Source organism: Bacillus sp. V3B, from assembly GCF_024494465.1.
GTDB lineage: Bacteria > Bacillota > Bacilli > Bacillales > Cytobacillaceae > Bacillus_BD.
This window is the reverse complement of the sequence record NZ_JAETXM010000032.1, coordinates 1-40,535: the sequence shown is the minus strand read 5'-3', so window position 1 is coordinate 40,535 and position 40,535 is coordinate 1. Positions and strand designations below refer to the sequence as shown.

The window sequence follows — 40,535 nt, the reverse complement described above, 5'->3', positions numbered from 1 at the left end:
GGCGATTCATCCCCTCCCTACTCATTGGGCTAACTCCCTTCACATTCCTTGAGGAAGGGGTATTCTCGCCTAAAACTGATAAAATAATTGATTATGTGTCTAACTCACATTACTTTTGAAGGCCCTTTAAAGGTCTTCTCTTTTTTCTGTAAAAACTTTTTCATCCTATGGTTGGGAGTAATCGCTGATGGATGTTTATTTATACCGACTTTTTAAAGGTGTTTTAATTTTTACATCCTGTTTAATAAACCCAATCATTTCGGAACACTTCAGAATATCTTTATATTAAAGATATTTGGATACATTCTAACCATCTTAATATACAACAAAAAGGCGGCGCTACATTGGCTGGTTATGCAGGTGGATTTGCGTTAGTTGTTGTCTTGTTTATCTTATTGATTATTGTGGGAGCGGCAGCTGTAGGTTACGGTTACTAATTAAAATTATTGAGAAAGAAGTGATAAAGTATGCCATTTTTTGGACATGGATTTGGACACGGTTTCGGGCATCATGGATTTGGACACCACGGATTTAGGTCCCGTCGTTTTTACTAAAAATAACAAAAAAAGAGTGGATCTTCAAAAAGTAATTTTGAAGATCCATTCTTCATTTTTACAGTATAGGATAAAAGACCTAACATATATTTGAAATAAGTGTATGTTTCAGTTATTAGCTAATACAATGGATTTTACAAAAATATGATTCGAACAGGGAGATATCGCTTTCTCTCTATATTTTTTATTACATCCATTTAAAAAAGGCAACTATCTTGTTAAACTTACCCAATCATTTCGAACCATTTAAGAATATATTTATATTAAAGATGTTTAGAAGTTCTGTAAGCATCTTTAAAAAATACAAAAAGGGGGTGTTATGATGTCTGGTTATGCAGGCGGATTTGCGTTAATCGTTGTCTTGTTTATTCTACTCATCATCGTGGGAGCAGCAGCAGTGGGATACGGTTATTAAGTGCATAAGAAGAAGGTCATTGATCTTCTTCTTCATTCTGATATAAAAACTTCACCTATTTCCCTTTCTTTTGCATAGGCATCGTTGCATATATTGATATAGTACAACGGTGTCTATGGAAAAGAAATATTGTATATAAAGATCTAGTATATTCGTTAATTAATAGGGAATATAAAAAAAACCCTTCTGTACCATGTAGGGGTACCACCACATACCCACCAAGCTAACAACGTAAATGACAGATATGAAATGATGGTTCTGGTGCAAAGATTGCATTTATTTAAAAGAGGTATATAGATTCCTAATGAATAGCTACCACTCGCATACACCAAAGACATTTAAAGCATCAACAATATTGTTTAACAAATCCTAACAAAAAAAAGCCGATAGTTATCAACCATCAGCATGATACTTACTATTAATTTGATACACTTCTTAGTGTACTTCTCTTGTCGAACAATCTGGGCACGAACCATAGATTTCCATCCGATGATGACTAATGTTGAATCCTGTTACGTGACTCGCAAGCTGTTCAACTTCATCCAGTCCAGGATAATGGAAATCAACAATTTTACCACAACTTTCACAGATCACATGATAATGCTGGGTTGTAACAAAGTCAAAACGACTAGATGAATCACCATAGGTCAACTCCTTAACAAGACCAACCTCACGAAACACTCTAAGATTATTATAAACTGTAGCAACACTCATATTAGGGAATTTTCCTTCTAAGGCTTTATAAATATCATCTGCAGTTGGGTGTGACATTGAGCTTATTAAATATTCGAGTATCGCATGACGTTGTGGGGTTATGCGAACCCGCGTTTCCTTTAAGGTATCGAGTGCTTCCTTTAACTGATTTTGTTCCACCGTCATACACCTCTTTTCTAAAAAATATTATTAGTTTATAATTGTTATAAATAGTGTACGAATTTTTACCACTTTTGTCAATATAACTACCCTATCTATATGGTTTATTTACATTGTTGATCATATTTAGTACACCTTCGCTCAAAATGAAAACCTTTTCTATGTTACCTCTTATTTTACTTTTTGTCAGTACCCTCTGTGTAAATCAATCAAATTAATATAATCATCACTCTTATTTAAGTATGCAGATAGGTTATGCTTAAAAATAGTAAATGACCTTGGTAAATACTTCTTTCCCACACTTGATAAATGAGGTGTAACAGTCACATTCTTCATATGCCAAAAAGGATGATTCTTTTCTAATGGTTCCTTTTCAAAAACATCTAAAAAGGCATGTGCTATTGTATTACTTTCCAATGCTTGTTGCAACACTTGCCCATCTACTAAATCCCCACGACCAATATTAATGAACACAGCCGTATCTTTCATTGTTGTAAAATGTTCTTTCGTTAATAACTGCTTTGTTTCAGCTGTACTCGGTAAAACAGAAACGATAAAGTCTGCTTTCGGTAAAGCCGTCATCAATTGATCAATAAGAAATAGCTCATCAATGTGTTCCACCGCTTTGCCACTTCGGTTTACGCCAATTGTCCTCATCCTGAAAGCTTTCGCAAGCCTCGCTATCTCACCACCGATAGCTCCGACTCCCAAAATTAAAACTGTTTTTTCACACAACTCTCCCATTTGAAGTTTTCGATCCCAAACTTGTCCTTGCTCATTTTCCAACAGCGCTTTTGTTTGTTTCACCCATTGAAGCATAGAACCAATGGTGAATTCAGCCATCGGGATTGTATGAATCCCACGAGCATTCGTCACAATTATCCCTTTTTCCTCAATTGCTTTTAATGGCATTTTCTCCAATCCAGCAGACATGAGCATAATCCATTTTAACTGATGATTCTTTTGGATATGCTGGTCCGTTAAGTCATCTCCATATGTAAGAAAAGCATCACAATCATAAAAAGCCTCTTCCGCCGCTTTCATTCCTTTATAAAATTCAAACGTTATTTCTGGAAATTCCTTTTTTATATCCTCTTGAATTTTTTCATTTGGAAAAATGGATGAAACAATCTTCATAAATAACTCTCCCCACCTTTTTTTAACTATCATAACACCTATGTATTATTAGAGAATTAATTTTGCCCACAAAAAAACAGGTTGAATGCTCAACCTGCTAAAAATATCTGAGGAGGTATGCCCTAATATAAGGGTATTCAAAACTTGGATAAATGAATGGACAATAGCCTGCTTAATGCAAAAAGGGCGTATAAAAATAATTATAATTTCAATTTCTATTTATTTTCGTTAAAAATTCGCTTTATACTGATTCCAATCAAATAAATCCGGATTATATATCGCTGTTTTCGCTTGATGATAATCACGTAATTTCCCTTCATAAATTAACTGCAATTGAGGAATTTTTGTAATATCATTCGGCGTGATCAACTCAATATACTTCTCAAACACATGTATGCCACTCGCAACTAGTACAGAAGCAACAAACTGCGAACAAGTAAAAGCATTCTTTCTTATGATCCTTTTATTCATGGCAATCCCCATCACACCTAGTAAATTATATCGATACTGATCTTCGAAATACTTAAACTGTGCGATGCTTTTTAATATAATATCATATTGCAACTCGCTTACAACCATTTTATAAATGATACATTTTGTATTTTTCTTATAGAGGAAGACTCCACGATCAACTCCTTCCTTTACAAAACCGGCAGATAAAGGATTATAATACACTTTTCGACCAAAACTATATAGTTCTTCTAGGTTTTCATCAAGGGAAATGGAGGCGTGGTTATACGGAGCTTTTGTATAACATTTAATCATTCTCGAAAACCATGTACCTGTATCCGTTAATAGAATATAAATATTTCTTTGTCTCATGTTTATCACCATATAAAAATTAATGATTATGATCTACTACTTAATATAAATAGACGAATAATAAAGGATAAAGGCTACAGTATATTTATCTTTTTTTAGAGAACGATAATTTTTTTCTGATCATCAGCTTAAAAAAGCCCCTTTACAGCGATGTAACAGGGCTTTTTTTGTTTACATTAGATTTTCTTGAATGAATGTATAAACTTCGTTCGAATGGTCTTTTACCTTTACTTTACGCCATTCTTTTACTATTTTCCCTTCAGGGTCGAGAATAAATGTGCTGCGTTCGATGCCCATATATTCTTTACCAAAGTTTTTCTTCAACTTCCATACATCAAACGCTTTTGCCAATTCATTTTCTTCATCAGCAAGTAATAAGAATGGAAGATTATGTTTTTCAATAAATTTTTCATGCCTTTTTATTGGATCTGGACTTACACCAAGAATCACAGTATTTAGTTCAGAAAAATCTTCATGTCGATCGCGAAAATCGCATGCCTCCGTTGTACACCCTGGTGTCATATCTTTCGGATAGAAGTAAAGCACCACATTTTTTCCATGAAAATCAGATAACTGAACAGTTTGTCCATTACTTGCCGGTAAAGCATAGTCTGGAGCCAATTGACCTGTAAGTGTTGACATTTTCATCCCTCCTACTTGTATTCAATTCATGATGACCTTATTTTCCCATTCTCTCACTATAACACGATGATTAGCGATAATCTACTTACAAATTATCTGAATTCTATTATACCATTTTAACACAACAGGAACTTATTTCTGCTCACGATCAAATACAGCTTTTGCCACAAATGCAGCAGGAATCGTATAGCCTATTAATGCTTCAATCATAGCAATAATACGTCCAACTCCAATCGGGGCAATCTCACCGTACCCAACTGAAAACAAAGTCACTGCACTAAAATAAATATAGGTCCCAAGTCGTTCAATAAAATTTTCTGATGGGGTTGAATACTGTTCAATTAACACTTCATGTCCCTTCGTCTCAAGTAAAATATAGATTAATCCAAAACCAAGCAAGATTGTAATATAAACAAATGTTAAATAAAGAAAATTCTCAACTGATACTAGTTTTCCTTTGATCGTATTTGGGATAAAAATAGTTCTCAAGCTCATTAGAATACAATAAATCGTGAAAACAAATGAAATCAAGTATAACATGTCTTCCCTCTTTTCATGTTCACTCATAAAACACTCACAAATATTTAGTATTTGTCATTATATCTATATGCCAAACACTCCTATAAAACAACCTCAAGAAAAGAAACAACCACCAGCTACTCCTTCATTAAAATCAACACCTCAAAAAGCTCTCCTAAATAATCAAAATAAATCAAATCATCAATAGGATGGGTAATAGTGCTAAAATATAGAAGCAGAATTCAAAAGGAGGTTTTTATATGCATTTTACAAATTCAGAACGGCTACATAAGGAAGCACTCGAACATATTGTCGGTGGTGTGAACAGTCCATCCCGCTCTTATAAAGCAGTAGGTGGAGGTTCTCCCATTGTGATGGAACGTGGGCAAGGGGCTTACTTTTTCGATGTAGATGGAAATCAGTATATTGATTATTTAGCGGCCTTTGGTCCAATTATTACTGGCCATGCTCATCCACATATAACAGAAGCGATTAAAAAGGCAGCTGAAACTGGTGTCTTATTCGGAACCCCTACTCTACATGAAGTGACCTTTGCTAAAATGCTCAAGGAGGCCATGCCTGCTTTAGAGAAAGTCCGTTTTGTCAATTCCGGTACAGAAGCAGTCATGACAACCATTCGTGTCGCTCGTGCTTATACAGGAAGAGACAAAATTATTAAATTCGCTGGTTGCTACCATGGTCATTCGGATCTCGTACTTGTCGCAGCTGGTTCTGGTCCGTCTACTCTCGGAATACCAGATTCAGCAGGTGTTCCCAAAAGCATGGCTCAAGAAGTCATTACTGTTCCATTCAATGACATCGAACCATTCAAAAAGGCATTAGAAAAATGGGGAGATGAGGTTGCTGCTGTACTCGTTGAACCGATTGTGGGAAATTTCGGCATGGTCGAACCAAGCCCTGGTTTCCTTGAACAAGTCAATGAGTTGACACATAAGGCCGGTGCATTGGTTATTTATGATGAAGTCATTACAGCTTTCCGCTTTATGTATGGCGGTGCCCAAGATTTACTTGGCGTCACTCCTGATTTAACTGCAATGGGAAAAATCATCGGCGGCGGTCTCCCTATTGGAGCATATGGTGGTAGAAAAGACATTATGGAACACGTTGCACCACTAGGTCCTGCATACTCTGCTGGAACCATGGCAGGAAACCCTGCTTCTATTTTGGCTGGTATCGCTTGTCTTGAAGTATTAAAACAAGACGGCGTATATGATTATTTAGATCAGCTTGGCAGGAGACTGGAAGAAGGAATTTTAAAAGCGGCTAAAGAACATGATGTTCAAATCACGATCAATCGTATAAAAGGTGCATTAACCGTTTATTTTACAAATGAAAAGATTGAAAACTACACTCAAGCTGAAAAAACAGATGGAGAAATGTTTGCAAGATTTTTCAAGCTTATGTTAAATCAAGGTATCAATCTCGCTGCTTCCAAATACGAAGCATGGTTTTTAACCATTGCCCATACGGAAGATGATATTGATGCCACAATTCATGCTGTTGAAAATGCATTTTCCCAACTATGAATTGAATAAATATACATAACGGAAGCTAAAGAGCTTCCGTTTATTTATGTTCCCTTAGATGAAAACGCTTCCATATTAAGTTCAATAAATATCTCATGGCTTGTTAACGAAATTGACTTATTCCAATATTTGCATAATTAATTGATTTCTGAAAATTCATATGATAAAATAAACTTACTGGTTACCGGTAAGTTTATTTTACTATGCCCTGAATAAATCACATCATAGTCTTCACTTCTATTTCTTTAAAGGTCATATACAAAATGTTAATCGACAATCTGGCTCTCATTAGAATAGTCGGATCCCAATTCTTATTCAGGAGGTGAACCGGCTTAAGGAACGTCATTCATTTAAGCCGAATCATGATGACACAAAACAATAGCCTTTCCATTTTTCGGGATTTCAACAGACAAGAACATGATGCATGTGGGATTGTGGCCTGTCTGGAAAAAAGAAAAATCCCGACAAGAGAAAATATTATGAATTGTATAGATGCCTTGGTCACAATGAACCATCGTGCTGGTTTTATTAATGGAGAAGGCGATGGGGTTGGTGTTCATATCGATATCCCACGTACTCTTTGGAAAGAAAAATTACAAAAAGCAGGTTTAAATCCTCAAGAGGCAGAAAAAGATCACTTTGTTGTCGGTCATATTTTTATTACGAGAACAAAAGATGCTGAAGCAATTAAATCATCCCTCATCAAAAAACTTGAAGACTCTCTATTTACTGTGTTATTTCATTCAGACAAAGTGACTAATTCCGCTGCACTTGGTCCAATCGCTATTCAAGAAAATCCCATTTTCCTTCAATTTGCCTGTACTTCACGTCTAAGTGGACAGAAATTATCAAAAGCACTGTTCGACTTGACATTCGAATTAGAACAAGACGATCATGTGCATGTGGCCTCATTAAGTCAGTATCATGCTGTTTATAAAGTAATGGGTGCTGGTGATATTCTGCCAAAATACTACGATGACTTAGCAAACCCACTCATTGCTTCTGCGATCACACTTGGCCATAACCGTTATTCAACAAATACATTATCGAGCTTTTTTCGTGTTCAACCCTTTAGTGTTCTCGGTCATAACGGAGAGATTAATACAATTGCAAAATTAAGAGATGAAGCAAAAATGATTGGCGTCCCACTAGTGAAGAATGCGAGTGATTCGCAAGACTTAAGTCGGACAATTGAAACCTTTATTTGTCGTGATGGATATTCATTATTTGAAGCTCTTGATCTATTATTCCCTCCAATCATTAATGAAATAAAAGCTTATCCAGACCATCTCCAAGATTTGTATACCTATATACGCGAAGGTTGGGGACATTTTGCTCAAGGCCCCGCTGGCATTGTTTCACGCTTTGGTGATGAAGCTGTTTTTAGCGTAGATTCATTAGGACTTCGCCCACTATGGATGCTGGAAACAGAAAGTTCCTACTTATTCTCGTCTGAACCAGGAATTGTTCCATCAAGTGAATATGTCAATGAACCAAAACCACTTGCTCCCGGAGAAAAGGTTGGCTTTAGATGGGTGGGTGCTCAATTAAAATGTTTTAATCAAGAAAACTATCAAATAGAAGTGTATGATCGCTTTTCTAAAAAGTTACGATTAGATGGAATAAGAAGGCGGCTAGACCCACCGAATTTCAACAATACCGTTCAACTTTTTAATCATTCAAATAAAATCCATAATGGACAATATCGAGCATTCGGCTGGGAAAAAGATCATATCCAATTAATCGAACAAATGGCAGAAAAAGGGGCTGAACCGATTCGTTCCCTTGGACATGATGCACCACTAGCTGCTCTAAATCCAGAACGAAAAAACATAGCTGATTTTATAAAAGAGAGCGTTGCGGTTGTTACGAACCCTGCCATTGATAGAGATCGAGAAACAGAACATTTTTCAACTCGAGTAATTGTTGGGAAACGACCTTCTCTGTTTCAACAGGAAGATACAGCCCTAACTGTAGAATTACAAACTCCTATTTTAATAGAGGGAAAAGCTGGATTTGAAGTTTCTCATGAAGTTCATCAGCCTAGCTATGATCAATTAATTCATCACTATCAGGAGAACAATCTAGTTGCAACCATCTCCCTTACTTTTCAACAAGAGGAAACGATCGAAGATGCATTAGTGCGACTTTCTGATGAAGCAGTTACAGCTGTTAAACTAGGGAAATCACTCATTATTTTGGATGATTCTGGGGCACACCAAAACGGAAATTACTGGCTTGATCCCCATTTAGTCACATCAACCATTGATCAAGCACTCGTCAAAAATTCCGTTCGTAGAGATTGCTCGCTCTTATTACGCTCTGCTTCAATCCGTTCTTTACACGATATCATCACAGTCCTCGGTTTAGGAGCCGATTTAATTAGTCCATATTATATGTTTATGACGGTGATGGAAGAAAAGGTCAAACCAATTGTTAATTTATATTCGGCCCTTGTTAAAGGTCTAGAAAAGGTCATTTCAACAATCGGTATTCATGAACTTCGGGGATACGGAAGATTATTCTCAAGCATAGGACTCCATGAAAATTCGGCTAACTATTTGAATATTACCAACTTTCTTGGTTCTAATGAATTAACTTATGATTTCACTGCTATGAAAGAGGATGCCCTGTTACGTGCAGAAGATTATCATAATGAAAAGGAACGCATAGGGAAGAATTTTCATCTGTTTCCACGAATTTGGAAGGCAATTGGTGAAGTAGCTTCAACTGGCAACTATGCTGGATATCGTGAGAAAATAACGGAACAAGAAAAACAAAACCCTACAACGATTCGTCATTTAACGAATTTCAAAGTATCTAGTTCACCCATTTCACCCATGGATGTAGATCTTCATGTGGGACAGCATAATCTTCCATTTGTCATTTCTTCGATGTCATTTGGTTCACAAAATGAAACTGCTTTTAGAGCCTATGCTGAAGGAGCCAACCGATTAAATATGATTAGCTTAAACGGCGAGGGTGGAGAAATTAAGGATATGCTCGGAAAATATCCAAACACTCGCGGACAGCAAGTTGCTTCTGGAAGATTTGGTGTCAATGCCGAACTATTAAACTCATCGAATTTACTTGAAATAAAAATTGGGCAAGGTGCGAAACCGGGTGAAGGCGGACACTTACCAGGCTCAAAAGTAACTGAAAAAATAGCTGAGGCAAGAAATGCTACCGTTGGATCTGACTTAATTTCACCTTCTAACAACCATGATATTTACTCCATTGAAGATTTGGCACAAATGATCCATGAATTAAAAACAGCTAATGATCAAGCAAAGGTAGCTGTAAAAGTACCCGTTGTGCCAAATATCGGTACAATTGCAGTCGGCATCGCTAAGGCAGGTGCAGATATTATCACCATAAGCGGATTTGATGGTGGAACAGGAGCTGCTAGAATTCATGCCCTTCAACATGTGGGTCTTCCTGTCGAAATTGGAGTTAAGGCCGCCCACAATGCTCTATTAGAAGCAGGTCTACGTGATCAAGTTGAAATTTGGGGTGATGGAGGAATCAAAAGTGCGGCAGATGTATTGAAAGTAATGCTACTAGGAGCAAATCGCGTCGGCTTTGGAACATTATCCATGGTTGCGATAGGTTGTACTACCTGCCGTGGCTGCCATTTAGATACATGTCATGTCGGGATTGCGACACAAATTGATTCAGAAGCACAAGCAAAGGAACATGGATTAAGAAGATTTGTTCCACGACAATATGAACTTGCGGTTCAAGGTCTCACCCGTTTATTCACAGCTTTTGCTAATGAACTAAAAGAAGTAGCTGCCTCAATTGGTATAAAACATTTGCAGGATGCTGTTGGACGCTCGGATCTATTAGAACAAACAAGTGGAAAAGACAGACTAGACCTTACTTATTTATTAAAGCCACTTGAAATTGGTCAGTTTCATCCACACGATACGGTGACATCTGAAGCCACACAAGAAAGTCAGCTTCAAATCGCCGTTGGTGCTGAGTATTTGGATGATACTGTTGAAAATCTTAATCAATCACGGGAATACGAAAGTGTTACGTCTGAACAACGTGTCTTAGGAAGTCGTGTCTCATGCCACCGGGTTCGTAATCGCTTAGATGGCTCGTATAAAAAGTTGCCACCTGTTCATCTAAAATATACTAATGGTTCCATTCCAGGCAATGGACTTGGAGCTTATAATAGCTCAGGTATTCATATCGAAGTCAACGGTGGGGCACAAGATGGAATTGGAAAAACTTCTTTCGGTGGTCAAATCCTTATTTTTAAATCAAAAGGTAAAGATGGAAACTACTACAACGGATCTGTTGGAAAAGGATTTGGTTATGGAGCACAAAAAGGGCTGCTTGTAGCACAAGGAGATGCTGATGCTAGGGCAGGTATTCGTCTTTCAGGTGCTGACATGATTGTTGGTGGTCAAGTGAAGAAGCCAATTCCTGAAAACGAAGCAGGAAATATCGGGGTAAATGCAAATATTAAAGGTTTTGCCTTTGAGTATATGACAAATGGAAGAGGATTAGTTCTTGGTGACCCAGGTCCATGGATTTGTGCTGGTATGACCGGCGGTGTTATCTATGTACGACATCAGCCAGAAATGGGCTTAACGAAAGAAGCGATCACGCGTAGAATCGCCAAAGGGGCAAAAGTTTCTGTCACCTCTCTTTCTGAAAAAGGCATAGCCGATATTGAAGAGTTACTCGGTCAATATATAGCGATGCTTGTTAAACAAGAACAACAAGAAGAAGCTAGTTCGCTTTCTACGTTACTTGAAAATCCGGAAGAACATTTCATCCAAATTGTACCAGTCAAAGAACAAGCAGACCCTTCTGTTTCAACTGAATGATCTAAAGAATTTCGAAGGAAACGAACGTTCGCCTTGCGCGGACGTTTTTTTCTTTGATTTTATTATTCTTGTTTTGAATCATGCCATATTGTGTAATATAATACAAAATGGTTTAATGAAAGTAGAGAAACCCCTTATTAACAGAAAGGAAATCGTAGCATATGAAGTTAGGCGCCCGCATTTTAAAAACGGGAATTGCAATCATATTATCCTTGCTTGTCGCTCAATTGCTTAATCTACCATCACCTGTATTTGCTGGAATTGCAGCCATTTTTGCCGTTCAACCAACCATTTACAGATCCTATTTATCCATCATTGAACAAATACAAGGAAATACAATTGGAGCTTTAATTGCCGTCATTTTCGTATTACTTTTTGGAAACCATGTCTTTATCATCGGCCTTGCTGCCATCATTGTCATTACAATCAGTATAAAGTTAAAATTAGAAAATGCGGTTGGATTATCATTAGTTACATTAGTCGCCATTATGGAAACACCTGGTGATACTTTTATTGAATTTTCCCTTATTCGTTTTTTAACCATTATGCTAGGCGTACTTTCAGCTTTTATTGTCAATCTTGTCTTTATTCCACCTAAATATGAAAATAAACTATACCACCGTATTTCTAACTCGACCGAAGAAATAACCAAATGGATTCGTCTCAATATTCGAGGAGCATCAGAGCATAAATTACTAAAGAATGACATTGAAAAACTGAAAGATTCCTTAATTAAAATTGATCAATTTTATCTCATGTATAAAGAAGAGCGAAATTATTTTAAAAAGAACAATTTAGTCAAAACAAGAAAGCTTGTTATTTATCGGCAAATGATATCTACTCTAAAGCGAGCATTAGATACATTAAAAAGACTCCATCGCTTCGAAAATGAAATTGTGAGCCTTCCAGATGATTTACAAAATATCATTCAACAGCAGTTAGATTGTCTCATTCACCATCATGAACATGTGATGCTTAAATTCATTGGAAAGGTCAGACCCCATGTTATTTTTGATGAAGGAGATATCCGCTTAAACCGAAGAGAGCTTTTTAACTTGTTTTTATCTTTTCAATCACAAGTAGCAAATGAAGATCAAATTACGCACTATCATCTCATGCAGGTCATTTCTGCCATTGTTGATTATGATGAATATATTGAGCATCTTGATCTATTAATAACAAGCTTTCAATCCTATCATAAAAAAGAAAGTGAAATCACTTTATCAGACGACCAAGAATAACTAAATAAAAGCAGCTGAATCTGAATATTCAGCTGCTTTTTATATCGACTAATATATACTCATCAAAGTAGGATGAATTAGAAAAAAATTCTATTTGCTCCTATTACATTTCCATGTCTATTGATCAATCTGCTGTACTTGAAAGAGTTTATAATAGTGACCTTGTTTTGACATCAACTGTTCATGACTGCCTATTTCAACAATTTCTCCATGCTCTATTAAGACAATTCGATCTGCATGGGTGATCGTCGATAGGCGATGTGCAACGATAAAAGTAGTTCGATCTTTTGCCAGTTTATCGAGTGCTTCCTGGATAAGATGCTCACTTTCCAAATCAAGGGCAGATGTGGCTTCATCCAACACAAGGATCGGTGGATTTCTCAAAAACACACGGGCTATAGCAATTCGCTGTTTTTGCCCACCAGATAATTTCACCCCTCGCTCGCCCACCTTCGTATCATAGCCTTCTGGTAGATTAATAATAAATTCATGAGCGTTGGCAGCTTTAGCCGCTTCGATTACTTCTTCATCTGTAGCACGAGGATTTCCAAGTAAAATATTGTCTTTAACTGACTCACTAAAAAGAATATTATCCTGAAACACCATACCAACTTTATCTCTTAACGATCGAACTTTAAACGAACGAATATCAACATCATCAAGTAGGATTCTTCCACTCGTTACATCATAAAAACGAGGAATTAAGCTGATAAGCGATGACTTTCCACCGCCGCTCATGCCAACAAAGGCAATTGTTTCTCCCTTATGAACATCAAGTGTAATATCTTTCAGTACATTTTCATCGTTATCACCATATGAAAAATTAACCCGATCAAAAACAATATGTCCTTTTACATTATCACACTCTATTGAATCAGGTTTGTCTTCAATATCATATTTTTCATCTATAAATTCAAATACTCGATCCATTGAAGCAAATGATTGTGTTAAAGTTGTTGAAGAATTGACAAGACGTCTTAAAGGATTATAAAGTCGATCAATATAGGCAATAAAAGCAACCATTTCTCCTACTGAAAGATTTCCAGTTATGACTTGATACCCTGAAAAACCAATTACAAGTAATGGTGCAATGTCAGTAATCGTATTCACAACAGCAAAAGCTTTTGCATTCCATTTTGTGTGGTCGATCGCTTTTGTCAAGAAGTTGCGATTCTCGTGATCAAACTTTGTTTGTTCAAAATCCTCAATGGCAAAGCTTTTTATAACGGGCATTCCTTGTACACGCTCATGTAAATAGCTTTGAACTTCTGCCAATGCTTGCGAACGTTTCCTTGTCAGGGAACGTAGATTTCCAAAAAAATACTTAATCGAAAAAGCATAGAAAGGAAATAAAATGATCGACACAAAGGTTAACGTCACATCCATTGTCATCATAATCGCAATAGCAATGATAATCGTAGCAAGATCAAGCCATAAATTCATCAACCCTGTCATAACAAATGTTTTCGTTTGTTCCACATCATTAATAACCCTTGAGATCACTTCACCCGTTTTAGTGTTTGAATAATATTTAAAACTTAGCTTTTGGATATGGGTAAAGAGATGATCGCGGATATCATATAATATTTTACTTGACGTCCACTGGGCATAATATTGTCTGTAATACTCAATAGGCGGTCGTAAAATCACAAAGATAATAAACGTAATCCCAATAATCATGATCAATTGATCAACTTTGTCCGCTTTTGATAGCAAATCATTTCCAACGATATCATCTAGAACATACTTAATAAGTAGTGGAATTAATAAAGGAATAGCAAACTTGATAATCCCAATAAGGATCGTTACGATGATTTGGAGGCGATAAGGTTTTACAAATTGTAGATAACGTCGTATACTGTCCAAGTTTCCCCCACCTTACACTTTCTTTTCTATTGCTAGAATCCTCTCTTTAAAAAAGGGATCCAACCCGGTTCTCCTTCAAATAAAAACCTGTTGATCCAATCAACAGGTGATTTGTCTAATGATATCAGTCTATAATTTTCGATATTTAGCGTATCGATATAGCCAATGACAAAGGAAATCACCTGTATCATTCCTCACATGAACACGGCTTCTATACTTCTGCTAGTTCTTATACATTTTTTCATTCAGTCTACTTACCGCCTGTACGTTAAATATCTCTCATACCATATATCAATAAAGTCTGCAGCAAAAGGCCCTTTACGCTGACGAATCCACTGGATCAATGTATCGACATTCGTTTTTAATATTTGATCAATAGGTTCTGGATAATTCATTTCTTTTCGATGCCGCTCATACTCATCTTCATCCAGTAAATTAAATGTCATATCAGGAAATACTTTTATATCCAAATCATAATCAATGTATTTAAGTGCTTCTCCATCATAAACAAATGGAGAACTTAAATTACAATAATAGTAAATCCCATCTTCCCTTAACATCCCAATAATATTGAACCATTGTTGAGAATGAAAATAAGTAATGGCCGGTTCTCTTGTTACCCACGTTCTACCATCTGATTCTGTTACAATTGTACGATCATTTCCACCAATAACTAAGTTTTGCGATCCTTTCAACACAGTTGTTTCGTCCCAGATGCGATGGATGTGCCCATTGTGTTTAAAGCTATGAATTTGTACTGGTTCACCTTCGATGGGTACGCCCATTATTTCCCCTACTTTCATTACCGGACGCTTTGCAACCTTAATTCATTTTTTATGTATATAACATCATAATATAAGTACAGTTATACTCCTTAGTAAATATACAGGCAACAAAGAACAATTCCTATTTTCTACTATTATAACGGTTTACGGGAGATTTTAAAACAAAACAACCATTGAAATTCACCAATGGTTGTTTATTTTTACATTTTTACTTGAAATTCCGATTGCTTAGTTTGTTTTTTCCATTAACCTGCTGTTACATTTATTTCCTGATAAGAACGAATAACTTCCTCTGTCTGCTTTTCAAATATTTGTTGGATTTCCTTCAATTCTTCTTTCATTCTTTTAATTTCTAGTTGTACACTTTCAAGCTTAGATTCCTGCTGAAGCTCTCCCAATTGCGTTTCAATTTCCTGACATCTTTCTAATTCTCCTTGTAAAAATAAAAGTCGATCCATTGTTTTCATTTGCTCAGTTACTAAACGGTCGAATTCTTTCACACTTACCACCCGCCTATATAATTTCTCCCTCGTACAAATTAAAAACCGTGGGATTTCCCTTATCCTTATGTATTCGGTTTGTTTTACTTCAATCCTTTGACTAGTTGTGTTGAATAAAAGAACTTTTTGTCGAAGCGAAGAAAATCAAATAATATGTATTTTATATAACAAAAGTCTTCTAAGCTCCAAAGGAAACATAGAAAGGGCACCCTTTTCGATTTCAGAGTGCCCTTGCTGTGTTTTAATAATTATCTGTTTTGTCCACCAAATTGGCCGGAGTTTTTCGCTTTATTTGCTTCAGCCTGTTGGTTACGTTGTCTTACTTCTTGAACATTTGTTTCACTCGCAAATTCTGTACCGAATTGACCTTGTTGACCTTGTTGACCTTGGCCAGCAGCTGAACCTGCATTTTGTTGTCTCACTTCTTGAATGTTTGTACCAGATTGAGTTTGATTTGGTCTTTTTGCCATGTTTATCACCTCCACGCTCTTTAATGTATCCCAGCATGAAGGAGACTATCCTCAAAAAAATAAATTATTATTTTCAAAAAAATAACAACGATTTAGATCATCTTGAACATAGCATGAACAATCAAATTCGCCCCGCCGAATTTGCGCCCGGATTTTTATCACGCTTCAGAAAGCCACATCCTGTGGCTTTCGCCTGACTAGGACGTCCTGTCCGTCGTCGAGCTCGCTCGATAAATTACCTTTAAAAAATCGAAAGGCTCACCGGAGGCTTAACTTCATTCAGCCGGGGTTTGAACCCCCACTGAATCAGAGAGCTTTTTGCATTCATCCCCCACTTACAGAAGTGGAGGACTTCTGCTGAATGAAGTTAAACTAATAAAGAAATACCACCATCAACGATAATTGTTTGCCCTCGAATCATACTTGAGTCGTCAGACAATAAGAACATAATTGCATTTACCATGTCTTCTATTTCGACCATTCGACCGGCAGGTGTCTTTTCTTTTGCCTCGGCAAGAAGTTCCTCACGATTTGGAAAATGTTTCAGTGCTTCTGTATCAACAGCTCCACCAGAAACAGCATTAACGATAATATTTTTCTGTGCCAATTCAACTGCCAAATAACGTGTCAACGCTTCTAGTGCTGCTTTAGATACACCAACAACTGTATAATTTTCTAAATAACGAATGGAACCTAAAGAGCTAATACTAACGATTTTACCTCCTACATCCATCAATTTTGCTGCTTCTTGAGCGCAAAATAATAGAGCTTTACTATTAATGTTCATCGTCCAATCCCAATGTGATTCTTCAAGTTCCATTAAAGGTCTTTGAACGCCTGAGGCCGCATTATTAACAAAAATATCTAGACGACCATATTCATTTTTTATCGTTTCAAAGAGTAGTTTAATTTTATCAACGTCACCAACATTTGCTTTGACGACTAACGCTTTTCTGCCTAACGCCTCAATTTCTGCTGCTGTTTCAAGGGCAGCTGTTTTGCTGCGCGCATAGTTAATAACAAGATCATATCCTTCTTTTGCAAGCCGAAGTGCTGTCGCTTTTCCGATCCCACGACTGCTACCCGTTACAAGTGCTACTTTTTGTGTCATCGTTTCTTCCTTTCTTTTCCTCAATATCTTTTATTTTAACTTTTTCATGTATAGATGGCAATCAAGTTAAAGACAATAATGGTAAGAATGAATGACTTTACTTTAGAAAGGAAGAACACATATGTATGATGGCAAAGATATGAGAGATATGACTGAACTCTCCATGATGTCAAAAACGGATTGGAATACTGATGAACTTGAATTTTTTCATCATTCTTTTCAGCAAATTATGCCGTACTTAAACGTAGAAGGACAAACCATTTATAGAGAAGTCCTCGAAGAAATATACAATCGCAAAAGATAAACGACCAGTAAATAGTGTCAGGCACAACAAATGTCTTTTGTAGTGCCTGACACCATTTTATAGCTATTTATGATAGTATTGCTTGATTATTTTTTGATGAGAAACAGGAAAAGGATACACGTCTATTTCTTCAGTAGAGACTATTTTGAGATCCGTTTTCTCTTCTTTTAATGATGTAAGCGTACCTTCGTATACATGAATATTCCAGGTTAAGTGTGAAAATACATGATCGATTACACCAACCATTTCCCCAATTTCAATGTCTGCTCCGTATTCTGTTTTCAACGCTTCCTTCAGTTGTTTTTTTTCTGCTTTAAACGGTAAGTGTATTTCTATATTCGGGAATTCCCATAAGTTCGCCAATAACCCTTTTTCATGTCTTTTATGAATGAGCGTACGACCATGGGAATCTTTTAACACAACTGCAGCTAAATGCACCGCACGTTGCTTTTTATTTTTCGTCTTAACTGGCAGTTCATTTTGAACACCTTCATGAAAGGCAGCACAATGCTCGCGCACAGGACATAATAAACAGGATGGAGAAGTTGGCGTACAGACAATTGCACCTAGCTCCATTAATGCCTGATTGAAATAGGATGGATTTTCATGAGAAATCAATTCCCTGACAGCCTGCTCAAATATTTTTCGTGATGCTGGCTTTGCTATATCATCCCACATTAATAAAATACGAGATAACACTCGCATCACATTTCCATCAACAGCTGGTTCAGGGATTCCGTAGGCAATACTTAGTATCGCACCTGCCGTATATGGGCCTACCCCTTTTAATGATGAGATTTCTTTTGGATCATCAGGAACCTGCCCACCGTATTTTTCATGAACTTCTTTAACTGCAGAATGTAAGTTTCGTGCTCTTGAGTAGTAGCCAAGCCCTTCCCATGCCTTTAATACTTTTTCTTCCTCTGCTATCGATAAAGCTTCAATCGTTGGAAATTGCTCAATAAAACGGTTGAAATAAGGAATCACTGTATCCACTCTTGTCTGCTGAAGCATAATTTCTGATACCCAAACTTTATAAGGATCCTGATCCTTTCGCCAAGGAAGATCACGCATTTCTTCATTAAACCAACCAATTAAATCTTGACAGAAGGATCTACGATCTATCCCTTCGATATGTTTCAAACTATTTTTTGTCACTTTTATTCCTCCGTGATGTTAAATGTTCATAAATTAAGTCCTATTATTAAGTGTTAAATCAAAATGATAATCACATACTATAAAAGACTAGGTGAATGTAAAACTTTTCTATATTATCGCTAAAAATACATATTTTTAACTGCGTCAAAGCGTATACTTTGGTACACTAATAGTATGGAAAGCTGAAAACTCTTATTAAATACAGTTCAAATAAAAACTGCATTATCTTTTGAACGAGAAGAATTCAGCTGTTTGGACAGATCTATTTTTCACCAATGGAAATACCTAATTAAGGAGGTTCCTTCCTTGGACACAGGCACACATATTGTAATGGGTTTCGCCCTCGGTGGGTTATCTACACTTGATCCTGTTGTTGCTGGACATTCTGCAACCGCAACAGGCGTACTAATTTCTGTTGTCGCTGGCTCGCAAATCCCTGATATTGATACCGTATTAAAGTTTAAAGACAATGCTACCTATATTCGAAATCACCGTGGAATTACACATTCATTACCCGCAGTTCTTTTATGGCCCCTAGCCATTATTGCTGTTGTCTACCCTTTGTTTCCGGAAGCAAACTTACTACATTTATGGCTTTGGACATTTCTATCTGTTTTTCTCCATGTATTTGTTGATATTTTTAACGCATATGGAACACAAGCATTGAGACCTTTCTCAGCCAAGTGGGTTGCACTCGGTGTCATCAATACATTTGATCCATTTATTTTTGGCATCCACGTTATTGGGCTCATTTTATGGGGATTTGGTATAGATCCTGGTTATACATTTAGCACTATTTATGTCATTTTAGTGATGTATTATATCGTTCGTTTCCAAGCAAGGAGAAAGGTTTACAATAAAATATCATTGCTCATTCCTGATGCTACTGAGATCATCATATCTCCTACAATGAGGTTTCGTCACTGGAAGATTGCTGTGATGAACCACCACCAATTCTTTGTTGGAAGATCAGAAAATAATCAGGTGCAAATTCTAGATCAATTCAATCGTATCGCTGTTCCGGAAACTCCTGTTTTGGATGCAGCAAAAAAAGATGAGAATTTATCTGCTTTTCTTTCCTTTTCTCCAGTTTACCGATGGGAAGTCGATGAATATGACCATTATTATGAAGTCCGCTTTATTGACTTACGATATCGGAGTAAGGACTATTATCCGTTTGTAGCCGTTGTTCACCTAGACTTAGATTTAAATATTAAAACTTCGTATACAGGCTGGATTTTTAGTGAAGAAAAATTACGAAAAAAATTAGATGTTATCCCAAGCTAAAGCGATGTCACCTAGACGACATCGCTTTCGTTTTTTTCCATATATTAAATAGCTTTCTACAACATAGCCTTCATTAAGATAACCCATACTATGTTTACGTGATCATAAAGGCACAACACCTGTATGGTCACGGTTCTTATCACGCATTCGGGAGGTTTTAAATCATGAGAAATAAAGTAACCAATTTCCCTAATCAAAATAACAATAAACTTGAGGGAGAACCTCGTGCAAAAGCGGAATATGCCTCTAGACGGGCAGATGGAACCATCAATACCCATCCGCAAGAAAGAATGCGCGCATCTACGAACAGAGACAGTGATACATCTCATTTATTTTAAAGAATGAATTCCACCAACTTCTACAGTGAGGGGTTTTAGCCTCCTTGCTGTAGTTTCGCTAACATCGAAATCGGGAGTGCTTCCTCTTCCTCTCCACCTCTTAATCGAAAACCCCATGCAAAAACACCATTTAAATAATTGATTTTAAAATAAGCACCTGGATCTCCTGCAATTTGATAAATATCTCCAGGAATGTAGTCATCCGGATTTAACAAATAAGCTTTTGCCATTATTGCCTTTCTTTCTAAGACAGCAAATTCATTAACCATTCCCATTTGCTCTGCCCTTCTTGCTTTTTCATGTAACTCAGCAATCTCCTGATTTAATTCATACTGTGATAACTGACTATATCTTTTCTCTTGTTGCATAAAAAATCCCCCTCCACTTTTACCGCAAAACATCTTTTCTCATTTTAGTATAATGAAAATAATAAAATAAGGAAAGAAAGCAGTCCTACTCATCAATTTGACTAAGATATTTTTCAATTTGATCAAGTGTAAATCCTTTTCGATACAAGGCACTCTTCATTTTTTGCTTATATTCATACCCTGTATCGTTTGCATATTTACGTTGAAGCTTTTCAGCTTGATACGCCAACGCCTTTACCTGATCATCATTTCTTTCCAACTTTGTTTCTTCAATGGCCTGCGATATGATGTCAAAACTAAATCCTTTTCGAACGAGCCTTTGTTCTACTTTTTGTTTTAATGCTTTATCAGAATCCTTACGATTATTTCCAACTATTTTTTCACAAAGCTTTCGTGCTGTCTCCACTTGTGCGTCATACGGATATTCTGCCAACGCTTGATCAATTAAGACGTCACTAATTCCTCTCTCTTTTAGTTCACGCCTAATTAAAACAATCCCTTTATCTGTCGTATTCATTTGTGTCCGTACATAGGCAATGGCATATTGTTCGTCATTGAGAAACTGGTATTCGTACAGTTTGAATATTACTTCTTGAATAATTGGAGCATCTATTTCTTTTTCGAATAAATACGTACGAACTTCCGCCTCGGATCGTATTCTTCTTGTTAAATAATGAAGAGCTAGATTATAGGCCTTGCGAATATCATCTTCATAATGAATTTCTGTTAGAAAGAAGTCATCCAATTCCATGCCTTTTTTTAACCCATATTTAATTAAGACAGCTTCATCCACACTGAAAGCGTATTGTTCCCCTTTTCCTTCGTCCGTAAAAATATTGTATCGTTCTTTATTTTTTTTCTGAGTGGTTATTTTCGTTATCATCGGCATGAACGCTCACCTCCTTTTAAATGTAGCACATTCCGTAACCATATTTGAAATGAAATATAAAAAGGTAGGCAGTTTCGTGTATGAATCTTTTCTAACGAGGGAAAAATAAGGAAGACAAAGAAAACTCTTCATGAAAGGTAGGATTCAAATGGGAAAAAAAACAGACAAAGAAAAAAGTGCCTTATCTAGCATGCAAGCAGTAACGTATCAACGTGATTTCAAAATGGCAGACCGTGCCGGCGGATTTATGGATCGGAAGGGTAGAAAGTAAAATATTAGGTAATTTCTTGGAAAGTTCATATTCATTTTGTGCTTGAGCATAATAAAGTATGGAGCTAACGCTCCATACTTTATTTGTTGAAAGGGGTTTTTCTAATGGGTCGTCCACAAGGTCATAAAACACGTGACAAAAATAAAGGATCACTGCCACAAGTCCCCAAAAATATGAAATACGATCGTATGAGCGAAGAATATGCTCAAGAACTGAATAATCAAGTTAGCATGGAAGAACAAGCAATGGCAAATGCCGCTAATCAAAGAGGGTATAGTAAAGAAAAATAATAAACGCCCTTTGTAAAATAGGCCAAGGAACTAGTTAGTCTTTTATCTTCTCATATGGTTGAAGGAGGTTTTTGTAATGGGTAAAGCCAATAAACAAAAAACGATAGTACCTGATGGGCTTGATGTAGAATTTTCACAAGAAGTAGCTGACAATGCTGATATAGAAGCACAAGCACGGGCAGATGCCGCTGATCAAAGGGCTAAACATAAAAAGAAAAAATAAACGGATATAATTTAGGCAAGAGACTGACAAAACGTGTCAGCCTCTTCCTATTTTTTCTGAAAGATGTTATAAAACTGTGCACAATTTTATCCACAAACTTGTGGGTAATGTGAATAAAATTAAAAATAAGGATAAAAAGTACCTTTCTTATCCTTATATCTTGTGTATAAATCCACCTTAATTTGTATCAAACATTGTGGATAATGTGGAAAAGATTGTGGAATACTGTTGTTATAAGATTTTATCTGTTGATAACTTTAATCAGCACTATAACTTTATCTTTATGGTTTTACTGCCTCTTAATGTGAAAAACTTATACTCCTTTTTTCTTTATAACACGACCTAGAAGATAGTTGGCAAAGTGAACAAGCTTAACCAAGAAACTCCCCTTTCTTTTTTTGGTTTCAGTCAATGAAAAAAGGACATCTGTCCGCATGCATTACAAGAATATTTTTCGATTAAACAGGAAAAGCTAGGGCGGAATAAATTCCCACATCCCCAGCTTCATTACTACAACAATATTATTCTATGATTTGAGTCAATTAGTCACCTTTGCATGATAAAGCACATCGGTACAAAAAAGCACTTCTATTTCACTTGGGGGTAAGGGCTTACTAATTAAATATCCTTGAATACCATTACAACGATTACTTGATAGAAATTCCGCCTGCTCTTCTGTTTCAACACCCTCCGCCATTAATTCTAAGCGCAGATGATGTCCTAACGTAATAATGGTACCGACAATTGCTTCGTTCGCCTGATCAACTGATAAATTTCGAATAAAGGATTGATCAATCTTTAACTGATCAACTGGAAACAGATGAAGATTACTAAACGAGCTATATCCGGTTCCGAAATCATCAACTGAGATCCGGACACCTAACTTTTTCAATCTCTTCAACATCGAAATGGCACGATCCACATCCATTGTCATACTCTCTGTTATTTCTAATTCTAAGTAATGAGATTCTAAATTTGATTTAGACAGTGCCTCAGCCACTGTATCCACTAAATCTTCTTGGAAAAATTGTCTCATCGATAAATTAACAGATATGCGGGTACAACAAAAACCCTTTTCAAGCCACAACTTCATTTGTCTACAAGCCTCTTCAATCACCCATTTTCCGATTGGAACAATTAACCCTGTTTCTTCCGCTAATGGAATAAACGTTCCTGGAGAGATCGCCCCTCTTTCTGGATGTTGCCAACGCACAAGCGCTTCAACGCCCATTAACTTCCCTGTGTTCAAATGAACTTGTGGCTGATAATGTAACACAAGCTCTTCCTTTTCAATTGCCTTACGTAGCTCATTTTCAATAATAATATTCTCATATAATTTCTTGTTTGAATCTTGATGATAAAATAAATAGGACTGACTACTTTTCTTTGCTTCATGCATCGCAATGGTAGCTGTTTGTAAAAACTGTTCTCCCCTTACAATATCATCATTATAGATCGATATACCAATCGTTGAATCTATGTGGAACTTAAATCCTTTCGCTACTAATGGTTTTTGGAGAAGCTGATTAATCGTTTTGGCAAAATTGGCTACCTGATCCGCATCCCCTGGATTTGTCTGAATAATAGCAAATTCATCACCGCCTAACCTTGATACAGTGAGATTGCGAGCTTTGCAAAATTCAGTTAGTCTTTCAGCAATTATCCCAATAAACATATCACCGACATCGTTCCCTAATGAATCATTCACAATTCTAAACCGGTTCAAATTAATTAATAGCAGCGCAACCCCATTATATGATTGGACTTGCAATAACACTTCCTCCACTCGTTCTTTAAAAAAGTAACGATTAGGAAGTCCAGTCAGTTCATCATAATAGGCAAGATAATTAATTTTTTCTTGCGCATTCATTAAATCCGTAATATCACTGAAAGAGTAAATCGTATTGATGATCTTCCCTTTTTCATCATACATTTGAGAAACATTAGACGATAAAAATAATTGCTTTCCATCCCTTCGTATATATGTACTTAGAAGATTCTTATCTTGTTCAGCTTTCTTAATTTGATCAAAATAAAAACCAATGAAAGGGAATGAATTTTCATCTACTGTTTTCCAGTTTTCTCTATGATCATTCAACTTTTTATTAAGCAATTCACTAGTGGATAGACCAAGAATTTGTTCCGCCATTTTATTCATATAACGAATATAACCTTTCGAATCTACCATTAGGATTCCACTAGCAACTGTGTTCACAATTGTATTTAGACGCTGTTCGCTTTTTTGTAATTCCACTTGTGTTTCTTTTTGTTTTAGAAAAGGCTCCTCAATGGTCGATGAATAAAGCCCTTTCATAAGAAAATAATAGCTTATCACCTTGTAGATATGACCAAGAAAATTATCAAAATCATGGACACTTTGATAAAAAGTAAAAATAATTTCTGCAAGAAGGGAGAAACCGATAGCGGAAATTAACATCAAACGTGAAGGATTCTTATCTTTTCGATATTGCTGAATCAGGAGGATCATTAGACTTAAAAAGATAAAACTTAAAACATACTCAAGTCCTTTTTTTAATGCTGTGACACCAACTCCTTCAACCACAAGAGTTGGTAGATGTTCCCCCCATCCATAAACCACTACCACAATGGCCATGATAGATACGAAGGATAGTGAGAATGTATATAAGCGATACTTTCTAGCAATCGCTCGATCCTTCTGCATGAGAATAACAAATAAACCGATTGCTAAGGTAAATCGAGAAATAATCCAAAACCAAGTTGGTCGCAAAACAGAGTTTTCCATAATAAAAAAAGGCATCCCATTAAAAGACAATACATGTACAATATCAATAAGAGCAATAAAGAAGAACAATGCCCCAATAAACAAACGATGTCTCGATAATGTATGTGTGAAAATCATCCACCCTTGCATCGCAATCGCAAAAGCAATCGCAATCGCAATTAATTCCATTAAAATATGTAAGGAAAGATGATTACGTGGGTTATAGAACTGTTCAACAACCTCTGAGGAAAAATGAGTAAAACCAAGAATCCATATCCCAGCCAATAGTAAAATAGCCGTTGTTAGTTCTCTTTTTTTGTCCATAGAATGTACTCCTATGTAATAAATTCAAATTTTATCTAGTATAAACTAATAAAAATAGCCTAAAACAATAGAAAAGTTAGAATATTTTAATTTAAAAATAGTATAGAAGCTAGCATTTGTCAATGGACAAAAAAAGTACATTCAAGAACTAGACTACATGCTTTTTACCTCCCTAATGTACATTGGACACATACAAATAGATTAATTCTGTCCATGAATGGTGCCTGACACCGTAAGACTTCCTACTACAAAAGTAATAAGTGACAATGAAATAGGTAAAACAACGGTATGCATGCCCAATACGTTGGGGGCGAAACGGTCAAAAAGAATATAAGAACTCATTCCAACAATCATGGATGATATTGCCCCATATTTATTCCCTTTGCTCCAATAGAGCCCCAAAATAATAGGCCAAATAAATACCGATTCTAATCCTCCAAAAGAAAATAGATTTAACCAGACTAATAAATCAGGCGGATTAAGCGCCAATAGAAAAACAGCTACTCCAATAATGGTGGTTACCCACAAGCTCATTTTTTTAATTTGGTTCTCTACTGCATGGGGTCGAATAAAGTTTAAATAAATATCTTTCACAACCGATGAACTGACTAAAATTAATAAAGAAGAAACGGTAGACATAATCGCAGCCATTGGGGCTGATAAAACGAACCCTGCAAGTATTGATGGTAGCACCTCCAATGTCAGCGTTGGCATGACTTTATCTCCAATCTCAACTCCTGGGATAATCGTGTGAGCCAACACTCCAATAAAATGCATGCCAAACATGATGGATCCAATTACGAACGTTCCAATCACAATGGCTCGATGCATTGATCTTGAATTTTTGTAAGACATAGCCCTAACAGAAACCTGTGGCAATCCAACAACCCCGACACCTACTAAAATCCAAAAAGTAGATATATAAAGTGGAGTTAACTCTTGATCCGCTCCAAATGGAGAGACTAGATTAGGATTCTCGACTACCAATTCTGTCATGATTGCCTGTAAACCTCCACCAGCGACAATGGTTGCAGTTAGTAAAATAATTGTCCCTATTAACATGATGATCCCTTGAAACGTATCTGTTAATACAACTGCTCTAAAACCTCCGATAATTACATATATGGATACTGAAACAGCAAAGATAATAAGTGAAGTTTGATAGGGTAAACCTGTTAAAGATTCAATTAATCTTCCTCCACCAACCCACTGAGCAATCATGGAAGAGAATAGAAAAATAATAATACTAATAGCTGCAATAAAGACAATCACTTGACTCTGATAACGATCCTTTAAAAAATCGATCACCGTGATATAGTTATTTTTCCTTGCTATAATGGCAAACTTTTTCCCTAATACCATTAACACAAAATAACCTGCTGGAAGCTGTGCCATTGACAGAAGCACCCAACCGAGCCCAGTCTTATAGGCTACCCCGGGTCCGCCGATAAAACTACTTGCACTCCCATATGTAGCAATCATCGTCATCGCCAACACAAAACCGCCTAGCTCTCTTCCTCCAAGAAAATATTCTTGTAAGAAACTGTTCGACGATTTGACATAGCGATTCGCCCACATGCCAATCATAAAAAAAATAATTAAAAATGCGAATAATGGTAGAATAACAGCTATATTCATTGCCTACTCCCATCTTCCTCTTCAAAAGAAACCTCTTTAAAAAGGAATTTCACACTTAAAGTGACAAGGATGAACATAATGATCGAACCAACCACACAACTATAAAAAAACCACTCTGGCATACCTATAATATATCGATACTTCGCAGGGTCCCCAGATCCCAGTCCATAAGCAAAGCCATACCACCACAGAAAATTAATCATGACTAAAATAACTCCAATAATGGCTTCCTTATGAGCAATCTTAAACCTCTTATCTTTCATTTTCCCCCTCCTGATCTCCACATTTTAGGTTCCTTAAAACTCTATTCTCAAATAGATAGAAGACAAACAACTACCCTATTATAGTATTTCACTTTCTAAGAAAAGTATTTGCCTAGTCCTAATCAAATCATTAGCCCCTATACTTTTTAAGCAAATCATTTTGTCCTTTTACATACTTTACATAAAAACCCCTGTTTGTGGAAAGCTATATAAAAATTGTAGGGGAATTTGACTATGAGAAAACAGTTAATAAACACTTTGCTTAAGAAACTGAGTAAGAATCCACAATTCAATGAACAGTCCTCCGCACAGGACATTGAACTAAAGAAACAACCATTAAGCAGACAGTTCGAACAGAACTTAGAGACCTTTAAAAGGATTTATAGTTTTCCACAAAGTATCGATGTCAAAATTCGCGAATTAACACTCCGCTCCCAAAATCGCCGTGCTTTTATTATTTATTTAAGTACGATGGCAAATGCAACAGATATTCAGCAAGGAATTACAGAAAAATTAATTCAAAACGAAGATCAACATCAGAGCATTCCAGATATCGTTTCACACCCGTTCTATAAGACAGCCACTGTTATTGAGGACATACTACAAGAGATTAATCATGGAAATACAGCACTTATTGTAGAAGGAGATAGACAATGCTATTTATTTGAAACGACTAATATTGAAGGTCGGGGGATTGAAAAATCAGAAAATGAAGTCATTGTAAAAGGACCCAAGGAATCTTTTAACGAAAAAGTCATCACCAATATTGCCTTAATCCGTAAAAAGATAAAAAATGAAAACCTGATCGTTGAAGCACAGGTTATTTCAAAACGATCAAGAGACGATCTGTTTCTCGTTTATGAAAAAGATCTCGTTAATATTGAACTGCTTCAAACCATTAAAGATAAATTAGCTTCCCTTGATGTTGCTACGATTCCAAGTATAAGCATCTTAGAACAACATATCGAGGAAAGACCAAGATCCCTATTCCCAACTGTCTTATATACAGAGCGGCCTGATCGGGCGGCCTCTTACATCGAAGAAGGTCACATAATTCTTTTAATGGAAAACTCACCAGGTTGCCTTGTCCTTCCTGCTACCTTTTGGGCATTGATCCATTCACCAGAAGATCATTATCTGCGTACACCCTACGGGAATTTCATTCGGATTCTACGGTTAATGGCATTGTTTGTCTCCCTTTTTACATCTGCTTTTTATCTTGCCGTTACAAACTTTCATGTAGGGATGATCCCTCCTGATTTGTTAATGGCCATTACTGGGTCAAGGGAACGAGTCCCTTTTCCATCTTTAATTGAAATCTTAATTATGGAAATTGCCTTTGAACTTATTCGAGAAGCGGGTTTACGAGTGCCTTCCCCCATTGGTCCAACCATTGGGATTGTCGGTGCATTAATTTTAGGACAAGCCGCTGTTCAAGCCAATATCATTAGTCCAATTATTATCATCGTCATCGCTTTAAGCGGTTTAAGCTCTTTTATTATCAGTGATGTGAGCATGAATTTTGCCATTCGCTTAACCCGTTTCTTGTTTATTTTTTCAGCTAGCTTTATCGGCATTTATGGAATCACCGCTTTATTTATTGCCGGACTCTTTTATTTAGTTTCATTAAAATCATTTGGCACTCCTTACTTTGCACCCATGACGCCGCACTTCTTCTCATCGAAAGACTTGATTATTCGACATGTCCCAATGAAAGAAAGATTTCGGCCTGGGTATTTAAAACCAAAAGATATGGCTAAACAAGGAAAGGGATAGAATATATGAAACAGCAACCTGGAAAACTTGGTATTCGTGAATATGTAGCCATCGCTATTTTCATGGTTGGTGCGAAAGCAACTGAAGATACACCAGCGCTACTGTATAAAGAAGGACAAAGTGCCGCTTGGATGATCCCCATCCTAGCAGGCGGAATCTTTTTTGTAGCACTCTTTTTATTAGTAAAGACCATGTCTTTATTTCAAAACAAAAATCTCTTTGCCGTTATTCAACAAGTACTTGGAAAATACGTAGGTTTTCTTATTTGCCTTCTTATACTCGTCATTAACTCCTTTGCCCTTTCTTTTGATACAAGAACATATACAAATATTATTAGGACGTATTATTTTACAACGACACCTAATCTAATCATCTATGCCCTCTTAATGTTTATTTGTGCATATGGTGCGAAAAAAGGCATCCAGCATGTCGGGTCCGTTTCCTATATTGTCATTTACTATGCAGTGACTTCCTTTTTTATTGTTTTATTCCTAAGTCTTCAACATAGCTATCTTCAAGCCATATTTCCTATTTGGGGGCCTGGAAAACTTGAAGTTTTAAAGCAAAGCACACAAAACCTAACACTTTTTGCAAGTTTTTTTATATTAACTATGCTAATCCCATACATGACATCCATGAAACAATTTCAAAAAGGCACCTGGATTGCCTTTGTTTTCGTCAGCCTACATATTAGTTTGGCTCTTTTGACTTTCATTGGCTTATTTGATACATCCTTAAAAGGAATTGGTTTTCCATTCCATGTTACCATTCGTTTTATTTCATTTGGAACATTTATGGCAAATATCGAAACCCTATTTTTCCCCATTTGGATTATGGCGGCTTTTATTCGTTTCGCAGCATTTTTGTACATAAATGCACTTATGTTCGGTCACTTATTTAAAATTAAGGATTTTGAATTCTTGATCCCATCACTTGCAACCGTTTATTTATTGATCGGAACCCTTCCTGAAACACCAATTGACGTCATGATGAGATTTAAACCCATTATTACAAATGGAGCTGGTCCTACGTTTGCCATTATATCGATTATGTTATGGTTGGTCGCACTGTTAAAAGGAGAATTTAAACATGCAAAAAACAAAAATAGTATGTAAATTATTGTTGTTTCTAGTCATTTTAGGTTCATTGACAGGCTGTTGGGATCGTGAAGAACTTGAAGATAATGCGTATGTGATCGCACTAGGGATCGATCGTTCTAAACAAGAAGGTAAAATCAAAGTCACAATGTTAATTGCCAATCCTGAAGTCGGAACTGTCCAAGGCGGTGGTGGTTCAAGGGAAAGTCCTCGAACAGTCGTTACATTTGATGCGAATGATTTCTTAACCGCTAAAGGTACGGCTAATTCGATCGTCTCTCGTGATATTAGTTATGACCTACTAAAGACTTTTGTTATTTCCGAAGAATTTGCAAAAGATCCAAATTTTCTTTCTACGATATACGACGCCTCAAAGGATAGAGAAATTCGTCATGATAGTTATTTAGCAGTATCGAAAGAAAAGGCAAGCGATTATTTACTAAATAATAAGCCAAAAATGGAAACAAGGCCACATAAGTTCTTTCAATTTATGATCGATCATTCCATTGAAAATGGGTTTGTTCCAGATTCTACTCTCTTTCGTTTTTTAAAAACGGTAGAGAGAGGAACAGACCTCTTTTTGGCGATGTATACATCAGCCGAAAAAGAAAAGAATCCTGAGATTAAAGGGGAAGATGAATACCTTGCAGGACAGTTACATGCATCAGGTGAGCTTAACGATACACAATTTATTGGTTCGGCTGTCTTCAAGAATGGCGTAATGATTGATAAACTGACCGGACAAGAGACGCGCATCGTCAATATTCTTGATAACACAACGGACATCGACGAAATATTGGTGAATATACCTGATCCTTTTTCAGACAAACAGCAACAGCTGGCAGTTAGAATACTGAAAACAGAGAATACTAAAGTCAAAATGAATGTAAAGGGAGAAAAGCCAAAAATTACGATCACAATCCCTTTAAAAATTCAAGTCATGACAAACCCGTCAATGGTCAACTTTTCAACTAAGAAGAATCAGCAAATCCTAAAAAAACAAATAATTAAAGATACCAAATCCCTGAGCGAAGAGCTTTTAAGAAAATCACAAACCGAATTAAAGGGTTCTCCATACCCTTTATCCACCTATGCCCGAAAGTATTTTGGAACCATTCAAGAATACGAAAAATTCAATTGGGTAAAATCGTTTCCTGAAGCAGACATTATCGTACAACCAGAAATTGAAATAGTTGACTACAAGCAAGTTAAAAAACCTAAGAAAATGGGGGATTGAGTTGTTAAATCTATTTATCATCGTTACTCTGTTCAGTATAACGATTTATACCTTTGGCTTTGCCATCACCTTGTGGAAGGAGAAACAGAAAGGCGGAGCATTTGCTGTTCTTTGTCTAGTATCGTTAATTGTCGTACTCCCTTTCTTTACGATTTTTAAAAGCTGAACTAACAACGGGGCTGTCCCAAAAGTAAAGGTGTCAGACACCACCATACACGATCTAGTATCAATAGATTGAACATGATTCTAGTTGAATGCCATTTTGTGGATGTTAGATACCTTATAGGACAGCTCCGTTTCTTCTAAATACCAAAGTCTAGTTCATAAGTCCTCTTACTCACTTGTCATATAGCTAACAGACTCTAAGCACAATAACCACTAGTAAACGGACAAACAAAGCCACATTCCAAAAACAATAAAATGAATATTTCACACTATAAAAAGTAATTTATCCCTATTAGTATGGTATTATTTACTTATAAGAAATTGCAGGATGGGAGTGGCTATCAATGTTTTTTAAAAAACAAAAGCAATCAGCATGGGAAATAGAAAGAGGCATTGGAAAAATAGATATTTCTGAAGGTAGTATTGTTGAAAGACAGATGAAAATGATAGGGCTTACAACAGAAGACCTTGACATCATCCATGCCTTACAGCCATTTGTAAGCGAAAAGCTTGAATTTATTACAAATCAATTTTACAGAAACCTCGAAAATGAACCATTACTTCTTACAATTATTAATGATAATAGTTCAATAGACCGATTGAGAAAGACACTACAACAACATATCCTTGAAATGTTTTCGGGTATAATTGATGAGGAATTTCTTAAAACAAGAAAAAGAATTGCTTATATCCATGTTAAAATTGGACTTCCTACCAAATGGTATATGGTAGCATTTCAAGACTTACTCCTTTCTATTATTACGATTATTGAGAAGAATTTAAGCACTAAAGAGGATTGCCTTGTAGCCATCAAAGCTGCTACGAAAATATTGAATTTTGAACAACAATTAGTATTAGAGGCATATGAGGAAGAAGTGAATCGAATAAATGAGATGGCAGAAGAGGAAAAAAGAACCCTCAGAGAGCACGTTGCTAGTGCTTCACAAAATCTGGCAGCCATTTCAGAAGAAACAGATGCTTCATTTCAACATTTATGTGCACAATCAAATGAAATTGTTTCCCTTGCAAATACAGGTTCAGAGCTATCCACATTAGCGGAAGAGCGCGCTTCAAAAGGAAAAGAGCAATTACATAAACAAGCTATCAATTTATCCAATATCCATTCTTCTGTTAATGATATATCGAATGATGTTCAAGTTTTATTAGATATTTCAAAACAAACACAGGAGATTGTCGAAATTGTCACAGGTATTGCGGATCAAACCAATTTACTCTCTTTAAATGCGGCCATTGAGGCGGCAAGAGCTGGTGAACATGGTCGTGGTTTCTCTATTGTAGCTGATGAGGTGAGAAAACTATCTGAAGAAACGAAGAAGTCTGTCACAAATGTCTCTTCTCTTACCATCAATACCAATACCCAAATTGAAAAACTTGAGCATTCCCTTGAAATGATAAAATCAGCCGTCAATAATGAAAACAATAGTATGGAAGAAACTGAAAAGTACTTTCAACAAATTCTCGTTACATTGGATGATGCCAAACTTCAAAATCAAAAAATTGAACAGGAACTTGTCTCATTTTTAAATAGAACAAATGAGTTAGGGTCATCCTTTAGAGAAGTCGCTACTTCAGCGACAGATCTGACGATGATTTCACAGGATATTCAATAATTCTTTAGACTATTTTAATTTATTGAATCATTTAATCCTCTTTTCATACTAGTGGAAATTTAAAAAGTTCATAGAGGGGTAATCCATATGTTATCCCTCTTACTCTATTTCTTATTTTTCAATCCATTTTATTGAATGGCCAAAGTAATCCAGCTGAAATGAAGTCCGAAAACGGACGTATAAGAAGCTACTGCCAACACAGTAATCCCCTTAGCAAAGTGAGATTGCGGGACTATTTTAAAGATAATAAATAGATAAAGAAATAGTGATAGAGAAATCTTTATCAAAATAAACAGAATAGGATTGATTTCATATACTTTGTCCATAAGTGGATTCAGCTCAGAAATAATGGAGATCTCTAAGCCCCAAAAAGTAACAAAAGCGTCTACAAGATTTAACTTCATTCAGCAGAAGTCCTCCACTTCTGTAAGTGGGGGATGAATGCAAAAAGCTCTCTGATTCAGTGGGGGTTCAAACCCCGACTGAATGAAGTTAAGCCTCCGGCGGATGCCTCGGATTTTTTAAAGGTAATTGATCGAGCGAGCTCGATAAAAATCCGGGCGCAAATTCGGCGGGGCGAATTTGATTAATGATAGATAATGGAATAAGTATTTCGATGGACTTCCTCCTCGATAAATTCCCTTATTAAGAACGAAAAATCCATATGGATCCCTTGAAATTTTGAATTATTAATCTAATTATACTCTATAAATCGTTCTTTTTAAAGAATGTTTTTTGCAGAAAATGATTACTTTTAACAGATTATTTTCTAGAGGATAGACTTTACCCATTTCACCACTGCATGTATCGAATGGTTCACCGTATCAAAGTTCAAAAATTGATAATCAATAAAATCTGCATATTTCCTTAAGCTTCTACCCAGGCGACCTTTTTTCTCATCATAGCTTAAGAAGGTGGAATCTTTTTTAAACGGAAATGACTTTATTTTTTCCAAAAAAGGACATTCTTGATAAACAACAGATAAGGTGCGGATCATTCTTTTCAGTGTCTTATGTGAAGTAGCGTCTTCCACGAGTCTTTCGTAATCAACTTCTTCACCATATCTATAAATCAATTGAATAATATCAAGATAATGCTTGAGTGAATCCAAATTATGCCTCCAGCTATGAAGACAAATCATATAAAAGGTATGATAGAGTGACAACTCTCTCACATGAATATATGATTCAACCACTTGTGAATCATTCCAAAGTTCTTGAATATCCAACGTAGAGGTGTTATTCGGCAATATGTCCCAATGTAGTTCTACTGTAAGTGGAATCTCTGAGTTTGGTAAAACCTTACTGCAACTTGAGTGAAAATGTTCCTCAATCTCCTCTCCCACAACTTGAAAACCAAGTTCTTGAACACATGCAATTGCACGTTGAAGGTCTTTCTTTTTAATAAGTACATCAATATCAGAGGTACTCCGTGCTCCTACATGTCCAAAATACTTTTCAGCAAATATAACTCCTTTTAACGGAATAACAGTAATCTCCAACTCTTCAAACTGATGGAGAATCTCCCTTGTTTGTTGTTTAATAAATAAGTTTTGATAGAATATTTCCTTGAATTCCGCCTTTAACTTCTCTCGAAAAAATAGTGGAGTTTCCTCTAATCTTCCTTGATGTTGTAAAATAGCATAAACTTGAGGTCCAATTTCAAGAAAATCGGCATCTAAGAGCCATTTTTCATATAAATGAATGTCTGTTGGCATGATTAGCTCAAGATCATATAAAAATGGCAGAAACTTAATGCTCAAAAACATACTCTCCTTTTCCTATACTCCAACTATTTTATTCATCTGCTCACTCCGAATAAATGTTGAATCATTCAATTTCTGATACAAGCCCTTTTTCATCATTAGCTCTTCATGTCTACCCATCTGCACCACTTTCCCACCGTCAATGACCACAATTAAGTCGGCATTTTGAATGGTTGACAGTCTATGGGCAATCACAAGAGTGGTTCTATTTTGCATCAACGCATCAAGTGCATGTTTCACATGATATTCTGTTTCACCATCAAGGGCTGACGTTGCTTCGTCCAGTAATAAAATAGGTGCATCTTTCAAAATGGCACGTGCAATCGCAAGTCGCTGTTTCTGCCCCCCTGATAGTTTTACACCCCGCTCACCAATCTGTGTGTCATACCCATTTGGCAATGACATGATAAAATCATGAATATGAGCCGATCGACAAGCTTCCATCATCTTTTCTTCTTGAATATCTGGCCGTGCGATCGCTAAATTTTCGCGAAAGGTTCCGCCAAATAGAAAGGTTTCTTGTGGAACATGAGCAATGGCACTTCTTAAGTCTGAAAAAGATAACTCTTCAATAGACGTACCATTGATCCGTATTCTTCCTGTCTGTGGTTGGTAAAATCCTTGTAATAGATGAAACAATGTGCTCTTTCCAGCACCGCTAGGACCGACAAAGGCGATGATTTGGCCGGCGGGGATATGTAAATCAAACTGATCAAACACATTTTTCTTGCCATCATATGAAAAGGTTAATTTTTCAAACTGAATAGAATGTACTTGTTTAATCGCTGGAGAGAACGATGGTAATTCATTTGAAGTAACTGGTTTTTCCAATAAATCAATAATTCTTTCAATTGCAGCGACCGATCGTTGAATACTTGCCCATTGACTCGCCATACCTGTAAGCGGAGACACAAGATAACCCACTAGGTTCGTAAACGTTAATAAACTACCTACTGTCATTGTCTTTTCGGACACAAAATAGGCTCCAAGGCAAAGACTGAACAAAAAAACAATCGAATTTAACAAATAGCCAGCAGAAGAGTACCAGCCTTGCAACTTTGCGTTCTTCAGTTCCATATGAAAATATTCTTTATTTTTACGAGAAAAGGTCCGACAGATCGTTTTCTCAAGCGTGAATGAACGAATCACTTGAAAGCCCTGAAAAGTTTCATTCAAGGTGTGGTTTATATCTGCCATTATTTCATGTATTTCACGGCCACTTTTCTTCAATAACCAACCAAATAACGCCCCACCTATAACCGCACAAGGAGCAATTAACAATGTAATCAAGCATAGAATCCAATTAATTTGTACCAAATAAATAAGAACAGCGATATAGGTAATTGGCAGGCGAATAATATTCATTAAGCTTGAACCAGCGAGTCCATCCACACTATGAATATCATTTGTAAAGTAGGATAAAAGATCACCTGAACGTAAACTAGCTGTCGTCCCGGCTGGCAATCGTAATATATGCTGAAACAAATAATCCTTTAAATCCCATTTTAAACCATGGGAGGCAATCGTCTCAACATAAATACCGAAAAAATTTGTCACAATGCTAGTGATCGTCAGTCCAATACCAATAGGAACAAGCTGTTTCAACCGATCAAAATTACTATGGATTGCAGCATCTGTTAAGTTACCGAAAAACCAGGCAAAGCCTAACATAAAAAAGATATCTGCTACCATTAAAATAAACAAGATGAAATAAACCTTCCATTGTTTTAAAATAAATGGCTTTAATAAAACAAAGGTTTTCTTCATATCATTCATCTTAAAATATGACTTCACCATCTGATCCCATTGTTGTTTTAACCTCATCGGCATATAGGACAACTCCAATAAAAATACTATTTAATCTTTCACATAGAAATGGATAACTAATTATTTACTCGTTTTTACCCAGTGTTGAAACGATTGACGCCAATTAAGATATTTCCTAAGTAGACCGGATAGAACAGGAAATGTCAAAATCAACCTTCCCCAAATCCTTACAGAAAAATTGTTAACCCCAATTGTTGCAGGATACTTTTCAATGATCATTAGCTTCCCAATTAATTGATCCGCTTGAACAGGCAAGTCAAACCCTAAGTTCGTATCCCCTTTGAAAACAAAATGTAAAACGCTTCTAATATCCTTTCTATAGTAAAAACGATGCGCCACCAATTGCCCAGTTTGAGAATAAAATAAAATGATCTGTCCCTTTTTTAAACGGGATGGATCACATACCTCAAATCGACAAAGGTCATCTTGTCGAATAAACGGAAACATACTATCTCCCACCGCAGGTAATTGAATGAACCCATCCCTTTTAAGTGCATTTTTTAAAAGTTTGATCGTTTCTTTATCAAACACTAGCATAGTCAACCAATCCACATTCGATTAAATTCTCCAAGAAAGCAACTATGTCTTCCTCCACATCCTTTAATTCTATTAAAGCGAATTTTCTGGCTACTGCTTTACTTAATGACTGAACGGACTGTGCTTCCCCAAGCAATGACCAGCAAAAACCGCCTGTTTCATTTAACCTGGTTATCGTGTAGTTATCTGTATTTAAGACAATCCACTCACCATCAAAGCTAGTAGTCTCATAATTTTTTTTGCGAATGTACTGATCCATTATGAAATCAACTCCCAGAAGGTATCATCTTTTTTAAAATAGAGCTCATAAGTCGGAACTTCATCAACAAGTGTTCTTAATAAGTGCAAAATGGTTTTTGTTTCCTCCGGACTGTAACCCCAATAGAATACTTTATCCATTAATTGGATTAGGGCATCTGGCTTGCGAATTTTCATTCGATTATTTTGGGGTGAGTGATGTAAAAGCTGGATACTAGCTAATGGAACACAGGCTTTTTTTTCACTTGACATCAGCTCGCTACGAAATGGAGAATCATGAACAATGATTGCTTTTGACGTAATTTGGATAAGTGTGGCTTCATCGGAAAGGAGCGGTCTTGGTTCTGATAAACGAGCTGCCGTTGACTTGCCTGCTCCAGACTGTCCCGCAAAAATATGGGCTCTCTCCTCTTCTATTACACAGGAGGAGTGAATGAGCAAACCCCAATTGTGATAAACAATGAATGCACTATATAAATTGGTCATCGCATGTTTTAAGGCAAAATCATCATGGGCAAAAATGGTAGCGTTACGATAATCAGTATCGGCTTCAATCAAATAATCGGCACGGTGATAAAAGATTTTTCCAGCTTCTTTCGTAATATCAACATGATAGTCAACAAAGGGGACCCCGTATCCTTGTTTGATGGTTAGATACATGTCGGGATTGAGTTGGTCTACTTCAATTAATTGATAGCTCCGTTGAATGAAATCAATAAAACTTTTAGAGTCGATAGACATTTGGATTTGGTGAGTACCAATCTTTGTTTGTATTTTCTTCATTTTGATCACCTTGGGTAATTGCAAAATTTGTTGAGAGGACCAATAGTATAAACCCCATTGACCCTCAATTTTTAATAATTAACGCCTTCAATTTCCATTGCCGGGTGCACCAGCTCCACCCGGTGTAGGATTAGGATTAGTAGCTGGCCAGTTTTTTCCATCGTCACCTGTACCATAGTGATCCAGATTCCCTTTTCCAGGATTCCAACTTTGAGCTGTTTCAAAGCGAATCGGTTGATGGGACAAAACTTGTGGCCGTGTGTAAACAATTGCATCATTAACAGTATTCAACTTAGCTCCTCCTCTATTGTTCATTATAAAGAACGAAAAAAGCAAATTTTTTTCGTGAACAACCGGAAATTTAATACTTATGCTTAAATTATAATATACCATCGGTTCTTTTAAAAGAACTTTATGCGTGTTTTAATATTAAAATTTGTTTTAAATAAGCTAGTTATCTACCTAAAACTGGGGTCCTGACACCTATAGCTACGTTTTAATGCTATGTATTAGAATAATTTGTTTTAAATGAATGAGTCAAATTGTTTATTCTACTCCTCCACAAAAGAATCAATGCGCTTCCACCAATTTTTGCAAGATGAGACTTTATACACATCGGCTTATACCCTGAATATTTCTTACGGAAGAGGTCATCTTGCCTATTTTAGATAAAAAGGAGAAAGTTGTCTGTTTAAAAAACAACCTTCTCTTTTTCTGCGAATTATGTATAAGTTATTATTTTGACAGGTCTAGTCTTCCAATTATCTGAATGGTTCCTAGCACCCGATTTCTTTAAACCTTTGCCTCGCGCAAAATGTTCATAAGCATTTCACGGTTTGGATAATCAGATTCTCTAAATTGATTGATCACCTGTTCTACATCGTACCCAACCCTGACAATAGAAGTTTGGAAGCTATTTTCATTAATATCAAGAATCATATAGGACGCTTTATTCAAACCGTCAAACGGCAAACCGACACTTCCAATGTTAATAACACATTTTCCACCCATGTAGCGAATATACGGCTTGTGTATATGAGCATAAACATATACATCTGCATTAGTATCCATCATTTTTTCCACAAGAGATTCTTCACTTTCATTTGGTAGGACCACATCAAATAAACTAGTTGGCGTGGCATGGAAGGCGTGTATCTTAAGTCCATCAAACTCCAGTTTCAATTCAGTTGGCAAATTTTTTAGATAGTCTATACTCTCATGATCTAAATGGGAAACAATCCATTCACGTTCTTTATTCATCATCTCTAAAGCAGGATCTGGCACCTCGCCTTGTTGAACACCACGAACTACCCATTCATCGGCATTTCCTTTGATAACATCTGTCTGTAAGGCCTGAACGAGTTCAAGTGATCGTTTCGGCTCTAGCCCTCGATAGCATAGATCACCGAGAACAAAAGTTTTATCAACGTTTCTTTCCTGAATATCTTGTAAAACGGCATCTAGAGCCGTCGCATTGCCATGAATGTCCGAAATAAATGCTAATTTCATAAAGAATTCCCTCCCCAATATGATCGAAACCTTTTTTATCCTTTTGAATTTGTTTCCATCATTAAACTTATTTATTCATACTTTATTATATTCTGAAAAAGGACACATCATTATAGTAACTTTTTAACCGTTGTTCAGCAATTATTGTATCCTTATATGAATGAAATAATAGCCGTTATCACCTAGTCCCTCCAAAGTAGACATGATCAAGTAATAGAGTGAACGAAAAAAACTAGCCCGTTTAAAATGTGGCTAGTCTGTACTTTGAGGATAACTTGTTGTGCTAAACTGCGTTGATGTTCCTCTTTTTCTTTTTAGTGCTCTACTAATTAAGTAATGGTCTGGATGTACGATAATGAGTTTCCTTGTTTTTACTGTACAGAAAATCCCGAATTTCTTGAACAGTCAGTCCCAAGTTTTTTGCCTCCACTATTAATAGTTTCCACTCTAAATCCAGACTATTCCTCGTTCCCATTACCTTCCATCACCCTTCGCAAGTTAGCTTTCCACCCATGTTTTCCCTTTGAT

The 40,535-nt window shown here is 36.3% G+C and carries 41 protein-coding genes and 1 pseudogene; 17 read left to right on the top strand and 25 right to left on the bottom strand.

All coding sequences use genetic code 11. The features are described 5' to 3' along the window. The first annotated feature begins 344 nt into the window (after positions 1-344). Positions 345-437 (top strand): YjcZ family sporulation protein, encoded by a 93-nt coding sequence (locus JMM81_RS20530; RefSeq protein WP_256243412.1) that lies wholly within the window; start codon positions 345-347, stop codon positions 435-437. A gap of 439 nt (positions 438-876) precedes the next feature. Then, complete coding sequence (locus JMM81_RS20525; protein ID WP_256243414.1) at positions 877-969, top strand: YjcZ family sporulation protein; 93 nt, start codon at positions 877-879, stop codon at positions 967-969. Positions 970-1,404: 435 nt separating this feature from the next. Here JMM81_RS20525 and perR read toward each other — a convergent pair whose 3' ends face one another. The 5 genes from perR to JMM81_RS20500 all read right to left on the bottom strand — a co-directional run bounded on the left by perR (position 1,405) and on the right by JMM81_RS20500 (position 4,983). Beyond that, a complete protein-coding gene (gene perR / locus JMM81_RS20520; RefSeq protein ID WP_305367867.1) occupies positions 1,405-1,848 on the bottom strand; it encodes a peroxide-responsive transcriptional repressor PerR in 444 nt (147 codons plus the stop codon). A 180-nt stretch (positions 1,849-2,028) separates the two neighbouring features. After that, entirely contained in the window at positions 2,029-2,979 is a 951-nt protein-coding gene (locus tag JMM81_RS20515) for a D-2-hydroxyacid dehydrogenase (protein WP_256243410.1), read from the bottom strand. Positions 2,980-3,207: 228 nt separating this feature from the next. Next, entirely contained in the window at positions 3,208-3,801 is a 594-nt protein-coding gene (locus JMM81_RS20510) for a hypothetical protein (protein WP_256243409.1), read from the bottom strand. 171 nt (positions 3,802-3,972) lie between these two features. Then, positions 3,973-4,443 carry a thioredoxin-dependent thiol peroxidase gene (gene bcp / locus JMM81_RS20505; RefSeq protein WP_256243408.1) on the bottom strand — a complete coding sequence of 157 codons (471 nt, stop codon included), beginning with the start codon at positions 4,441-4,443 and terminating at the stop codon, positions 3,973-3,975. 132 nt (positions 4,444-4,575) lie between these two features. Then, complete coding sequence (locus JMM81_RS20500) at positions 4,576-4,983, bottom strand: ion channel (protein WP_256243407.1); 408 nt, start codon at positions 4,981-4,983, stop codon at positions 4,576-4,578. Positions 4,984-5,222: 239 nt separating this feature from the next. Here JMM81_RS20500 and JMM81_RS20495 point away from each other — a divergent pair, with 239 nt between their 5' ends. The 3 genes from JMM81_RS20495 to JMM81_RS20485 all read left to right on the top strand — a co-directional run bounded on the left by JMM81_RS20495 (position 5,223) and on the right by JMM81_RS20485 (position 12,594). Then, positions 5,223-6,509: a glutamate-1-semialdehyde 2,1-aminomutase gene (locus JMM81_RS20495; RefSeq protein ID WP_256243406.1), complete on the top strand. Its 1,287-nt coding sequence runs from the start codon at positions 5,223-5,225 to the stop codon at positions 6,507-6,509. A gap of 365 nt (positions 6,510-6,874) precedes the next feature. After that, positions 6,875-11,353 (top strand): glutamate synthase-related protein, encoded by a 4,479-nt coding sequence (locus tag JMM81_RS20490; protein WP_256243413.1) that lies wholly within the window; start codon positions 6,875-6,877, stop codon positions 11,351-11,353. Between the two features lie 161 nt (positions 11,354-11,514). Beyond that, complete coding sequence (locus JMM81_RS20485) at positions 11,515-12,594, top strand: FUSC family protein (protein WP_256243405.1); 1,080 nt, start codon at positions 11,515-11,517, stop codon at positions 12,592-12,594. A gap of 117 nt (positions 12,595-12,711) precedes the next feature. Here the strand turns inward: JMM81_RS20485 and JMM81_RS20480 are convergent, their stop codons facing one another. The 5 genes from JMM81_RS20480 to fabL form a co-directional block, all read right to left on the bottom strand. Continuing rightward, complete coding sequence (locus JMM81_RS20480; RefSeq protein ID WP_256243404.1) at positions 12,712-14,460, bottom strand: ABC transporter ATP-binding protein; 1,749 nt, start codon at positions 14,458-14,460, stop codon at positions 12,712-12,714. A 254-nt stretch (positions 14,461-14,714) separates the two neighbouring features. Beyond that, positions 14,715-15,245 carry a nucleoside tri-diphosphate phosphatase gene (gene ntdP, locus JMM81_RS20475; protein ID WP_256243403.1) on the bottom strand — a complete coding sequence of 177 codons (531 nt, stop codon included), beginning with the start codon at positions 15,243-15,245 and terminating at the stop codon, positions 14,715-14,717. Between the two features lie 245 nt (positions 15,246-15,490). Then, complete coding sequence (locus JMM81_RS20470; protein WP_256243402.1) at positions 15,491-15,745, bottom strand: YgaB family protein; 255 nt, start codon at positions 15,743-15,745, stop codon at positions 15,491-15,493. 248 nt (positions 15,746-15,993) lie between these two features. Next, positions 15,994-16,215: a gamma-type small acid-soluble spore protein gene (locus JMM81_RS20465; protein ID WP_256243401.1), complete on the bottom strand. Its 222-nt coding sequence runs from the start codon at positions 16,213-16,215 to the stop codon at positions 15,994-15,996. Positions 16,216-16,582: 367 nt separating this feature from the next. Further along, on the bottom strand, positions 16,583-17,326 hold the full coding sequence (gene fabL / locus JMM81_RS20460; RefSeq protein WP_256243400.1) for an enoyl-[acyl-carrier-protein] reductase FabL: 744 nt from the start codon (positions 17,324-17,326) through the stop codon (positions 16,583-16,585). Between the two features lie 121 nt (positions 17,327-17,447). Here fabL and JMM81_RS20455 point away from each other — a divergent pair, with 121 nt between their 5' ends. Next, positions 17,448-17,630 (top strand): hypothetical protein, encoded by a 183-nt coding sequence (locus tag JMM81_RS20455; protein WP_256243399.1) that lies wholly within the window; start codon positions 17,448-17,450, stop codon positions 17,628-17,630. A gap of 63 nt (positions 17,631-17,693) precedes the next feature. Here the strand turns inward: JMM81_RS20455 and mutY are convergent, their stop codons facing one another. Next, the gene (mutY, locus tag JMM81_RS20450; protein ID WP_256243398.1) at positions 17,694-18,788 is read right to left on the bottom strand and encodes an A/G-specific adenine glycosylase; all 1,095 of its coding nucleotides are present in this window, start codon (positions 18,786-18,788) and stop codon (positions 17,694-17,696) included. Between the two features lie 306 nt (positions 18,789-19,094). Here mutY and JMM81_RS20445 point away from each other — a divergent pair, with 306 nt between their 5' ends. Beyond that, positions 19,095-20,075 carry a metal-dependent hydrolase gene (locus JMM81_RS20445; RefSeq protein WP_256243397.1) on the top strand — a complete coding sequence of 327 codons (981 nt, stop codon included), beginning with the start codon at positions 19,095-19,097 and terminating at the stop codon, positions 20,073-20,075. Positions 20,076-20,239: 164 nt separating this feature from the next. Further along, positions 20,240-20,413: a small, acid-soluble spore protein K gene (locus JMM81_RS20440; RefSeq protein WP_256243396.1), complete on the top strand. Its 174-nt coding sequence runs from the start codon at positions 20,240-20,242 to the stop codon at positions 20,411-20,413. Positions 20,414-20,448: 35 nt separating this feature from the next. Here the strand turns inward: JMM81_RS20440 and JMM81_RS20435 are convergent, their stop codons facing one another. Then, positions 20,449-20,781, bottom strand: coding sequence for a YfhH family protein (locus JMM81_RS20435; protein WP_256243395.1), 333 nt, complete (start codon positions 20,779-20,781; stop codon positions 20,449-20,451). 85 nt (positions 20,782-20,866) lie between these two features. Next, a complete protein-coding gene (gene recX / locus JMM81_RS20430) occupies positions 20,867-21,670 on the bottom strand; it encodes a recombination regulator RecX (protein ID WP_256243394.1) in 804 nt (267 codons plus the stop codon). 148 nt (positions 21,671-21,818) lie between these two features. Here recX and JMM81_RS20425 point away from each other — a divergent pair, with 148 nt between their 5' ends. The 3 genes from JMM81_RS20425 to JMM81_RS20415 all read left to right on the top strand — a co-directional run bounded on the left by JMM81_RS20425 (position 21,819) and on the right by JMM81_RS20415 (position 22,454). Next, positions 21,819-21,941: a YfhE family protein gene (locus tag JMM81_RS20425; RefSeq protein ID WP_256243393.1), complete on the top strand. Its 123-nt coding sequence runs from the start codon at positions 21,819-21,821 to the stop codon at positions 21,939-21,941. A gap of 104 nt (positions 21,942-22,045) precedes the next feature. After that, positions 22,046-22,231, top strand: coding sequence for a YfhD family protein (locus JMM81_RS20420; protein ID WP_256243392.1), 186 nt, complete (start codon positions 22,046-22,048; stop codon positions 22,229-22,231). A gap of 76 nt (positions 22,232-22,307) precedes the next feature. Further along, a complete protein-coding gene (locus JMM81_RS20415) occupies positions 22,308-22,454 on the top strand; it encodes a YfhD family protein (RefSeq protein WP_256243391.1) in 147 nt (48 codons plus the stop codon). A gap of 538 nt (positions 22,455-22,992) precedes the next feature. Here JMM81_RS20415 and JMM81_RS20410 read toward each other — a convergent pair. From JMM81_RS20410 to JMM81_RS20400, 3 genes are all read right to left on the bottom strand, one after another. Then, positions 22,993-25,521, bottom strand: coding sequence for a bifunctional diguanylate cyclase/phosphodiesterase (locus JMM81_RS20410; protein WP_256243390.1), 2,529 nt, complete (start codon positions 25,519-25,521; stop codon positions 22,993-22,995). A 201-nt stretch (positions 25,522-25,722) separates the two neighbouring features. Continuing rightward, positions 25,723-27,159, bottom strand: a complete 1,437-nt coding sequence (panF, locus tag JMM81_RS20405) for a sodium/pantothenate symporter (RefSeq protein WP_256243389.1) — start codon at positions 27,157-27,159, stop codon at positions 25,723-25,725. Next, positions 27,156-27,422, bottom strand: coding sequence for a YhdT family protein (locus tag JMM81_RS20400; protein WP_256243388.1), 267 nt, complete (start codon positions 27,420-27,422; stop codon positions 27,156-27,158). The genes panF and JMM81_RS20400 overlap by 4 nt, the downstream gene beginning before the upstream one ends. Before the next feature lie 234 nt (positions 27,423-27,656). On the opposite strand from JMM81_RS20400, the gene JMM81_RS20395 reads away from it, so the two are divergent. From JMM81_RS20395 to JMM81_RS23200, 6 genes and pseudogenes are all read left to right on the top strand, one after another. Continuing rightward, positions 27,657-29,198: a spore germination protein gene (locus JMM81_RS20395; RefSeq protein ID WP_256243387.1), complete on the top strand. Its 1,542-nt coding sequence runs from the start codon at positions 27,657-27,659 to the stop codon at positions 29,196-29,198. 5 nt (positions 29,199-29,203) lie between these two features. After that, positions 29,204-30,313, top strand: coding sequence for a GerAB/ArcD/ProY family transporter (locus JMM81_RS20390; protein ID WP_256243386.1), 1,110 nt, complete (start codon positions 29,204-29,206; stop codon positions 30,311-30,313). Further along, on the top strand, positions 30,288-31,532 hold the full coding sequence (locus tag JMM81_RS20385) for a Ger(x)C family spore germination protein (protein WP_256243385.1): 1,245 nt from the start codon (positions 30,288-30,290) through the stop codon (positions 31,530-31,532). The genes JMM81_RS20390 and JMM81_RS20385 overlap by 26 nt, the downstream gene beginning before the upstream one ends. 1 nt (position 31,533) lies before the next feature. Beyond that, positions 31,534-31,698: a hypothetical protein gene (locus tag JMM81_RS20380; RefSeq protein ID WP_256243384.1), complete on the top strand. Its 165-nt coding sequence runs from the start codon at positions 31,534-31,536 to the stop codon at positions 31,696-31,698. A 343-nt stretch (positions 31,699-32,041) separates the two neighbouring features. Beyond that, positions 32,042-32,560 (top strand): annotated as a pseudogene (locus tag JMM81_RS23205) (protoglobin domain-containing protein); the annotation flags it as partial. Positions 32,561-32,590: 30 nt separating this feature from the next. Further along, a complete protein-coding gene (locus tag JMM81_RS23200; RefSeq protein ID WP_375162424.1) occupies positions 32,591-33,328 on the top strand; it encodes a methyl-accepting chemotaxis protein in 738 nt (245 codons plus the stop codon). A gap of 128 nt (positions 33,329-33,456) precedes the next feature. Here the strand turns inward: JMM81_RS23200 and JMM81_RS20370 are convergent, their stop codons facing one another. The 9 genes from JMM81_RS20370 to JMM81_RS20330 form a co-directional block, all read right to left on the bottom strand. Next, positions 33,457-33,732, bottom strand: a complete 276-nt coding sequence (locus JMM81_RS20370; protein WP_256243382.1) for a DUF5658 family protein — start codon at positions 33,730-33,732, stop codon at positions 33,457-33,459. 365 nt (positions 33,733-34,097) lie between these two features. After that, complete coding sequence (locus JMM81_RS20365; protein WP_256243381.1) at positions 34,098-35,090, bottom strand: nucleotidyltransferase family protein; 993 nt, start codon at positions 35,088-35,090, stop codon at positions 34,098-34,100. A gap of 18 nt (positions 35,091-35,108) precedes the next feature. After that, the gene (locus JMM81_RS20360) at positions 35,109-36,923 is read right to left on the bottom strand and encodes an ABC transporter ATP-binding protein (protein ID WP_256243380.1); all 1,815 of its coding nucleotides are present in this window, start codon (positions 36,921-36,923) and stop codon (positions 35,109-35,111) included. A gap of 57 nt (positions 36,924-36,980) precedes the next feature. Continuing rightward, the gene (locus tag JMM81_RS20355; protein ID WP_256243379.1) at positions 36,981-37,472 is read right to left on the bottom strand and encodes a S24/S26 family peptidase; all 492 of its coding nucleotides are present in this window, start codon (positions 37,470-37,472) and stop codon (positions 36,981-36,983) included. Next, positions 37,444-37,716, bottom strand: coding sequence for a PqqD family protein (locus tag JMM81_RS20350; RefSeq protein ID WP_256243378.1), 273 nt, complete (start codon positions 37,714-37,716; stop codon positions 37,444-37,446). Before JMM81_RS20350 ends, JMM81_RS20355 begins: the two co-directional genes overlap by 29 nt. Further along, positions 37,716-38,498: a hypothetical protein gene (locus JMM81_RS20345; RefSeq protein ID WP_256243377.1), complete on the bottom strand. Its 783-nt coding sequence runs from the start codon at positions 38,496-38,498 to the stop codon at positions 37,716-37,718. Before JMM81_RS20345 ends, JMM81_RS20350 begins: the two co-directional genes overlap by 1 nt. Before the next feature lie 87 nt (positions 38,499-38,585). Beyond that, on the bottom strand, positions 38,586-38,789 hold the full coding sequence (locus JMM81_RS20340) for a hypothetical protein (RefSeq protein ID WP_256243376.1): 204 nt from the start codon (positions 38,787-38,789) through the stop codon (positions 38,586-38,588). A 501-nt stretch (positions 38,790-39,290) separates the two neighbouring features. Next, on the bottom strand, positions 39,291-40,007 hold the full coding sequence (locus tag JMM81_RS20335) for a metallophosphoesterase family protein (RefSeq protein WP_256243375.1): 717 nt from the start codon (positions 40,005-40,007) through the stop codon (positions 39,291-39,293). A 325-nt stretch (positions 40,008-40,332) separates the two neighbouring features. Continuing rightward, positions 40,333-40,482 carry an anti-repressor SinI family protein gene (locus JMM81_RS20330; protein WP_256243374.1) on the bottom strand — a complete coding sequence of 50 codons (150 nt, stop codon included), beginning with the start codon at positions 40,480-40,482 and terminating at the stop codon, positions 40,333-40,335. Positions 40,483-40,535: the final 53 nt, after the last annotated feature.

Excerpts from the sequence above, each read along its gene's own strand:
- JMM81_RS20525 (WP_256243414.1), top strand. The coding sequence starts at position 877 with ATGTCTGGTTATGCAGGCGGATTTGCGTTAATCGTTGTCTTGTTTATT.
- perR (WP_305367867.1), bottom strand. The coding sequence starts at position 1,848 with ATGACGGTGGAACAAAATCAGTTAAAGGAAGCACTCGATACCTTAAAG.
- JMM81_RS20515 (WP_256243410.1), bottom strand. The coding sequence starts at position 2,979 with ATGAAGATTGTTTCATCCATTTTTCCAAATGAAAAAATTCAAGAGGAT.
- JMM81_RS20510 (WP_256243409.1), bottom strand. The coding sequence starts at position 3,801 with ATGAGACAAAGAAATATTTATATTCTATTAACGGATACAGGTACATGG.
- bcp (WP_256243408.1), bottom strand. The coding sequence starts at position 4,443 with ATGTCAACACTTACAGGTCAATTGGCTCCAGACTATGCTTTACCGGCA.
- JMM81_RS20500 (WP_256243407.1), bottom strand. The coding sequence starts at position 4,983 with ATGTTATACTTGATTTCATTTGTTTTCACGATTTATTGTATTCTAATG.
- JMM81_RS20495 (WP_256243406.1), top strand. The coding sequence starts at position 5,223 with ATGCATTTTACAAATTCAGAACGGCTACATAAGGAAGCACTCGAACAT.
- JMM81_RS20490 (WP_256243413.1), top strand. The coding sequence starts at position 6,875 with ATGACACAAAACAATAGCCTTTCCATTTTTCGGGATTTCAACAGACAA.
- JMM81_RS20485 (WP_256243405.1), top strand. The coding sequence starts at position 11,515 with ATGAAGTTAGGCGCCCGCATTTTAAAAACGGGAATTGCAATCATATTA.
- ntdP (WP_256243403.1), bottom strand. The coding sequence starts at position 15,245 with ATGGGCGTACCCATCGAAGGTGAACCAGTACAAATTCATAGCTTTAAA.
- JMM81_RS20465 (WP_256243401.1), bottom strand. The coding sequence starts at position 16,215 with ATGGCAAAAAGACCAAATCAAACTCAATCTGGTACAAACATTCAAGAA.
- fabL (WP_256243400.1), bottom strand. The coding sequence starts at position 17,326 with ATGACACAAAAAGTAGCACTTGTAACGGGTAGCAGTCGTGGGATCGGA.
- JMM81_RS20455 (WP_256243399.1), top strand. The coding sequence starts at position 17,448 with ATGTATGATGGCAAAGATATGAGAGATATGACTGAACTCTCCATGATG.
- JMM81_RS20440 (WP_256243396.1), top strand. The coding sequence starts at position 20,240 with ATGAGAAATAAAGTAACCAATTTCCCTAATCAAAATAACAATAAACTT.
- JMM81_RS20435 (WP_256243395.1), bottom strand. The coding sequence starts at position 20,781 with ATGCAACAAGAGAAAAGATATAGTCAGTTATCACAGTATGAATTAAAT.
- recX (WP_256243394.1), bottom strand. The coding sequence starts at position 21,670 with ATGCCGATGATAACGAAAATAACCACTCAGAAAAAAAATAAAGAACGA.
- JMM81_RS20425 (WP_256243393.1), top strand. The coding sequence starts at position 21,819 with ATGGGAAAAAAAACAGACAAAGAAAAAAGTGCCTTATCTAGCATGCAA.
- JMM81_RS20420 (WP_256243392.1), top strand. The coding sequence starts at position 22,046 with ATGGGTCGTCCACAAGGTCATAAAACACGTGACAAAAATAAAGGATCA.
- JMM81_RS20415 (WP_256243391.1), top strand. The coding sequence starts at position 22,308 with ATGGGTAAAGCCAATAAACAAAAAACGATAGTACCTGATGGGCTTGAT.
- JMM81_RS20410 (WP_256243390.1), bottom strand. The coding sequence starts at position 25,521 with ATGGACAAAAAAAGAGAACTAACAACGGCTATTTTACTATTGGCTGGG.
- panF (WP_256243389.1), bottom strand. The coding sequence starts at position 27,159 with ATGAATATAGCTGTTATTCTACCATTATTCGCATTTTTAATTATTTTT.
- JMM81_RS20400 (WP_256243388.1), bottom strand. The coding sequence starts at position 27,422 with ATGAAAGATAAGAGGTTTAAGATTGCTCATAAGGAAGCCATTATTGGA.
- JMM81_RS20395 (WP_256243387.1), top strand. The coding sequence starts at position 27,657 with ATGAGAAAACAGTTAATAAACACTTTGCTTAAGAAACTGAGTAAGAAT.
- JMM81_RS20390 (WP_256243386.1), top strand. The coding sequence starts at position 29,204 with ATGAAACAGCAACCTGGAAAACTTGGTATTCGTGAATATGTAGCCATC.
- JMM81_RS20385 (WP_256243385.1), top strand. The coding sequence starts at position 30,288 with ATGCAAAAAACAAAAATAGTATGTAAATTATTGTTGTTTCTAGTCATT.
- JMM81_RS23200 (WP_375162424.1), top strand. The coding sequence starts at position 32,591 with ATGGCAGAAGAGGAAAAAAGAACCCTCAGAGAGCACGTTGCTAGTGCT.
- JMM81_RS20370 (WP_256243382.1), bottom strand. The coding sequence starts at position 33,732 with ATGAAGTTAAATCTTGTAGACGCTTTTGTTACTTTTTGGGGCTTAGAG.
- JMM81_RS20360 (WP_256243380.1), bottom strand. The coding sequence starts at position 36,923 with ATGCCGATGAGGTTAAAACAACAATGGGATCAGATGGTGAAGTCATAT.
- JMM81_RS20350 (WP_256243378.1), bottom strand. The coding sequence starts at position 37,716 with ATGGATCAGTACATTCGCAAAAAAAATTATGAGACTACTAGCTTTGAT.
- JMM81_RS20345 (WP_256243377.1), bottom strand. The coding sequence starts at position 38,498 with ATGAAGAAAATACAAACAAAGATTGGTACTCACCAAATCCAAATGTCT.
- JMM81_RS20335 (WP_256243375.1), bottom strand. The coding sequence starts at position 40,007 with ATGAAATTAGCATTTATTTCGGACATTCATGGCAATGCGACGGCTCTA.
- JMM81_RS20330 (WP_256243374.1), bottom strand. The coding sequence starts at position 40,482 with ATGGGAACGAGGAATAGTCTGGATTTAGAGTGGAAACTATTAATAGTG.